The 55,871-nt window shown below is 74.0% G+C and carries 52 protein-coding genes and 1 pseudogene; 12 read left to right on the top strand and 41 right to left on the bottom strand.

Annotated features, from left to right (window positions below):
• Positions 1-87 precede the first annotated feature (87 nt).
• Positions 88-528 (top strand): DUF6314 family protein, encoded by a 441-nt coding sequence (locus ACSU53_RS25760; RefSeq protein WP_437031432.1) that lies wholly within the window; start codon positions 88-90, stop codon positions 526-528.
• Here the strand turns inward: ACSU53_RS25760 and ACSU53_RS25755 are convergent.
• The 3 genes and pseudogenes from ACSU53_RS25755 to ACSU53_RS25745 all read right to left on the bottom strand — a co-directional run.
• Positions 510-1,103: a histidine phosphatase family protein gene (locus tag ACSU53_RS25755; RefSeq protein ID WP_437031430.1), complete on the bottom strand. Its 594-nt coding sequence runs from the start codon at positions 1,101-1,103 to the stop codon at positions 510-512. The two genes, ACSU53_RS25760 and ACSU53_RS25755, sit on opposite strands and share 19 nt — an antisense overlap.
• A gap of 150 nt (positions 1,104-1,253) precedes the next feature.
• Positions 1,254-1,691, bottom strand: coding sequence for a GNAT family N-acetyltransferase (locus tag ACSU53_RS25750; RefSeq protein WP_437031428.1), 438 nt, complete (start codon positions 1,689-1,691; stop codon positions 1,254-1,256).
• A 186-nt stretch (positions 1,692-1,877) separates the two neighbouring features.
• A pseudogene (locus ACSU53_RS25745) lies at positions 1,878-2,310 on the bottom strand (aminotransferase class I/II-fold pyridoxal phosphate-dependent enzyme); the annotation flags it as partial.
• 52 nt (positions 2,311-2,362) lie between these two features.
• Here ACSU53_RS25745 and ACSU53_RS25740 point away from each other — a divergent pair.
• On the top strand, positions 2,363-2,563 hold the full coding sequence (locus ACSU53_RS25740; RefSeq protein ID WP_437031426.1) for a DUF1918 domain-containing protein: 201 nt from the start codon (positions 2,363-2,365) through the stop codon (positions 2,561-2,563).
• 1 nt (position 2,564) lies between these two features.
• Here the strand turns inward: ACSU53_RS25740 and ACSU53_RS25735 are convergent, their stop codons facing one another.
• Positions 2,565-3,824 (bottom strand): glycoside hydrolase family 10 protein, encoded by a 1,260-nt coding sequence (locus ACSU53_RS25735; RefSeq protein WP_437031424.1) that lies wholly within the window; start codon positions 3,822-3,824, stop codon positions 2,565-2,567.
• A gap of 166 nt (positions 3,825-3,990) precedes the next feature.
• Here ACSU53_RS25735 and ACSU53_RS25730 point away from each other — a divergent pair, with 166 nt between their 5' ends.
• The gene (locus ACSU53_RS25730) at positions 3,991-4,869 is read left to right on the top strand and encodes a 3-hydroxybutyryl-CoA dehydrogenase (protein ID WP_437031423.1); all 879 of its coding nucleotides are present in this window, start codon (positions 3,991-3,993) and stop codon (positions 4,867-4,869) included.
• Between the two features lie 306 nt (positions 4,870-5,175).
• Here ACSU53_RS25730 and ACSU53_RS25725 read toward each other — a convergent pair whose 3' ends face one another.
• The 10 genes from ACSU53_RS25725 to infC form a co-directional block, all read right to left on the bottom strand.
• Complete coding sequence (locus ACSU53_RS25725; RefSeq protein WP_437031421.1) at positions 5,176-5,727, bottom strand: NUDIX hydrolase; 552 nt, start codon at positions 5,725-5,727, stop codon at positions 5,176-5,178.
• Between the two features lie 236 nt (positions 5,728-5,963).
• Complete coding sequence (locus ACSU53_RS25720) at positions 5,964-7,304, bottom strand: transcriptional regulator (protein WP_437031420.1); 1,341 nt, start codon at positions 7,302-7,304, stop codon at positions 5,964-5,966.
• Positions 7,305-7,588: 284 nt separating this feature from the next.
• On the bottom strand, positions 7,589-8,857 hold the full coding sequence (locus ACSU53_RS25715) for a PP2C family protein-serine/threonine phosphatase (RefSeq protein ID WP_437031418.1): 1,269 nt from the start codon (positions 8,855-8,857) through the stop codon (positions 7,589-7,591).
• A 200-nt stretch (positions 8,858-9,057) separates the two neighbouring features.
• On the bottom strand, positions 9,058-11,571 hold the full coding sequence (gene pheT / locus ACSU53_RS25710) for a phenylalanine--tRNA ligase subunit beta (protein WP_437031416.1): 2,514 nt from the start codon (positions 11,569-11,571) through the stop codon (positions 9,058-9,060).
• Complete coding sequence (gene pheS / locus ACSU53_RS25705; protein WP_437031414.1) at positions 11,571-12,692, bottom strand: phenylalanine--tRNA ligase subunit alpha; 1,122 nt, start codon at positions 12,690-12,692, stop codon at positions 11,571-11,573. Before pheS ends, pheT begins: the two co-directional genes overlap by 1 nt.
• Positions 12,693-12,872: 180 nt before the next feature.
• The gene (locus ACSU53_RS25700; protein WP_437031412.1) at positions 12,873-14,039 is read right to left on the bottom strand and encodes an ATP-binding protein; all 1,167 of its coding nucleotides are present in this window, start codon (positions 14,037-14,039) and stop codon (positions 12,873-12,875) included.
• Positions 14,040-14,092: 53 nt separating this feature from the next.
• Entirely contained in the window at positions 14,093-14,959 is an 867-nt protein-coding gene (locus ACSU53_RS25695; protein WP_437031410.1) for a TrmH family RNA methyltransferase, read from the bottom strand.
• Between the two features lie 337 nt (positions 14,960-15,296).
• Positions 15,297-15,680 (bottom strand): 50S ribosomal protein L20, encoded by a 384-nt coding sequence (gene rplT / locus ACSU53_RS25690; RefSeq protein ID WP_033531708.1) that lies wholly within the window; start codon positions 15,678-15,680, stop codon positions 15,297-15,299.
• A 103-nt stretch (positions 15,681-15,783) separates the two neighbouring features.
• The gene (rpmI, locus tag ACSU53_RS25685) at positions 15,784-15,978 is read right to left on the bottom strand and encodes a 50S ribosomal protein L35 (RefSeq protein ID WP_015661694.1); all 195 of its coding nucleotides are present in this window, start codon (positions 15,976-15,978) and stop codon (positions 15,784-15,786) included.
• Positions 15,979-16,088: 110 nt separating this feature from the next.
• Positions 16,089-16,757, bottom strand: a complete 669-nt coding sequence (gene infC / locus ACSU53_RS25680; RefSeq protein WP_362093075.1) for a translation initiation factor IF-3 — start codon at positions 16,755-16,757, stop codon at positions 16,089-16,091.
• 388 nt (positions 16,758-17,145) lie between these two features.
• On the opposite strand from infC, the gene ACSU53_RS25675 reads away from it, so the two are divergent.
• On the top strand, positions 17,146-17,562 hold the full coding sequence (locus ACSU53_RS25675; protein ID WP_437031408.1) for a DUF1844 domain-containing protein: 417 nt from the start codon (positions 17,146-17,148) through the stop codon (positions 17,560-17,562).
• Between the two features lie 414 nt (positions 17,563-17,976).
• Here ACSU53_RS25675 and ACSU53_RS25670 read toward each other — a convergent pair whose 3' ends face one another.
• Positions 17,977-18,708 (bottom strand): SseB family protein, encoded by a 732-nt coding sequence (locus ACSU53_RS25670; protein ID WP_437031407.1) that lies wholly within the window; start codon positions 18,706-18,708, stop codon positions 17,977-17,979.
• Between the two features lie 289 nt (positions 18,709-18,997).
• On the opposite strand from ACSU53_RS25670, the gene ACSU53_RS25665 reads away from it, so the two are divergent.
• Complete coding sequence (locus ACSU53_RS25665; protein WP_437031406.1) at positions 18,998-19,744, top strand: serine hydrolase; 747 nt, start codon at positions 18,998-19,000, stop codon at positions 19,742-19,744.
• 17 nt (positions 19,745-19,761) lie between these two features.
• Here the strand turns inward: ACSU53_RS25665 and mycP are convergent, their stop codons facing one another.
• Together mycP and ACSU53_RS25655 are read right to left on the bottom strand one after the other, a co-directional pair.
• Positions 19,762-20,946 carry a type VII secretion-associated serine protease mycosin gene (gene mycP, locus ACSU53_RS25660; RefSeq protein ID WP_437031404.1) on the bottom strand — a complete coding sequence of 395 codons (1,185 nt, stop codon included), beginning with the start codon at positions 20,944-20,946 and terminating at the stop codon, positions 19,762-19,764.
• A complete protein-coding gene (locus ACSU53_RS25655) occupies positions 20,943-22,799 on the bottom strand; it encodes a hypothetical protein (protein ID WP_437031402.1) in 1,857 nt (618 codons plus the stop codon). Before ACSU53_RS25655 ends, mycP begins: the two co-directional genes overlap by 4 nt.
• Positions 22,800-23,061: 262 nt before the next feature.
• On the opposite strand from ACSU53_RS25655, the gene ACSU53_RS25650 reads away from it, so the two are divergent.
• Positions 23,062-24,264 carry an amino acid deaminase/aldolase gene (locus tag ACSU53_RS25650; RefSeq protein ID WP_437031400.1) on the top strand — a complete coding sequence of 401 codons (1,203 nt, stop codon included), beginning with the start codon at positions 23,062-23,064 and terminating at the stop codon, positions 24,262-24,264.
• 111 nt (positions 24,265-24,375) lie between these two features.
• Here ACSU53_RS25650 and ACSU53_RS25645 read toward each other — a convergent pair whose 3' ends face one another.
• The 4 genes from ACSU53_RS25645 to ACSU53_RS25630 all read right to left on the bottom strand — a co-directional run bounded on the left by ACSU53_RS25645 (position 24,376) and on the right by ACSU53_RS25630 (position 29,031).
• Positions 24,376-25,416, bottom strand: coding sequence for a DUF2510 domain-containing protein (locus tag ACSU53_RS25645; protein WP_437033404.1), 1,041 nt, complete (start codon positions 25,414-25,416; stop codon positions 24,376-24,378).
• A 71-nt stretch (positions 25,417-25,487) separates the two neighbouring features.
• Complete coding sequence (locus ACSU53_RS25640) at positions 25,488-26,270, bottom strand: 3-oxoacyl-ACP reductase (protein ID WP_437031398.1); 783 nt, start codon at positions 26,268-26,270, stop codon at positions 25,488-25,490.
• Between the two features lie 6 nt (positions 26,271-26,276).
• Complete coding sequence (locus ACSU53_RS25635) at positions 26,277-27,650, bottom strand: aldehyde dehydrogenase family protein (protein WP_437031396.1); 1,374 nt, start codon at positions 27,648-27,650, stop codon at positions 26,277-26,279.
• Positions 27,651-27,660: 10 nt separating this feature from the next.
• The gene (locus ACSU53_RS25630) at positions 27,661-29,031 is read right to left on the bottom strand and encodes a glutamine synthetase family protein (RefSeq protein WP_437031394.1); all 1,371 of its coding nucleotides are present in this window, start codon (positions 29,029-29,031) and stop codon (positions 27,661-27,663) included.
• A gap of 84 nt (positions 29,032-29,115) precedes the next feature.
• Here ACSU53_RS25630 and ACSU53_RS25625 point away from each other — a divergent pair, with 84 nt between their 5' ends.
• Entirely contained in the window at positions 29,116-29,850 is a 735-nt protein-coding gene (locus ACSU53_RS25625; RefSeq protein WP_437031392.1) for a FadR/GntR family transcriptional regulator, read from the top strand.
• Between the two features lie 272 nt (positions 29,851-30,122).
• The gene (locus ACSU53_RS25620; protein ID WP_437031390.1) at positions 30,123-30,821 is read left to right on the top strand and encodes a gamma-glutamyl-gamma-aminobutyrate hydrolase family protein; all 699 of its coding nucleotides are present in this window, start codon (positions 30,123-30,125) and stop codon (positions 30,819-30,821) included.
• Between the two features lie 187 nt (positions 30,822-31,008).
• Here the strand turns inward: ACSU53_RS25620 and ACSU53_RS25615 are convergent, their stop codons facing one another.
• From ACSU53_RS25615 to ACSU53_RS25595, 5 genes are all read right to left on the bottom strand, one after another.
• Positions 31,009-31,950, bottom strand: coding sequence for a LysR family transcriptional regulator (locus ACSU53_RS25615; RefSeq protein ID WP_437031388.1), 942 nt, complete (start codon positions 31,948-31,950; stop codon positions 31,009-31,011).
• A 161-nt stretch (positions 31,951-32,111) separates the two neighbouring features.
• A complete protein-coding gene (locus ACSU53_RS25610) occupies positions 32,112-32,840 on the bottom strand; it encodes a helical backbone metal receptor (RefSeq protein WP_437031386.1) in 729 nt (242 codons plus the stop codon).
• The gene (locus ACSU53_RS25605; protein WP_362093036.1) at positions 32,837-33,409 is read right to left on the bottom strand and encodes a helix-turn-helix domain-containing protein; all 573 of its coding nucleotides are present in this window, start codon (positions 33,407-33,409) and stop codon (positions 32,837-32,839) included. Before ACSU53_RS25605 ends, ACSU53_RS25610 begins: the two co-directional genes overlap by 4 nt.
• Before the next feature lie 463 nt (positions 33,410-33,872).
• On the bottom strand, positions 33,873-36,497 hold the full coding sequence (locus ACSU53_RS25600; protein WP_437031384.1) for an ABC transporter permease/substrate binding protein: 2,625 nt from the start codon (positions 36,495-36,497) through the stop codon (positions 33,873-33,875).
• Positions 36,490-37,578 carry a quaternary amine ABC transporter ATP-binding protein gene (locus tag ACSU53_RS25595; protein WP_437031382.1) on the bottom strand — a complete coding sequence of 363 codons (1,089 nt, stop codon included), beginning with the start codon at positions 37,576-37,578 and terminating at the stop codon, positions 36,490-36,492. Before ACSU53_RS25595 ends, ACSU53_RS25600 begins: the two co-directional genes overlap by 8 nt.
• 234 nt (positions 37,579-37,812) lie before the next feature.
• On the opposite strand from ACSU53_RS25595, the gene ACSU53_RS25590 reads away from it, so the two are divergent.
• The 4 genes from ACSU53_RS25590 (at position 37,813) to ACSU53_RS25575 (ending at position 41,150) form a co-directional block, all read left to right on the top strand.
• Positions 37,813-38,742, top strand: coding sequence for a 5'-3' exonuclease (locus ACSU53_RS25590; protein ID WP_437033402.1), 930 nt, complete (start codon positions 37,813-37,815; stop codon positions 38,740-38,742).
• 138 nt (positions 38,743-38,880) lie between these two features.
• On the top strand, positions 38,881-39,726 hold the full coding sequence (locus tag ACSU53_RS25585) for a siderophore-interacting protein (protein WP_437031380.1): 846 nt from the start codon (positions 38,881-38,883) through the stop codon (positions 39,724-39,726).
• A 115-nt stretch (positions 39,727-39,841) separates the two neighbouring features.
• On the top strand, positions 39,842-40,129 hold the full coding sequence (locus ACSU53_RS25580; protein ID WP_437031378.1) for a hypothetical protein: 288 nt from the start codon (positions 39,842-39,844) through the stop codon (positions 40,127-40,129).
• Between the two features lie 70 nt (positions 40,130-40,199).
• Positions 40,200-41,150: a pseudouridine synthase gene (locus ACSU53_RS25575; RefSeq protein WP_437031376.1), complete on the top strand. Its 951-nt coding sequence runs from the start codon at positions 40,200-40,202 to the stop codon at positions 41,148-41,150.
• Here the strand turns inward: ACSU53_RS25575 and ACSU53_RS25570 are convergent.
• The 15 genes from ACSU53_RS25570 to ACSU53_RS25500 form a co-directional block, all read right to left on the bottom strand.
• Positions 41,144-42,652 carry a cytochrome P450 gene (locus ACSU53_RS25570; RefSeq protein WP_437031374.1) on the bottom strand — a complete coding sequence of 503 codons (1,509 nt, stop codon included), beginning with the start codon at positions 42,650-42,652 and terminating at the stop codon, positions 41,144-41,146. The two genes, ACSU53_RS25575 and ACSU53_RS25570, sit on opposite strands and share 7 nt — an antisense overlap.
• Before the next feature lie 54 nt (positions 42,653-42,706).
• Positions 42,707-43,327, bottom strand: a complete 621-nt coding sequence (locus ACSU53_RS25565; RefSeq protein WP_437031372.1) for a GTP-binding protein — start codon at positions 43,325-43,327, stop codon at positions 42,707-42,709.
• Positions 43,308-43,715 (bottom strand): DUF742 domain-containing protein, encoded by a 408-nt coding sequence (locus ACSU53_RS25560; RefSeq protein WP_437031370.1) that lies wholly within the window; start codon positions 43,713-43,715, stop codon positions 43,308-43,310. Before ACSU53_RS25560 ends, ACSU53_RS25565 begins: the two co-directional genes overlap by 20 nt.
• Positions 43,712-44,119 (bottom strand): roadblock/LC7 domain-containing protein, encoded by a 408-nt coding sequence (locus ACSU53_RS25555; protein ID WP_362093009.1) that lies wholly within the window; start codon positions 44,117-44,119, stop codon positions 43,712-43,714. The genes ACSU53_RS25560 and ACSU53_RS25555 overlap by 4 nt, the downstream gene beginning before the upstream one ends.
• Positions 44,116-45,741, bottom strand: coding sequence for a sensor histidine kinase (locus tag ACSU53_RS25550; protein WP_437031368.1), 1,626 nt, complete (start codon positions 45,739-45,741; stop codon positions 44,116-44,118). The genes ACSU53_RS25555 and ACSU53_RS25550 overlap by 4 nt, the downstream gene beginning before the upstream one ends.
• A gap of 475 nt (positions 45,742-46,216) precedes the next feature.
• The gene (locus tag ACSU53_RS25545) at positions 46,217-49,075 is read right to left on the bottom strand and encodes a DEAD/DEAH box helicase (RefSeq protein ID WP_437031366.1); all 2,859 of its coding nucleotides are present in this window, start codon (positions 49,073-49,075) and stop codon (positions 46,217-46,219) included.
• A gap of 59 nt (positions 49,076-49,134) precedes the next feature.
• Positions 49,135-50,025: a diacylglycerol kinase gene (locus ACSU53_RS25540; protein WP_437031364.1), complete on the bottom strand. Its 891-nt coding sequence runs from the start codon at positions 50,023-50,025 to the stop codon at positions 49,135-49,137.
• Between the two features lie 30 nt (positions 50,026-50,055).
• Positions 50,056-51,000: a twin-arginine translocase subunit TatC gene (tatC, locus tag ACSU53_RS25535; RefSeq protein ID WP_437031362.1), complete on the bottom strand. Its 945-nt coding sequence runs from the start codon at positions 50,998-51,000 to the stop codon at positions 50,056-50,058.
• A gap of 49 nt (positions 51,001-51,049) precedes the next feature.
• The gene (gene tatA, locus ACSU53_RS25530) at positions 51,050-51,331 is read right to left on the bottom strand and encodes a Sec-independent protein translocase subunit TatA (RefSeq protein WP_164335127.1); all 282 of its coding nucleotides are present in this window, start codon (positions 51,329-51,331) and stop codon (positions 51,050-51,052) included.
• 228 nt (positions 51,332-51,559) lie between these two features.
• The gene (locus ACSU53_RS25525) at positions 51,560-51,754 is read right to left on the bottom strand and encodes a hypothetical protein (protein WP_437031360.1); all 195 of its coding nucleotides are present in this window, start codon (positions 51,752-51,754) and stop codon (positions 51,560-51,562) included.
• 70 nt (positions 51,755-51,824) lie between these two features.
• Positions 51,825-52,118, bottom strand: coding sequence for a hypothetical protein (locus ACSU53_RS25520; protein ID WP_164346682.1), 294 nt, complete (start codon positions 52,116-52,118; stop codon positions 51,825-51,827).
• A gap of 61 nt (positions 52,119-52,179) precedes the next feature.
• The gene (locus ACSU53_RS25515; RefSeq protein WP_437031358.1) at positions 52,180-53,175 is read right to left on the bottom strand and encodes a helix-turn-helix transcriptional regulator; all 996 of its coding nucleotides are present in this window, start codon (positions 53,173-53,175) and stop codon (positions 52,180-52,182) included.
• A 17-nt stretch (positions 53,176-53,192) separates the two neighbouring features.
• Entirely contained in the window at positions 53,193-54,146 is a 954-nt protein-coding gene (locus ACSU53_RS25510; protein WP_437031356.1) for a helix-turn-helix transcriptional regulator, read from the bottom strand.
• Positions 54,147-54,347: 201 nt separating this feature from the next.
• Positions 54,348-54,719 (bottom strand): FKBP-type peptidyl-prolyl cis-trans isomerase, encoded by a 372-nt coding sequence (locus ACSU53_RS25505; RefSeq protein WP_437031354.1) that lies wholly within the window; start codon positions 54,717-54,719, stop codon positions 54,348-54,350.
• Between the two features lie 56 nt (positions 54,720-54,775).
• Positions 54,776-55,750: an FKBP-type peptidyl-prolyl cis-trans isomerase gene (locus ACSU53_RS25500; RefSeq protein WP_437031352.1), complete on the bottom strand. Its 975-nt coding sequence runs from the start codon at positions 55,748-55,750 to the stop codon at positions 54,776-54,778.
• Between the last annotated feature and the right edge of the window lie 121 nt (positions 55,751-55,871).

Here is a 55,871-nt window from a genome sequence, read left to right as displayed (position 1 = left end):
CCGACGGCCGACGGGTGCGTTCCCGGGGGTACCGTCTGCTGGGGCCCGGTGCCCGGGGACGGCAGACGAGGAAGGGCGGCAGGCGGCATGGAGGACTTCTGGCCGGTTCCGGACGTGCTGGCGTTCCTCGGCGGACGGTGGCGGGTGGAGCGGGTCGTGCGGGACCTGGCGAGCGGGGAGACCGGCACCTTCACCGGGGCCACGGTCTTCCGGCCGGACCCGGCGGGCGGGCTGCTGCACGAGGAGGCGGGCGCGTTCACCTGGCGCGGGGAGACCCGCCCCGCCGAGCGGACGCTGCGCTTCCTGCCGGGGCCGGGCGGCACCGCCGACGTGCGGTTCGCCGACGGCCGGCCGTTCCACCACCTCGACCTGACGGCGGGCCGCTACGTGGCCGACCACCCCTGCTCGGCGGATCTCTACCGGGGCGAGTTCACCGTGCGCGACGCGGACCACTGGCGGACCGTCTGGCGGGTGCGCGGCCCGGCCAAGGACCTGGAGCTGAGCACCGGCTACGCCCGGGTGGGCTGAACGGACACCGGGTCCAGGCGCAGGCTCCAACGCCCCGCCCGTCCGGCGACGGTGGTCGTCGACAGCGAACGGACGTCGATGCTCCAGTACGTGGCGGGCGGCGCCTTCAGGACGTACACCAGGGCGGCCCGGATGACGGACGGTTCGGCCACCGCGACGACCCGGCAGCCGTCGTCCGCGGGGCGGGTGTCCAGCCAGCCGCCGACCCGGGTGATGAAGTCGAGCAGGGACTCCCCGCCGTGCACGGTGGAGCGCGGGTCGGCGAGCCAGGCGTCCACGGCCTCCGGCTCCCGCGCCATCGCCTCGCCGAGGCTCAGTCCGCGCCAGCGGCCCATGTCGCAGTCGCGCAGGGCGAGCTGGACCAGCGGGGTGTAGCCGAGGCCGTCACCCGTGGCGCGGCTGCGGGGATTCGGGGAGCAGTAGCGCAGGTCGGCCGCGGCGAGCGGCACCAGTTCGTGGGCGACGCGCTGCACCTCGTGCCACCCGGCCTGGTCCAGAGGCCGGTCGTCCTGGAAACGCTCGGCGAGCAGCGAGGAGCTCCCCGCTGCGGCGACGAACGTGACCCGAAGTGCCATGCCGCGATGTTCATCCCGGGGAGAGGGCAGGTCAAGGGGACCGTTCGGCCCGTCACCCGGCGTGACCCGCGGGGCACCCACCGGTGGGGACCTGCCGGGCAAATGCCGCAACGGCGCAGGTGAACGCAGTGACGGACGCTCGCTCGGCGGTCAGTCGAGAGCCAGCGCCATCCACTGGTCGGGCCGGTCCAGTGGCCGGAAGCCGAGCCGGGCGTACACGGCGTGCGCGTCGTGGGTGGCGAGCATGACGCGGCGCACCCCGAACGACCGCAGCTCCTCGAGGGCCGCGGCGACCAGGGCGCTGCCGATGCCCTTGCCGCGGACGGAGGGGTCGACGTACACGTCGCACAGCCAGGCGAAGGTGGCCCGGTCGGTGACCACGCGGGCGTAGGCCACCTGTTCGTCCGTGGTGGCCTCGTGGACAGCGAAGTTGAGGGAGCCCTCGATCGCCGCCCGCTGCGTGGCGGGGGCGCGGCCGAGCGCCCAGTACGCGTCGGTGGAGAGCCAGTGGTGCACGCGCCCGGTGTCGAGGCGGGACGGATCGGTGGTGAGGGTGTACCCCTCGGGCAGTCGTGGGGTGGCGGTCATGGCGGGATGCTCCCAGCCGGGCGGCCGTGACGTCCAGGGATCACCGCGCGGCGGGGGACGTCGCCGCCCGCTCGCAGGCGGTGCGCAGACGCCGGACGCCCTCGGTGATCTCCTCCGGTCCCGCCACGGCGGCGAAGCAGAGGCGGATGTGCCCGGCGGGGCTCGGCGGGGGGCTCGGCGATGAAGTACCGCCTCGCCGCGCCGGCCGGGGGCGGGCACGGCGCCGGCGGGATGCTGGAACAACGGCCGGCAGACGAAGACGCGGGGGCCGCGCGCGGAAGGCGTCCGCGAGCAGGTCCGGCCGGACGCCGTCGGGGCCCACCGGTACGGGCACCGGGCGCAGTCCGGCCGCGCGGGCGACGGAGGGCATCCCGGGGTAGGTCGGCGGCTCCACGAGGACGGGGGCGCCCGGTGGGGCGAGCGCGGACCGGGCGGTGGCCGGCGCGGACTGCCCGCCGGCGGTGATCAGCACGTCCACGGCGGTGAGGGCGCCGCCGATGGTGCGGGTGCCGCCGATGGTGCGGGTGAACCACTCCCGCGGGTCCGGCAGCCCTTCGACGGGCGGTCGGCCCCGGGCGCCGGGCCGGCGTCCGGCCCGCTGCCGCGCCGCGGTCCCGGCCGTAGACTCGACAGGACGGACCGCTGCTCCCGCACGTGGTGAGGAGACACCGATGCGCGCAACCGTGGGCGACCAGCTTGTCCAGCACGGCAGGGTGGTCGGTCAGCACGACAGAGTCGCCGAGATCGTCGAGGTGATGGGCCCGGAGGGCAACCCGCCCTACCGGGTGCGTTTCGAGGACGGGCACGAGGCCGTGTGCTCGCCCGGACCCGACTCCGAGATCCGGCACCGGGCCCACCACCATCAGCAGTGACTCAGGCCGGGGGGTCCGCCGGCCGGCCGTAGTGGTCGGCGACCACCCGGGCCATGGCCCCGACGGGGTCGTCCGCCACCTCCCGCGCGGCGAAGTACACGTGACCGCGTGCCTCCGGATGGCGTGCGGCGAGGGTGAGGTGCCGCGACAGTTCGGCCGGGTCCTGCCAGGCGGCGGGCTGGGCCGGGTCGCCCGCCTTGTACAGCGCCTCCCCCACGTACAGCCGGGTGCCGGTGCCGCGCACCACCTCGGCCCACCAGGGCAGCAGCGTGGCGTAGTCGGCGGCGGTGAAGCCGATGTTCCAGTACAGCTGCGGGCAGATGTAGTCGATCCAGTTCTCCCGGGCCCACCGGCGGGTGTCCGCGTGCAGGTCGTCGTAGGTCTGCACGCCCGCGGCGGTGGCCGAACCGCGGGAATCGGTCGTGGCGTTGCGCCACACGCCGAACGGGCTGATGCCGAACCGGGTGCCGGGCCGGATCTCCTTGATCCCGGCCGCCGTCTCGCGCACCAGCAGGTCGATGTTGTCCCGCCGCCAGGCGCCCCGGTCGGAGAAGCCGCCGCCGTGCGCGCGGTAGGCGGCGGTGTCGTCGAAGGTCTGCCCCGCGACCGGGTACGGGTAGAAGTAGTCGTCGAAGTGGACGGCGTCCACGGGGTAGCGGCGCACCGCGTCGAGCATGGCCTCCCGCACGAAGGCGCGGACCTCGGGCAGCCCGGGGTTGTAGTACAGCCGCCCGGCGTACGGCACGACCCAGCCCGGGTTGCGGCGCGCGGGGTGGGAGGCCGCCAGGCGGCCGGGGTCGGCGTGCAGGGCGACGCGGTAGGGGTTGAACCAGGCGTGCAGGTGCAGGCCCCGGGCGTGGGCCTCCTCCACGGCGGTGCCCAGCGGGTCCCAGCCGGGGTCCCGGCCCTGGGTGCCGGTCAGGTACTGCGACCAGGGCTCGTGCGGTGAGGGCCACAGGGCGTCCGCGGTGGGCCGGACCTGGAAGATCACCGTGTTGAGCCGTCGCCGGACGGCGGTGTCCAGGTGGGCGATCAGTTCCGCCCGCTGCCGCGCGGGGCTCAGTCCGGGCGCGGACGGCCAGTCGCGGTTGCTCACGCTCGCCACCCAGACCCCGCGCATCTCCCCGGCGGCGGCGCCGCCGCGTTCCGGTCCGGCGGACGGCAGCGGCTGCTTCCGGCCGTGCGCCGCCGACGCCTCCGGCAGCATCGTGAGCACGGACACCGCGGCCGCCGCGAACGTCCTGCGTGACACTGGTCGCATTTCCACACCCCGACATTCCGGCGATACCGCCGGTCGTGGACGGTTTCGTGCCCCAGGATGCCCGACCCCGGCGATCGATCATCGATACCTCGGAGTAACGTGCACGAACGGAGCAGGCTCCGGGACCCGGCAACCTGCCACCGCCATAACGAATGAGTCGCCCAAAATGAGCGAAAGGGACGATGTGACCGACATCGAACGCGTCGGAGTGGTGGGCTGTGGCCAGATGGGCGCGGGAATCGCCGAGGTGTGCGCCCGGGCCGGCCTGGACGTCATGGTGGCCGAGACGACCGGCGAGGCCCTGGAGATCGGCCGTACCCGGCTGTTCAACTCCCTGACCAAGGCGGCCGAGCGCGGGAAGATCACCGCGGAGGAGCTGGAGGCCACCCAGGCCCGGCTGACCTTCACCACGGACCTCGGCGAGTTCGCCGACCGCGACCTGGTGATCGAGGCCGTGGTGGAGAACGAGCAGGTGAAGACCGAGATCTTCCAGGTGCTCGACCAGGTGGTGACCCGCCAGGACGCGATCCTGGCCTCCAACACCTCCTCCATCCCGCTGGTGAAGCTGGCGGTGGCCACCGCCCGCCCCGACCACGTCATCGGCATCCACTTCTTCAACCCGGCGCCGGTGCAGAAGCTGGTCGAGCTGATCCCCGCGCTCACCACCTCCGAGGGCACGCTCAGCCGCGCCCAGGTCTTCACGGAGAAGGTGCTGGGCAAGCACGCCATCCGTGCCCAGGACCGCTCCGGCTTCGTGGTCAACGCGCTGCTGATCCCCTATCTGCTCTCCGCGATCCGGATGTTCGAGTCGGGCATCGCCAGCCGCGAGGACATCGACAACGGCATGGAGATGGGCTGCGCCCACCCGATGGGGCCGCTGAAGCTGTCCGACCTGATCGGCCTGGACACCGTGGCCTCGGTCGCCTACTCGATGTACGAGGAGTACAAGGAGCCCCTGTACGCCGCTCCCCCGCTGCTCCAGCGGATGGTCGACGCGGGGCGGCTGGGCCGGAAGACGGGGTCGGGCTTCTACACCTACGGCTGAGACGCCGAGCCCTTTCCTTCACCGTTTCCTTCACCGCCGCCGGGAGCCCGGCACCGGAACACGCCCGGTGCCGGGCTTCCGGCGGTTCTGATGGGTCCCCGGTTCCGATGGGTCCGGCGGTTCCGGCGGTTCCGGCGGTTCCGGCGGTTCCGGCGGTTCCGGCGGTTCCGGCGGGTCCGGCGGGTCCGGCGGGTCCGGCGGGTCCGGCGGGTCCGGCGGGTCCGGCGGGTCCGGCGGGTCCGGCGGGTCCGGCGGGTCCGGCGCTTTCTACGCGGAGCGCGGGCGCGGTGCCGGACGGAGGGCCGGTCAGGGGCCGGGCCTCGGGTCCTGGCCCAGGCGGAGGTGGTGCAGCAGGAGTAACGCCGCGGCCATCGAGCCGCCCGGGACGTCGCCGTGGGCGACGAGGTCGGGGACCAGTTTGAGGGGGACCCACTCGCGGCGGTCCGACTCGAAGGCGTCGACGGGGTGGCCGACGTACTCGCCCTCGTCCGCCCAGTAGACGTGGTGCCGGGCATCGGTGAGGCCGTTGGACGGTTCGACGGTCAGCAGGTGGTGCAGGGGGCCGGCGCGCCAGCCCGTCTCCTCCTCCAGCTCCCGTGCGGCCGCTCCGGCCACGTCCTCCCCGTCCTCGACGACGCCCGCGGGCAGTTCCCACCCCCAGCTGTCGGTGATGAAGCGGTGGCGCCAGAGCAGGAGGACCTCGTTGGCCTCGTTCACCACCGTGGCGACGGCGACGGGCCTCAGTCGTATGAGGAAGTGGTCGAGGTGACGGCCGTCCGGAAGTTCGACGTCCGCGAGGTTCACCTGGAACCAGCGGTTGGCATACACAGTTTGTTCGCACTGCTTCGTCCACTGCACGGTTCTGCCGCCTTCCGATGAGTAAGGGGCAATATCGCAGCAGAAGCGTCCCGGCAGCAGGCGCACAATCGGCCGCCCGGGGAGCAGTGGACAGCGCGGAGGGAGCACGTGCGGGGGCGCACGGCGGGCGGAGCGCGCCGCACCGTTGCGCGACGGGCGGCAGGGCGGACGGCGGGTGACGGAGGTACCGGCCGCGGGGTGCCGCAGCGGACCGCGCGCAAGCACCGTCCGAGCGGCTACAGCGGCACGCGCAGCGCCCCGTCGATGAGTTCGGCCGCCTCGTCCGTGCCCGCGCAGCCGCTGCGCACGAGGTGGTCGCGGACCGCGCGCAGGCGGTCGCGCAGGCGCTGCGACTCCATGCCCCGCGCCTGTTCGGCCATCTGCACCGCGATGGCCACCGCCCGGTCGGCGTTGCCCTGCCGCAGCTCGATGGTGCTCAGCATGGCCAGCCGGTGCACCCGGCCCCGGTCGTGCGCGGGGGTGTCCACGGCCGCCGCCGCGTGCTCCCCGGCCGCCGCCAGCTCGCCCAGGCTGAGCAGCGCCTCCGCCACCTGGACGTTGACCAGGCCGGGCTGGACGTAGCCGGTCTCGTCGGGTTCGTGGCCGCGCCGGATGCGTTCGGCGGCCGCTTCGGCGCGCCGGATGCAGGCCAACGCACTGCTGCCGTCGCCGAGATGGGCGTACGCCTTCGCCTGCATCGCGTACAGGTCGGAGGCGAGCGCGGGCGTGATGTGGGGCCCGGCGGTGCGCAGCGCGGCCTCCGCGAACGCCACGGCCTGGCGGAACTCCCGCATGAACAGCGACTGGTTGACGAGCAGCGCGATGACGTACGCGCCCAGTCCCCGGTCCCCGCTGGCCTTGGCGAGCCGGAGCGCCTGGTGGAAGTACCGCTGGGCGAGGCCGTGGGCGTCGGAGTCGTAGGCGCAGATGCCGGCGATGGCGACCAGCCCGCCGGTGGCGCGGTGCAGTTGACGGCCGGTGGAGTCGGTGTAGTTGCCGCGCAGCAGGGGCGCCGCCTCGGCGTTGAGGAAGCCGACGATGCGGGCGCGGGTTGCCACTCCCCCGGCCTTGCGGTACAGCTGCTCGTAGTGCGCGCGGGCGGCGCGCAGCATCGACAGGTCACCGGCCGTGACGCGGTGGCGTCCGCCGCGGGAGACGTCCACGTCCTCCGGCGGGTTCTCCCACTCCCAGACGGGCATGACCGCCGGCGTGCCGGTGACGGCGGGCGCGCCCATCAGGTGGGGCCGCTGCTGCTGGTCGGACCGCCACAGTGCGGTGGCCCGCTCCACGAACCCGGACAGGGAGCCGGTGTGCGGGGCGGAGGGTTCGCCGGGGACGCCGAGGCCGATGTCGTCGAGGGTGACCGGGCGCTGCAGCCGGCGGGCGAGCACCTCGCAGATCAGGTCGGGCACTTGGCCGCGGGGGCGCTGGCCCTTCAACCAGCGGGCCACGGCGGTGTGTTCGTACCGCAAGGACAGTCCGCGCGCCCGGCCCGCCTGGTTGACGTGGGCGGCGAATCCCGCGTGGGAGATGCCTGCCTCGTCCAGGATCGCGTCGAGCAAGGTGTTGGGCTGCATGTCGGGCCCCCCGGTGACTCAGTGCCGGACAGAGTAGCGTCAACCGGTTCACACGGGGTGTGAACCGAGTGCGCGCATCCGCAGGGTGTGCGCGCTGTCGCGGAGAGTTTCCATCCGCTTGACTGAGGTGCCTCGAAAGAGGCCGGCCGGGCCGTCGGCTCCCCCTCGTACAGTGCGACGGCCCGATACGCGCCGTCCGCCCAGCTGCCTGCCCGACATTCCGTGGCGGGGCGGACGGCGTACGGCTGCCCGGGGCCGCGCTCGGCGGCGCGGCGCCGGGCCGCTCACGGCGCGGGACGGGTCGGGGACGCGGACGTGTCCCGGGGTGGCGGCCGGGGGCCGGCCCCGAGGGGCGGCGCGCCCAGCTCGCTCGCGCAGCCGACGGCCGGAGCGGGCGGCGCGGGGCGGTCGTTGGTGAGGATCAGCAGGGCCACGTCGTCCTGCGGAGGGCCGTCGGTGTGCCGCAGCAGCGCCGCGAGGACCGTGCGCAGCACGGACTGCGGGGTGAGCGGGGTCCCGCGGGCGGCCTCGTCGAGGACGCGGGCCAGCGGGAAGAAGCGGCCGCCGGGGTCCCGGGCGTCCTCGGCACCGTCGGTGTGCAGCACGACGGCGGTTTCGGGCAGCAGGGGCGCGCAGCGGACGGCGGGCAGGTCGGGCGGCAGAGGGAACGGGCCGAGCGGGGGCAGCGGATCGGCCGTGGCGAGCGGTTCGGCGCCCGTGCCGCTCAGCAGGTGGGGCCAGGGGTGTCCGCAGTTCAGGGCCCGGGTGGTGCCGTCCGGGAGGATCTCCAGCAGCAGGACGGTGACGAAGTCCTCGCCGGCCGGGTCGTCGTGGTCCGCGGCGGTGGGCGCGCCGTGGGTGCGGGCCCGGGTCCGGCGGGCCATGGCCCGCTCCAGCCGGCGCAGCACGCCGGCCAGTTCCCCCTCGTCGTGCGCCGCCTCGCGGAAGCAGCCGAGGACGGCCGCGGCGGCCTGGGCGGCGGCCGGGCCGTGGCCGCGCACGTCGCCGATGACGGCGCGCACTCCGTGGTCGGTGGCGACCACCTCGTAGAGGTCGCCGCCGATGCGGGCCGCCGTGTCGGCGGACAGCTGGACGGCGGCGATGGCCAGTCCGTCGACGTGGGGCGGGGGCTGCCGCAGCAGGATGCCGTGTGCGGCCTGGGCGGCCCGGCGGGCCCGGCGCAGTTCCCGCAGCAGGCCGCGGCGGACGTGCAGGACCATGCCGGTGCCGATCGCGCACAGGACGGCACTGCTGACGAGCTGGGAGCTGAGGCGGTCGTCGTGGGCGAGCGGGCAGGTCAGCCGGTAGGCGAGCGCGGCGGCGGCCCAGGCCGTGGGAACGCCGACCGCGCGCAGCCGGTTCCCCCGCGGCCGGTCCCGGGCGGGGAACGGGGTGGGCCGGCCGGGAAGACGGCGGCGGGGCGAAGGGGTGGCTGCCCCTGCGGTGGCCGCCCCTGAGGTGGCCGCCCCTGAGGTGGCCGCCCCTGAGGTGGCTGCCCGTGAGGTGGTCGGGGTCCGGCCCCTTCGGGGGACTCCGGCCTTGAAGCGGATCATGCGGTTGGCCCCCCAGACAGGCCCCTGACGGCGCGCGGACCGGCCCCGTGCGGCCGGTCCGATTCTGTCGAGCACCGCCCGCATCCGGACGGATCACCCGCCATTGTCACCCGAACGAGTGAGGTGACCGGCGGAGGGGAGCACAAGGGGCGCACGTCATCCCGGATGAACCCCGGGATGACGTGCGCCCCTTGGTGCGCTCAGCCGCGCAGGACCGCGCCGGTGCGCTCACCCGCCAGCGCGACGGCCGTCTCCCTGGCCGCCGACGCCTCGTCGACGGTCAGCGTCCGGTCGGCCGCGCGGAACCGGAGGGCGTAGGCCAGGGACTTGCGGCCCTCGCCCAGCTGCTCGGCGTTCTCGTAGACGTCGAACAGGCGGATGGACTCCAGCAGTTCACCGGCGCCCTCCCGCAGCGCGGCCTCCACGTCGGCGGCCGGCACGAACGCGTCGACGACGAGCGCGACGTCCTGCGTGGCGACCGGGAACGTGGAGATGGCCGGCGCCTGCGGGATGCCCTCACCGGCCCGCTCCACGGCGTCCAGGTCCAGTTCCGCGGCGCAGGTGCGCTCGGGCAGGCCCAGGGTCTTGAGCACGCCGGGGTGCAGCTCGCCGGCGTGGCCGACGACCCGCTCCGCGCCGTCGACGACCACCGCGAGCTCGGCGCAGCGGCCGGGGTGCCAGGGCCCGTACTGGCCCTTGCGGATGATCAGCTCGGCCCCGGCCTCGCGGGCGACGGTCCGGGCGGCCTCGATGGCGTCCGCCCAGTCGGCCGGGCGGCCCTTGCCCCACCAGCCGTCCCGCTCACGGGCACCGGCGAGGACGACCGCCACGTGCCGCGGCTGCTCGGGCAGCGCGGCGTCGAGGCCGGCCAGTTCCTCGTCGGTGGGGCGACGGTCCACGGGCAGCCGGACGGCGATCCGCTGCTCGTCGCGCGGGTGGAAGACCAGACCCGTCTCGAACAGGGCCAGGTCGTGCGTGCCGCGGCCGTCGTTGCGCCGCAGCGCGCCGAGCAGACCCGGCAGCAGCGAGGTCCGCAGGGCGGGCTCCTCGTCGTTGAGCGGGTTGGTCAGCCGCACCACGCGGCGGGCGGGGTCGTCGGCGGCCAGGCCGAGCTGGTCGAAGACCTGCTCGCTGACGAACGGGTAGGTCGGCGCCTCGACGTATCCGGCGCCGGCCAGGGTCCGGCCGATGCGGCGGTGCAGCCGCTGCCGGCTGCTCAGGCCACGCCCGGCGGGCGGCCGGGGCAGGGTGGCGGGCAGGTTCTCGTAGCCCTCCAGCCGGATGACCTCTTCGGCCAGGTCGTTGGGGTCGGTGAGGTCGGGCCGCCAGGACGGCACGGTGACGATCAGCTCGTCCTGGCCGTAGACGTCGCAGCCGACCTGCTGCAGCCGCCGGACGACCGTCTCCCGCCCGTAGGCGACGCCGGCCACCTTGTCCGGGTGGTCGGCCGGGAGCGTGATGGTGTGCGGCGCGCTGGGCGCGACGACCTCGGTGACCCCGGCCTCGGCGGTGCCGCCGGCCAGCAGCACGAGCAGGTCGACGGTGCGCTGCGCGGCAGCGGCGGCGGCCTGCGGGTCGACGCCGCGCTCGAAGCGCCGGGACGCCTCGGAGGACAGCCGGTGGCGCCGGGCGGTGCGCGCGACGGACACCGCGTCGAAGTGCGCGGCCTCGATGACCACGTCGGTCGACCCGGCGCCGCCGCCGTTGACGTCCGCGATCTCCGTGTCGGCGCCGCCCATGACACCGGCGAGGCCGATGGGACCCCGGTCGTCGGTGATCACCAGGTCCTCGGCGTCCAGGGTGCGCTCGACGCCGTCGAGGGTGGTGAGCTTCTCGCCCGGCTCGGCGCGGCGCACCCCGATGGTGCCCTGGACCTGGGCGCGGTCGTAGGCGTGCAGCGGCTGGCCGAGTTCCATCATCACGTAGTTGGTGATGTCGACGGCCAGCGAGATCGGGCGCATGCCGACCTTCTGCAGCCGCCGCTGGAGCCAGATCGGGGAGCGCGCCTCGGGGCTCAGGCCGGTGACGGTACGGGCGGTGAAGCGGTCGCAGCCGGCCGGGTCGGAGACCTTGACCGGGTGGCCGAAGGCGTTCGGGCCGGGCACGTCCAGCAGGGCCGGGTCGCGCAGCGGCAGCCCGTAGGCGGTGGCGGTCTCGCGTGCCACGCCGCGCATCGACAGGCAGTAGCCGCGGTCCGGGGTGACGGCGATGTCGAGGACCTCGTCGACCAGTTCGAGCAGCTCGATGGCGTCCTTGCCGACCTCGGTCTCCGGCGGCAGCACGATGATGCCCTTGCTGCCGTCGTCGCCCATGCCCAGCTCGTCGCTGGAGCAGATCATGCCGTGCGAGACCTTGCCGTAGGTCTTGCGGGCGGAGATCGCGAAGCCGCCGGGCAGCACGGCGCCGGGGAGCACCACGACGACCTTGTCGCCCACGGCGAAGTTGCGGGCGCCGCAGACGATCTCCTGCGGCTCACCGGTGCCGTTGGCGGCTCCGACGTCGACGGTGCAGAAGCGGATCGGCTTCTTGAAGCCCTCCAGCTCCTCGATGGTCAGCACCTGACCGACGACGAGAGGGCCCTTGAGGTCGGCGCCGAGGTGCTCGACGGTCTCGACCTCGAGGCCCGCGGCGATCAGCTTGGCCTGTACGTCACGGCCGGTCTCGGTGGCCGGCAGGTCGACGTACTCCCGCAGCCAGGAAAGCGGGACCCGCATCAGATCTCCATCCCGAACGGCCGGGTGAACCGGACGTCACCCTCGACCATGTCTCGCATGTCCTCGACGTTGTGGCGGAACATCAGCATCCGCTCGATGCCGAACCCGAAGGCGAAGCCGCTGTACTTCTCGGGGTCGACGCCGCAGGCGGTGAGCACCCGCGGGTTGACCATGCCGCAGCCGCCCAGCTCGATCCAGCCCTCGCTGGAGCAGGTGCGGCAGGGCCGGTCGGGGTTGCCGACGGACGCGCCCTTGCAGACGTAGCAGAGCATGTCCATCTCGCCGCTCGGCTCGGTGAAGGGGAAGAAGTTGGGCCGCAGCCGGGTCTTCATGCCCTCGCCGAACAGGGACTGCACCATGTGGTCCAGCGTGCCCTTGAGGTCGGCCATGGTGAGGCCCTCGTCGACGGCGAGCAGCTCCACCTGGTGGAAGACGGGGGTGTGGGTCGCGTCCAGCTCGTCGGTGCGGTAGACGCGGCCGGGGCAGATCACGTACACCGGCAGCTCACGGTCGAGCAGCGAGCGGATCTGCACCGGCGAGGTGTGGGTGCGCAGGACGACACCGGACTCCGTGCCGCCCTCGGGGCCCTGTACGAAGAAGGTGTCGTGCTCGCCGCGGGCGGGGTGGTCCGGGCCGATGTTGAGGGCGTCGAAGTTGAACCACTCGGCCTCGACCTGCGGGCCCTCGGCCACCTCGTAGCCCATGGCCACGAAGATGTCCTCGATGCGCTCCGACAGGGTGGTCAGCGGGTGCCGGGCACCCGCCGCCGTCCGGTCGTGGGGCAGCGTGACGTCCACGGACTCCTCGACCAGGACGCGGGCGTCCCGCTCGGCCTCCAGCTCGGCCTGGCGGGCGGCGAGGCCCTTGTTCACGGCACCGCGCGCCTGGCCCACCCGCTTGCCGGCGTCGGCCTTGGCGTGCGGGGGCAGGGCGCCGATCTCGCGGTTGGCGAGGGCCAGCGGGGAGGCGGGGCCGGTGTGGGCGACCTTGGCCTCGTGGAGCGCGTCCAGGGAGTCCGCGGCGGCGAAGGCGGCGAGCGCCTCGTCCCGCATGCGCTCGATCTCTTCCGGTTTCAACGCCTCGACCTCGACAGGGTCGTACGACTTATTGGGTGCCGACATCTCTTCCCGTGCTTCCGATTTGTCCCCCAGTTGCCACTGGGAGGTGCCCCCGGGGCTGATGGTCCCCGCCACCGGCTCGTGCACGACACGTCCTGGCCCGGGGACACAAAGGTGCCAGGGGTCGAGTCTAACGGGGCGGGGATGAACGAATGCGCCCGTGGGGTCCGGGGCCCGCCTCCCCTAGCGCGCGCTGCGCGGCAGGTCGCGGGCGAAGGCCGGGGCCCCCACGGGCAGCGTAAATCGGAACTGGGCGCCGCCGGCGCGGGCCCGCCCGACCGTGATGGTGCCGCCGTGGGCCTCGACGATGCCCTTGACGATGTACAGCCCGAGCCCGGTGCCGCCGCGCTTGCTGCCCCGCCAGAAGCGGGTGAAGACGCGGTTCATGGAGTCCTCCGGGATGCCGGGGCCCTCGTCGCTCACGGTGACCGACGTGGCCGCGTGCTCGCCGTCCTCCGGTTCCCTCGGGGACGGCGCGGGCGTGATGTCGATGGTGACCGTTCCCTCGCCGTGGCGCACGGCATTTTCCAGCAGGTTGCTCAGCACCTGGTCGATCTTGTCCGGGTCCGCCCACAGGTCGGGCAGCGGGTGCTGGACCCGCAGCAGGAACCGGTCGGCGTTCTGTCCGGCGGCCACGTAGGCCTGGATGTGCCGTCCGACGGCGGCGCCGATGTCGACGGGCTGGCGGCGCACCTCCAGCCGGCCGGAGTCGATGCGCGATATGTCGAGCAGCTCGGCGATGAGCCGGGTGACGCGGTCGGCGTCGGCGTCGACGGTCTCCAGCATGAGCCGCTTCTGGTCGTCGGTGAACCGCTCCCACTTCCGCAGCAGGGTGGCGGTGAAGCCCTTGACGGAGGTGAGCGGGGAGCGCAGTTCGTGGGCGACGGTGGCGATCAGCTCGGCGTGACTGCGCTCGGTGCGGCGACGGGCCTCCGTGTCACGCAGGGTGACGACGAGGCGGCGCAGCGGTCCGGTGGGCCGGGTGCGGACGTAACGGGCGGCGACCAGGACCTCCCGGCCGCCGGGCAGCAGCAGGTTGCGTTCGGGGTGGCCGTTGCGGATGGCGAGGCCGCCGTAGGGGTCGGTGATCTGCCACCAGTGACGGCCCTCCAGGTCCTGTAAGGGCAGCGCGCTCTCGATGCGGCGGCCGAGGGCCTGTTCGGCGGGCAGGGCGGCGATGCGGACGGCGGCCCGGTTGAAGCAGATCACCCGTCCGTGTTCGTCGGCGACGACGAGTCCGTCGGGCAGCTGGTCGGGGTCGATGCCGAGGTCGCTCAGTTCACCGGGCCGGGGGGCGGGCGGACGCGCCACCTGTCGTGCCCCCGGTGCGCTGCCCGTGCCGACGCTCATCCCCGTACCCCGCCTCTCGACTTGCTCAGGGGCTCTCCGAGCTGGTCACCCTACTAGTTCCCGGTGACGGAGCGGCACCCTCCGGCGGCGCGCTGTGCACGTGCCGACGCGTAGAGACATACGGCCGCGGCGGTGGCGAGGTTCAGGCTCTCGGCCTTTCCGTGGATCGGGACGCGGACGGCGGCGTCGGCGAGGGCCCGGGTCTCCTCGGGCAGTCCCCACGCCTCGTTGCCGAAGACCCAGGCGGTGGGTCCGCCCATGGTGCCGCGGTCGAGCTCGTCGTCGATGTCGCGGTCCCCGGCGCCGTCGGCGGCGAGCACCCGGATCCCGGCGGCCCGCAGCCCGTCCACGGCCTGCTCGACGGGCACGCCGACGGCGACGGGCAGGTGGAACAGCGAGCCGACGGAGGCGCGGACGGCCTTGGGGTTGTAGACGTCGACGGAGGCGTCGGTGAGGACGACGGCCTCGGCCCCGGCGGCGTCCGCGCTGCGCAGGACGGTGCCCGCGTTGCCGGGGTCGCGCACGTGGGCGAGGACGGCGACGAGGCGGGGGCGCGCGGCGAGGATCTCCTCGAACGGGGTGTCGAGGAACCGGCAGACGCCGACCAGGCCCTGCGGGGTGACGGTGGTGGAGATGTCGGCGACGACCTGCTCGGCGGCGAGGTGGACGCGGGCGCCGGCGTCCCGGGCGGCGCCGATGATGTCGGCGTAGCGGTCGGCGGCCTCGGGGGTGGCGAAGAGTTCGACGAGGGTGGCGGTGGCGGTGTCCGCGCCGCGGTGGCCCGCCGCCTCCCGTACGGCCTGGGGGCCCTCGGCGAGGAACAGCCGCTCCTTGCTCCGGACGTTCCGTTTGGCCAGCCGCCGGGCGGCGAGGACCCGGGAGGAACGGGGGGAGATCAGCTCGGGGCTGACGGAGGGCATCTGTCGTCACCTTCGTGGAGTCTCGGACGCGGGTTCTCCGGCGTGGTGCCGCTCGCGCGGGGAGCGGCAGGGCGGCCGGGACGCCGTTCCGGTCGGGGCGCGGGCGGCCGGCGGCGGCGCCGCGCGGTTGCGGTGCGGGAGGACGGGTCGCGGCACGGCGGCGGCGCCGCGCGGTCATCACCCGGGGGCGGGGCCGTCAGCGGGGAGCCGCGGGCCGGGCCCTCCCCTGCGGTCGCGGGCCGTCGCGGGCGGTCGCGGGCGGTCGCGCAACAGCAGGACCCGCAAGCCATGCGGCCTGCGGGTCCTCCGGTCACGTCGGCTCAGGGCCGGCGCGGCGTCACGCGGCCTTGGGCGCGTTCACGTCCGCGGGCAGGGCCTTCTGCGCGACCTCGACGAGAGCGGCGAACGCCGTCGCGTCGTTCACGGCCAGCTCGGCCAGGATCTTGCGGTCGACCTCGATGTTCGCGGCCTTCAGACCCTGGATGAAGCGGTTGTATGTGATGCCGTTGGCGCGGGCAGCGGCGTTGATGCGCTGGATCCACAGCTGGCGGAAGTCACCCTTGCGCTTCTTGCGGTCGTTGTAGTTGTAGACCAGCGAGTGGGTGACCTGCTCCTTGGCCTTGCGGTACAGGCGCGAACGCTGACCGCGGTAGCCGGAGGCCTGCTCGAGGATCGCCCGGCGCTTCTTGTGGGCGTTGACTGCCCGCTTGACGCGTGCCACTTGTTAACTCCTTGTAGCGGGGCCGTGGTTGTCGCTCACACGGCCCGAAATCGATTGGGTCCCGGTCCTGACTGTCGGACGGCGCCTGCGGGGCGCCGACGCGTCACTTGCCGAGAAGCTTCTTGATCTTCTTGGCGTCGCCCGGGGCCATCTCGGCGTTGCCGGTGAGGCGACGCGTCACACGGGACGACTTGTGCTCGAGCAGGTGGCGCTTGCCGGCGCGCTCGCGGAGCACCTTGCCGGAGCCGGTGACCTTGAAGCGCTTGCTGGCACCGCTGTGCGACTTGTTCTTCGGCATAGCGCCGTTCTCTCCTCGTCGGTGGCGCTCCGATGCCCGGTCACGAAAACCGGGCACGGTGGAGCGTCGTACTTGTTTCGGTTGCTTCCTGGGGCTCGCGCCCCGGGGAGTCACGCCTCGGCAGGCTCCTCGGCCGCCTGGGCGGCCTCGTTCTCCGCGGCATTCTGCGACTTGCCGGGGTTGGCCTTCGCGTCTGCCTTGCGGGCTTCCTGCGCCTGGCGGGCCTCGGCCATCGCCTCGGTCTTCTTCTTGTGCGGACCGAGGACCATGATCATGTTGCGGCCGTCCTGCTTCGGGTTCGACTCCACGAACCCGAGGTCGGCCACGTCCTCCGCGAGACGCTGCAGCAGTCGGTAGCCGAGCTCCGGCCGGGACTGCTCGCGACCACGGAACATGATCGTGATCTTGACCTTGTCGCCCTGCTTGAGGAACCGGACGACGTGACCCTTCTTGGTGTCGTAGTCGTGCGGGTCGATCTTCGGCCGGAGCTTCATCTCCTTGATGACCGTGTGCGCCTGGTTCTTGCGCGCCTCACGGGCCTTCATGGCCGACTCGTACTTGAACTTCCCGTAGTCCATGAGCTTGCACACGGGCGGACGGGCGTTCGCCGCGACCTCGACCAGGTCCAGGTCGTACTCCTGCGCAAGCTCCAGTGCCTTGGCCAGCGGGACGATGCCCACCTGCTCGCCACTGGGACCGACAAGTCGCACCTCGGGAACGCGAATCCGGTCGTTGATGCGGGGCTCGGCGCTGATGGATCCTCCTCGGTAGCACCACACGGCGGTCTGGCGGACAGCCGCGTAACGTCTGTGTTCTCGTAAGACCTAACCGCGCCGAAGCAACAAAAATGCCCCGGACGATCACAGGCGGGGTTCCTCGAACTACCGGAACACCGCCGCGGAGATCGCGGGGCGCACTCTCGGGCGGTTCGCCGTGGAGCGGCACCGCCTGACCGGTGACCCGCCGCCCTGAGGGCGGAAGGTGGGAGTTCGAAGCCTCCACTTGTGGGCCGGGCTCGTACGCGTGGGCATACGGGTCCGACCGGTCGTTACACAAGGTTAGCAGCTCCCGCGAGGTGGTGCTAACCACCGGGGCACAACTCCTGCCCCGGTTCCCGCAGCGGCTCCTGCCGTCGGGCGGTCCCGGGGCAGCGCCTATCGTGAGGGCATGAGTGAGAGCCCCGCCTCGGACACCCCCGAGACCCCCGCCGGCCCGGACAGCACGGACATCACGGACGGCCCGGACGGCAACCCGGACTTCGACGCCATGGCCCGCGACATCGCCGAGGTCCCGGCGGTCGAGGTGATCGTGACGGTCGCCGTGAACCTGATGAGCGCCGCCGCCGTGAAGCTGGGGCTGACCGAGGAGGGCGACCAGCACAAGGACCTGGACGAGGCCCGCAAGCTGGTCCACGCCCTGGCCGGGCTGCTGGACGCGTCCACCACGGAGATCAGCTCCTTCCACGCGGCCCCGCTGCGCGACGGGCTGAAGTCCCTGCAGCTGGCGTTCCGCGAGGCCTCGCTCGTGCCGGACGAGCCGGGCAAGGGGCCGGGCGAGAAGTACACGGGACCGCTCTACAGCTGACCCTCCCGCCGCCGGTCGTGCCGCCGGGGTCCCGGCCCCGGCCGTCCGGTCCGGCTCTCCGCCGCATCCGTCCGGTCGGCTCCTCCTGGATCCGTCCGGTCCGGTCCGGTCCGGGGCGGTCCGGAGCTGCCCGGACCCGTCCTGCCGATCCAGTCCGCCGATCCCGCTCCCGCTTCCGTACCCGGATGCGGGAGCTCCGGCGCGCCCACGCGCGGTTCCGGGACCCGGGCCCGCGGGGCACGTCTCCGCATCCCGGGGTCCGTGTCCGCGGCGCATATAGGGGGTCCGTGTCCGCGGCCCGGTCCTTCCCGGGCCCCGGCGCCCTTCCCGGCCCCCGGCTCGTCCAAGGCCCCGGGACCCGTCCCGGACCCGGACCCGTCCCGGACCCGGGCCCGTCTCGGGTCCGGGCCCGTCTCAGGCCCGGACGTAGAGGGGCTCGCCCGGTGGCGTCACCTCGGCCGGCAGCACGGCCAGGTCGAGGCCGCGCACCAGGCGGGCCCGCAGTGTCTCGTCGGCCGCGAGCCGCTGGGCCACGTCGCGTGCGGCCTCGGCGACGGAGGCGGCCGGGTCGAGGACGAGGGCGAGGGTGCCGTCCGCCTGTCCGGGACCGAGGTGGGCGCGCAGGACGGCGGGCTCGGCGGCGACGACCGCGCGGACGGCCTCGGTGACCGCCGGGTCGGCGAGCGGGTCGGTCGTCGTGCGCCCTTCGGCGAGCGCGAGCAGGGTGTGGCCGGTCAGCTCGAACGGCACCGGCCCGGCCACGTCGAGGACGACGGTGTCGGCCTTCTCGTGGGCGGCGGCCTGGAGCGCCTGGTGCAGGGGGACGGCGACGGGGCGGGCCTGCGGGTCCCAGCGGGCGAGCGAGTCGGTGGAGGTGAAGGCGGGCAGCGCGGTGCGGTTCCCGGCCTTCAGGGTGGGAACCGCCATGTCACTGGTCTTCTCGCGGCGCAGTCCGTTCTCGTCCTCCTCGACCTCGCCGAGGATCGCCACGACGGGCACCAGCAGACGGGTGCCCTCGAGGGCCTCCAGGACGGGGCCGACCGCCTCGCGGTCCTCGGCCCAGGCAGCGAGCGCCGCGCTCAGCCGGGGGTCGGCGGAGCCGTCGTCGTCGCGGTAGCCGGGGTCGGGGATGTTCTTGTTCGCCACGGTCACCGACCCTATCGGCCACGGGAGGCGGGCCCCGACGCGGGCGGGCGGTCAGGCGGGCCCGCCGGACGGCTCGGTGGGCGTGCCGGGTGCGGAACGGACGGCAGAGGGGGAGGCGAGGGGCGTGGGAGACCTGAGGGACGTGGTGAGCGGTCGGGACGGAGGGCGGCCCGGGAAGCCCGGGGGCGCTGCGCAGCAACCGCGGGCTGCGACGGATGCCGTGTGGCCGGTGATCCCCGCGGGCGCGACGGAGGCCGGGCCGGGTCGCGGGGGTGGCGGGCGGGGTGCGGTGAGCCCGGCGCGGGTGTCCGTCGCCGCCCTGGACCCGGTGACCGGGGAGGGCGTGCGCCGGGGGGACGGGGTGTTCGTCACCGCGAGCGTGGTGAAGGCCGACATCCTGGCGGCCCTGCTGCTGCGGGCGCGGGACACCGGACGCGCCGTCACCGCCGCGGAGTGGTCCCGGGCGGCGGCGATGATCGGGCACAGTGACAACGACGCGGCGTCGGTCCTGTGGCGGACGATCGGCTCGGCTGCCGGGCTGGACGCGGCCAACGCCCGGATCGGGCTCACGGAGACGGTGGCCGGCGACGGCGGTTACTGGGGGCTGACCCGGACGACGGCCCCGGACCGGCTGGTCCTGCTGCGGGAGCTGCTCGGCCGGGACGGCGAGGCGGGCCGGGGCCTCCTGGACCAGGAGGCCCGCGACAGCGCCCGCCGGCTGATGGCGCAGGTGGTCCCCGCGCAGGCGTGGGGGGTGCCGGTGGTGGCGGACGGATCCGCCTGGGCGGTGAAGAACGGCTGGATGCCGCGCGACGCGACGGGGCTGTGGGTGGTGCACAGCGTCGGCCGGGTCACCTCGGGCGGACGCGACGTGCTGCTGGCGGTGCTGTCCGACGGCCACGCGACGATGGCGGAGGGTGTCGTCCGGGTGGAGGCCGCGGCGCGCACGGCGGTGGCGGCCCTGCGGTCCGCGGCACGGGGCGGGCGGGGGCGGGCCGTGGGCGGCGAGGCCCGACGCGCGGGCGACGACGGGTGAGGCGTGCCGGGGCCGGCTCAGTGGGCGTCGGGATCCGGGCGCCGGCCGCGCCAGAGGACGACGGTCGCCACGAGGAGCACCGCGCCCGCGCCGCCGGCCAGGGGGGCGGCCCACGCGGCGGCTCCGCCGTCGGAGGCGGCGGCGTCCGGGCCGGGGCCGAAGTACCGCCGGTCGTGGGAGGCCGCCTTCAGGCCCTCGGGCGTGAGGCGTTCGGCCGCCCGCAGGGCGGCGGCCGGGTCGACGAAGCCGAAGCCCCGGGAGTCGTCCCGGCCGCCGGCGGGCGCGTCGCGGGCGGTGTCGGCCAGCAGGGTCTTCAGCTGTGCGGGGGTCAGGTCGGGGTGGGCCGAGCGGAGCAGGGCGACGGCGCCGGAGACGAAGGCGGCGGCGGCGCTGGTGCCCCAGCCCTCGTAGTACTTGCGGTCGGGGTCGGCGATGATCACGTCGACGCCCGGGGCGCTGACCGTCGCGTACCAGCGGCGGGTGGAGAAGGCGGCGCGGGTGCCGTAGCGGTCGACGGCGGTGGCGGTGATGACGCCGGGGTAGGCGGCCGGGTAGGAGACGCGGTCGCCCTTCTCGCCGCCGTTGCCCGCCGAGGCGACCACGGCGACGCCCTTGCGCAGGGCGTACTGGATGGCCTCGTCCTCGCCGGCGTCGGGGTGCGCGGAGGCAGAGTCGTCGCCGAGGGAGAGGTTGATGACGTCGGCCCCGTGGTCGGCGGCCCAGCGGATGCCCTCGGCGAGGGCTCTGCCGCGGGTGCTGCGGGCCTTGGAGCGGGACGGGTCGCCGTCCTCGAGGATGACGCGGACGGGGAGGATGCGGGCCTCGGGCGCGATGCCCAGGACGCCCTCGGTGTTGCCGGGGCCGTGGCCGTGCCCGGCGATGATCCCGGCCATGGCGGTGCCGTGCCGGGCCCAGGCGCGGTCGCCGCGGCGGGCGCCGAAGCCGACGAGGTCCTTGCCGGGAGCGACGTTGCCGGCCAGGTCGGGGTGGTCGGCGTCCACGCCGGTGTCCAGCACGGCGACGGTGACGCCGGCGCCCTTGGTGGTCTGCCACGCCTGCTGGGTGTTCATCGCCTCCAGGCCCCACTGCCGGGCGCGGATGCCGTCGGCGTGCGCCGGGGCGGCCGTCAGCAGGGTGAGGGCGGTGGTCAGCAGGACGGCGAGGGCGGCGGTGCCGCGCCGGCGAACGGTGAACGGGTTCATGACGGTCGCTCCGTGGCCGCGCGGACGTGCCCCCGCAGACCGCGTTCGACACGGTCGGCGAGGCCCTTCGCCTCGTTCCCGAGGCCGGCCTGGGCGACCGCGCCGGTGGCGCCGGACTCCATGGCCTCCTCGGCGGACTGCGGCTCGGCGACGGTGCGGCCGTCGGCCCAGCCGGAGACGGCGTAGACGACGACGGGGGCGTCGGTGAGCACGGAGACCGCCCAGGCCGCCCGCTGCCGGGCGCCGAAGTCCTCGGCCGCGGTGCCCTTCGCCGCGTAGGGCAGGGGCATCAGGTCGGTGCGGCGGCCGAGGTCCTCCTTGTCGAAGCGTGCGGCGAGGGACGTCATGCCGGCCGGGTCGGCCTCGGTGAACAGCAGGCCCACGGTGGTGACGTGGCTCTGGGTGGCGTCGGTGTAGGTGGCCCGCAGCAGGCGTTCGCAGCCGACGGGGCGCAGGACCTCGGTCAGCAGCGGGTCGAAGGCGCCTTTGCAGCCGCTGTCGGGGGCCACCGCGATCCGGGTCCAGGTGCGGTCGGCGTCGCCGGGGCCCGCTCCCTTGCCGTCGAGGGTGGGCGGGAAGAGTTCGTCGACCGGGACGCTGTGCCACAGGGACGCGGCGGAGCTGAACCCGCCGTCCCGGGCGGTGTCGGTGGAGTCGTCGGTGAGCCAACTGCCCGTGGCGGCACCGCCGATGAGGCCGACGCCGAGGACGAGACAGACGGCGGCGGCCACGACGTGCGGCCGGGGCCGCCGTCCGAGGAGGCGGGGCCGTGCCGGGCCGTCGTGGCCCTGAGGCCGTCCGAAGGACACGACCGGCCGTTCGGCGGGCGGGGTGCTGCCGGGGGGCGTCGGGGCGCTCCAGGACCGGGCCGGGTCGGGGAAGCCGTACGGGGCGCCCGGCCCGGCGTGCGGGTGGCCGGGAGCGCGGCCGGGGCGGTCCGTGCGGGTCTCGGTGCGGGGCTCGCCGGGACCGGCGGGCCGGGAGGCGGACGCCGGGGACGGTCCGGCGGGGACGGGGCGCAGGCGGGTGGTCGTCTCCGTCGGCGTCTCGGCCGGTGCGCCGGGACGTCGGGCGGTGGGCCGTTCCCCCGTGCGGTCGGAGGACGGCCGTGGGCGGGAGGAGGGCTCCGCCGGGCGCTGGGACGGCTGGGGCGGGACGACGGACCGGGCCTCGGCGGCCCGGCGGGTGCCGTCGCCGCTGTCCGCCTCGCGGGCGGGGGGCGCGGGGCTGCGCAGACCGCCGCCGACGGTCGGCGGCGCGTCCGGGAAGCGTGCGGAGGCGTGCGGGGGCGGCGCGGCGGGGGTGCTCCCGCCGGCCGGCGGGGCGGGGCGGGGCTGCGGGCCGCGGGAGCCGGTGTGCGCGGGGTCGGCCGCGGACGTGGTCGGCGCGGCGGCGGGTGCGGTCGGCGCGGCGGCGGGTGCGGCCGGCGCTGCGGCGGGTGCGGCCGGGGTGTCGCCGCGGCCGGGCGCCGGGGCGGCGGACGGGTGCCGGGAGGCCGGGGCGGCGGGCCGTCCCCCGGACGTGCGCGGGGCGGAGAAGTCGCCGGCGGCCGGGGAGCCGGGAGGCGCGGCGGCGGGTGCGGCCGGACCGGGGGCCGGACGGTCCGCGGGGCCGGAGGCCGGCGGAGCCCCTGCAGGGGGGCCGGCGGGGCGGCGGGGGGCGAAGGCGCCGGCGCCGCCCGAGGTGCGGCCGAGGGCACCGGTGCCGGGCCGTGCCGCGTCGCCGGACGCACCGGAGGCGGCGCGGTCCTCCTCGGTTCGAGGGGGGTGCGACGGGCGTGGGGGCGCCGCCGGAGCGGGCGGCGGGGTGCTGGGGCGCGGGGGGTGGGAGGCGCGCGGTGCTTCCGTGCTCATGCACCCCCCTGTTTCCTCGGGCTCGCGTCCTCGTCGCGGGCCGGTGTCCGGCTGTCCGGCCCGGCGCGGAGCCGTCCCGGGCAGGGATACCCGCAGGGGTGAGGTGTCATCCCGGCGCGGCCCGGGCCCGGTGTCCTCCGTCCGGGCGTGCGCGTCACTCTACGGCGTGATCCGGGTCGGGCGGGAACCAGTCCGCGCAGCCGCGGCATCTGCCCGGAACGTCCCCCTACCCTGCGGTAATCCTGTCTGGCAGGCTGCGTTCATGACTGCGCGCGCCTCCGACCGGGCCCGTTACGACCGGGCCACCGCCCATCTCGACGCCCCCCTGGCGATCGTGGACCTGGACGCCTTCGACGCCAACGCCGACGACCTGGTCCGCCGGGCGGGCGGGAAGCCGGTGCGGGTGGCGTCCAAGTCGGTGCGCTGCCGTGCCCTGCTCGAACGCGTCCTGGGCCGGGACGGTTTCGCGGGCATCATGTCGTTCACCCTGGCCGAGTCGCTGTGGCTGGCCCGGTCGGGCTTCGACGACGTGCTGCTCGCCTACCCGTCGGCGGACCGGGCCGCCTACGCGGAGCTCACCGCGGACCCGAAACTGGCCGCGGCGGTCACCGTGATGGTCGACGACCCGGCCCAGCTGGACCTCATCGACGCGGCGCGCGCGGGCGGCGGCGAAGTGGTGCGGGTCTGCCTGGAACTCGACACGTCGCTGCGGCTGTTCGGCGGCCGGGTGCGGGTCGGCGCCCGGCGTTCCCCGCTGCACTCCCCCGCGGAGGTCGCCGAGGTGGCGCGGGCGGTGGCGCGGCGCCCCGGGTTCCGGGTGGTGGGCCTGATGGCGTACGAGGGGCACGTCGCCGGGGTCGGTGACGCGGTGGCGGGCAGGCCGCTGCGGTCGCGGGCGGTACGGCTGATGCAGTCCGCGGCCCGGCGCGAACTGGCCGAGCGGCGCGCGGCCGTGGTCCGGGCGGTGCGGGAAGTCGCCCCGGACCTGGAGTTCGTCAACGGCGGCGGCACCGGCAGCGTGCAGCACACGGCCGCCGAGGACGCGGTCACCGAGGTCGCGGCCGGGTCGGGGCTGTACGTGCCGCGGCTGTTCGACAACTACACGTCGTTCACCGGCCGTCCGGCGGCGCTGTTCGGGCTGCCCGTCGTACGACGGCCCGGGGTCGGCGTGGTGACCGTGCTGGGCGGCGGCTACCCGGCGTCGGGCGCGCCCGGCGCCGACCGGCTGCCGGTGCCGTGTCTGCCGCCGGGGCTGCGCTACGACCCCCAGGAGGGCGCCGGCGAGGTGCAGACGCCGCTGCTGGGGTCGCCGGCCGACGACCTGCTGATCGGGGACACGGTGTGGTTCCGGCACGCCAAAGCGGGTGAGCTGTGCGAGCGGTTCGACGCGCTGCACCTGGTCGAGGGCGACACCGTGACGGACACCGTGCCGACGTACCGGGGCGAGGGTCTGACGTTCCTGTGAGGGCGCGGGCGCGCGGCCGGGCGGTGCTCGCCGGGTGCGTGCCGTCCCGGCCCCCGGCGGGGTCCGTCGCCGCCGCCTCGCGGCCGGCCGCGGAGGGGGCCGGTGCGCGGGTCAGTCCGCGGGGCCGATGCTGCTGCCCACCCCGCCGCCGGACCCGGTCGCGCCGGTCGAGCGGATGCCGCGGGTGATGCGGTCCATGTCCGCCAGGGGCGGCGCGTCCTCGCCGGCGTCGACGACGTAGCGGACGAGCACCGGGGACTCCGTGCCGACGCTGGAGGGGAAGACCATCGACTGCACGTACCCGCCCGGGCCCTTGGCCGTCTTCACGCGCCAGCGCACGAGGTAGCCCGCGCGGCCCGCGACCGCGACCGGGCCGGACTTGACCGTGGTGCGGGACGTGATGCCGCCGTGGGGGCGGTTGCCGATGAGGTCGCGGTCGTAGGCGTCGTCGGCCGCGTCGGAGATGTCCTCCTTGGCGAGCCGTTCGGGGGAGGTCTCGTCGCTGCCGGTCACGGTGCGGGAGATGACCGTGCCGTGGCGGCAGACGCTGCCCTCGCCGGGGCAGTCGTAGGTGCCGTCGGTGGTCATGACGACGTCGTCCTCGGCGATGTGCCGGGGGCGGACCCAGCCGTCGAGCAGGGGGAACGTGATGCCGTTGAGCTGGTCCTCGACGACGGCCGGGGCGTCCGCGGACGGCTCCGGGCCGGAGGGCGACGGCGACGAGGGGGGTCCGCTCGTCGGGGCGGCCGCGGTCGGGGTGGTGGGCCCGGTCCGCACCTGGGTCCGGCCGTCGTCCTCGCGCAGCAGCACGACGCCGGTGACGATCGCCGCGACGAGCACGGCGGCCGCGGTGACGACGGCGACCGCCTTGGCGCGCCCCGGCCCGCCCGCTCCGCCTCCCGGCGGACCGCCGGGCACGCCGTGCGCGCCCCGGGCGCCGTGAACGCCGGGGTCGCCCTGGTGCGTCGGCGGCACAGGGCCGCCGGGAGCGCCCGCCGGACCGAACGTGCCCGCCGGGCCGAAGGCGCCCGGGGCGCCCTCCGTCCCGGGTGCCCCGGGGGTGCGCCGGTGGTCGGTCCAGGCGGTGCCGTCCCACCAGCGTTCCAGGTGCGGGGCGTGGGGGTCGGGGTACCAGCCGGGCGGGGGCGTCATGCTCATTCCGGCACTGTAGGGCGACCGGCGGGGCGGTGACGACCGGACCCGGGCGGTGTGACGCACGCCCGCTACAGCGGGGTGACGTACGCGCCCGAGATCCCGCCGTCCACCAGGAAGTCGGTGGCGTTGACGAAGGAGGAGTCGTCGCTGGCGAGGAACGCGACGGCGGCGGCGATCTCCTCGGCCTCGGCGAACCGGCCCAGCGGGATGTGCACCAGACGGCGGGCGGCGCGTTCCGGGTCCTTGGCGAACAGCTCCCGCAGCAGCGGGGTGTTGACGGGGCCGGGGCACAGGGCGTTGACGCGGATGCCCTCGCGGGCGAACTGCACGCCGAGTTCGCGGGACAGGGCGAGGACACCGCCCTTGGAGGCGGTGTAGGAGATCTGGCTGGTGGCCGCGCCCATCCGGGCGACGAAGGAGGCGGTGTTGATGATGGAGCCCCGGCCCTGGCGGCGCATGTGGGGGATGGCGGCCTTGCAGCACAGGTACACGGAGGTGAGGTTGACCTCCTGCACCCGCCGCCAGGCGTCCAGGCCGGTCTCCAGGATGGAGTCGTCGTCCGGCGGTGAGATGCCGGCGTTGTTGAAGGCCACGTCGACGGCGCCGTAGGTGTCCACCGTGGTCCGGAAGAGGGCGTCGACCTGTTCGGGGTCGGTGACGTCCACGGTGACGTGGAGGCCGCCGGTCTCCTCGGCGACCGCTGTGCCGCGCACCTCGTCCACGTCGGCGCAGACCACGTGCGCGCCCTCGGTGGCGAGGCGGCGGGCGGCGGCCCGGCCGATTCCGCTGCCGGCCCCGGTGACGACGGCGGTGCGGCCGACGAGGCGGCGGCAGACGACTTCTTCGCTCATGTGCGGTCAGGCCTCCGTGCTGATGAAGACGTTCTTGGTCTCGGTGAAGGCGGCCAGCGCGTCCGGACCCAGTTCGCGTCCGACGCCGGACTGCTTGAACCCGCCGAACGGGGTCCAGTAGCGGACGCTGGAGTGGGAGTTGACCGAGAGGTTCCCGGCGCGGACGGCGCGGGAGACGCGCAGGGCACGGCCGACGTCCCGGGTCCAGATCGAGCCGGAGAGGCCGTAGGCGGTGGCGTTGGCCAGGCGGACGGCGTCGTCCTCGTCGTCGAAGGGCAGGACGACGGCCACGGGGCCGAAGACCTCCTCGACGGCCACCCGTGCGTCCGGTGCCACGCCGGTGAGCACGGTGGGCGGGAACCAGTGGCCGGGCCCGCCGGGGGCCTTGCCGCGGATGCCTTCGAGGCCGTCGGGGACGTACGCGCGGACGCGCTCCAGCTGGGTGCGGGAGATGAGCGGGCCCATGTCCACGTTCTCGTCGGCCGGATCACCCACCCGGACGGCCGCGATGCGCGGGGCGAGGAGGTCGAGGAACCGGTCGTGCACGGACCGCTGGACGAGGATGCGGGTGCGGGCGCAGCAGTCCTGTCCGGCGTTGTCGAGGAAGGACATGGGGGCGGCGGCAGCGGCGGCCTCCAGGTCGGCGTCGGCGAAGACGACGTTGGGGCTCTTGCCGCCGAGTTCGAGGGTGACGCGTTTGAGGTGGTCCGCCCCCTTGGCCCACACCCGTCTGCCGACGTCGGTCGAACCGGTGAAGACGATCTTGGCGACGCCGGGGTGCCCGACGAGGGCGTCGCCGGTGACGGGACCGTGTCCGGGCAGCACCTGGAACAGGTGCTCGGGGAGTCCCGACTCCAGGGCGAGGTGGGCCAGGCGCAGCGCGGTGAGGGGGGTGGCCTCGGCCGGTTTGAGGAGGACGGCGTTGCCGGCGGCGAGCGCGGGGGCGGTCCCCCAGGCCGCGATGGGCAGGGGGAAGTTCCAGGGGGCGATGACGCCGACGACGCCGAGGGGTTCGGGGAACGTGACGTCCAGGCCGCCGGCCACCGGGATCTGACGTCCGGTCAGGCGTTCCACTCCGCCGGCCGCGTAGTCGAGCAGGTCGCGCACGTTGGCCGCCTCCCAGCGGGCGTTGCCGAGGGTGTGTCCGGCCTCGCGGACCTCCAGCCGGGCCAGTTCCTCGACATGGGCGTCGACGGTGGCGGCGAACCGGCGCAGCAGCCGGGCCCGGTCGCCGGGCGGGAGGGCGGCCCAGGCGGTCTGGGCGCGGGCGGCGCGCCGGACTGCGGCGTCCACGCCGGCGGGGCCGACGGCCTCGACGGTGGCGATCACCTCCTCGGTGGCGGGGTTGGCGACCTGGAGCCCGGTGGAGTCGTGGGACACGGTGTCGGCCTCACATGCGTTCGAAGGAGCGGCGCAGTTCCCAGTCGGTGACCGCGGCGTCGAAGGCGTCCACCTCGACGCGCGCCATGTTCAGGTAGTGGGCGACGACCTCGTCGCCGAAGGCGGCCTTGGCGAGGGCGCTGGTCTCCCACAGTTCGGCGGCCTCGCGCAGGGTGGTGGGGACGTGCTCGTAGTCGGCGGTGTAGGCGTTGCCGGTACAGGGTTCGGGCAGCTCCAGCCGCTGCTCGATGCCGTGCAGTCCGGCGGCGACCATGCCCGCGACGGCGAGGTGGGGGTTGACGTCACCGCCGGGGAGGCGGTTCTCGAAGCGCAGGGACGGGCCGTGGCCCACCACGCGCAGCGCGCAGGTGCGGTTGTCGCGTCCCCAGGCGACGGCGGTGGGGGCGAAGGAGCCCCGCTGGAATCGCTTGTAGGAGTTGATGTGCGGGGCGAAGAGGAGGGAGAACTCGCGCAGGGCGACCAGCTGCCCGGCCAGGAAGTGGCGCATGACGTCCGACATGGCCTCGGGGTCGTCGGCGGAGGCGGGCATCAGGCTGCGCCCGTCGGCGTCGGCGAGGGAGAGGTGGATGTGACAGGAGTTGCCCTCGCGCTCGTTGTACTTGGCCATGAAGGTGAGCGACACGCCCTCCTGGGCGGCGATCTCCTTGGCGCCGGTCTTGTAGACGGCGTGCTGGTCGCAGGTGACCAGGGCCTCGTCGTAGCGGAAGGCGATCTCGTGCTGGCCGGGGTTGCACTCGCCCTTGGCGGACTCGACGACGAGTCCGGCCCCGGCCATCTCGTTGCGGATGCGGCGCAGCAGGGGTTCGATGCGGCCGGTGCCGAGCACGGAGTAGTCGACGTTGTACCGGTTGGCCGGGGTGAGCCCCCGGTAGCCCGCGTCCCAGGCCTGTTCGTAGGTGTCGCGGAAGACGATGAACTCCAGCTCGGTGCCGGCCCGGGCGGTGTGGCCGAGGGCGGCCAGGCGGTCGAGCTGACGGCGCAGGATCTGCCGGGGCGCGGCGACGACCGGGGAGCCGTCGGCCCAGGCCAGGTCGGCGACGGCCAGGGCGGTGCCCTCGTTCCAGGGCAGGCGGCGCAGGGTGTCCAGGTCGGGGAACATGGCGAAGTCGCCGTATCCCGTCTCCCAGGAGGACATGGCGTAGCCGTCGACGGTGTTCATGTCGGCGTCGACGGCGAGCAGGTAGTTGCAGCCCTCCGTGCCGTGCCGGAGCACCTCGTCGAGGAAGAAGCGGGCGGCGAACCGCTTGCCCTGGAGCCGCCCTTGCATATCGGGAAAGGCCAGGACGACAGTGTCGATCTCACCGCTCGCGACGAGGGCGCGCAGCTCCTCGACGCCGAGGGGTGGGGTGCGGTCTGCCACGGGGGAGCTCCTTCGGCTGCTTCGGCGGGCCGGGAGCCATAAGGTATGGCGGGGAACCATTGCTTGGGAAGGGGGCGCGACCGCATGCGGGAGGAGTCGGCCGGAACGGTCGGGGACCGGCTGGCGCCGGTGCTCCGGCCGGTGCGCGCGGGCAACGGCTTCGAGGAGGCACTGGAGCAGATCCTCCAGGTGGTGCGCCTGGGGCTGGTGGCGGGCGGGGAACGGCTGCCGGCCGAGCGGGAGCTGGCGGAGCGGCTCGGGATCAGCCGGGTGACGCTGCGCGAGGTGCTGAAGGTGCTCCAGGACCAGGGGCTGGTGGAGGCCCGGCGGGGGCGCTACGGCGGCACGTTCGTGCTGCCCCGGCCGACCGACACCGGCCAGGGGGAGCTGCGGCGGCGGATCGCCGGGGTGGACATCGAGGACGTGCTGCGCTTCCGCGAGGTGCTGGAGGTGGGCGCGGCGGGCCTGTGCGCGGCGCACGGGCTGGCCGCGGGACCGGCGGCGCGGCTGCGCGAGGCCCTGGCCGGCACGCGGGACGCGCCGCTGTCCGAGTACCGGCGCCTGGACACGCTGTTCCACCTGACGCTGGCGGAGCTGTGCGGTTCGCCGTCGCTGACGGCGCAGTACGCGGCCGTGCGGGCCACGGTGAACGACCTGCTGGACTGCATCCCGCTGCTGGTGCGCAACCTGGAGCACTCGCAGGCGCAGCACACCGCCCTGGTCGAGGCGGTGCTGGAGGGGGACGCGGACGGGGCGCGCGAGGTGATGCGCGAGCACTGCGCGGGGACGGCCGCGCTGCTGCGGGGCTTCCTGGCGTGAGGGGGCGAGCCGGGGGCGTGCGGGGCGCGGCGGCCCGCACCACGGTGTTCACCGGCGTGTGACGCAGGGGGCTTGCGCTCCCGGCGTCCCCGCCACGAAGGCAAGGACCCGCAAAGGTCTGGATCCACGCCATTACCCGCTGGTCGGCTTGTCGGCGCAGGCACCGGAGGAGGAGTTCGCGGCACTGGCGGCGGCCGAGGCAGAGTTGTCCCGGGACTGACGGCGCACCGAGGGGCCCCGGCCCGGCCGGTGCGGGGACGGAAGGAGGCAGCATGGCGGACGGGCCGCTGATCGGCATCAGCACGTACGCGGAGCCGGGGGTGCGCTGGGGCGCGTGGCAGCTGGACTCGGCGCTGCTGCCGGCCGGCTACCCGCAGGTGGTCCAGCGGGCGGGCGGACTGGTGGCGATGCTGCCGCCGGACGCGCCCGAGCGGGCGGCGGCGACCGTCGCCCGCGTCGACGGGCTGGTGATCGCCGGCGGACCGGACGTCGAGCCGGTCCACTACGGCGCCGAGCCCGGCCCGCGCACCGGGCCGCCCGCCCGGGCCCGGGACGCCTGGGAACTGGCGCTGATCCGGGCGGCCCTGGACCTGCGCGTCCCGCTGCTGGGCATCTGCCGCGGCATGCAGCTGCTGAACGTCGCGCTCGGCGGCACCCTGGTGCAGCACGTCGACGGCCACGCGGGCGCACCGGGCGCCTTCGGCCGCCATCCGGTGACCCCGGTGCCGGGGACCCGCTACGCCGGGCTGGTGCCCGAGGAGAGCTCCGTCCCGTCCTTCCACCACCAGGCCGTGGACCGCCTCGGCCGGGGCCTGGTGCCGTCGGCCCACGCGGCCGACGGCACCGTGGAGGCGGTCGAACTGCCCGGCCCCCACTGGGTCCTGGGCGTGCAGTGGCATCCGGAGATGGCCGAGGACCTGCGGGTGCTGCGCGGGCTGACGCGGGCGGCGGCGACGCGCGTCGCGGCGTGAACCCCGCGCGGGCCCGCGGCGACACGCCCCGTGGCGGGGACGCCGGTGCCGCGCCTGACGGGTCCCGGTGCGGCCGTCGCCGGGACGGGGCCGGGTGCCCGCCGCGCCGGCGCCGTCTCACGCCGTCGTCACGCGGGACGGGACCGGGTGGCCGCCGCGCCGGCGCCACGCCCTGGTCACGCCCTCGTCAGGCCCTCGTCAGGGCGAGCAGGTCCCTGGCCGGACCGGTCGGGCGGTGGCCGGTGGGCCAGACGGCGCGCAGGTCGCGGGCCAGGGCCATGCCGTTCACGGGGACGCGGATCAGCCGGCGCAGGGCCAGCTCCTCCCCCACGGCCAGTTCGCTGAGCACCGACGGCCCCGCGCCGCTCACCGCGGCGGCCTTCACCGCGGTCGTCGAGGACAGTTCGATCAGCGGGCGGGCCAGGCCCCCCAGGGCGGCCTGGAGCACCTGCCGGGTCCCGGAACCCTCCTCGCGGAGGATCAGCGGGGTGGTCGCGAGTTCCGCCGCGGCCACCGGGGTACGGCGGCGGGCCCACGGGTGGGACGGAGCGGTCACCACGATCAGCCGGTCGTGGGCGACGACCGCCGACTCCAGCCCGGACGGCACGGTGAGGCCCTCCACGAAGCCCACGTCCGCCTCCCCCGACAGCAGCCGCTGGGCGACCGCCGCCGAGTTGCCCGCGAGCAGGGACACCGCCGTGTCCGGCCGTTCCGCGCGCAGCGCCAGCAGCCAGCCCGGGAGCAGGTACTCGGCGATGGTCATGCTGGCGGCGACGCGCAGACGGGAGTCGCGCCGGTCGCGCAACGCCTGCGCCCCGGCGTCGAAGGCCTCGGCGGCCTCCACGACGCGCCGCGCCCAGTCGGTGACCAGGGCACCGGCGTCCGTGAGCCGGGATCCGCGCGGTGAGCGGTCCACCAGGGCCACGCCGAGCTGCCGTTCCATCGAGCGGATCCGGCTGCTGGCCGCGGGCTGGGTGATGCCCAGGTCGCGGGCCGCCCCGCCGAGGCTGCCCAGCCGTGCCACGGCCAGCAGGAGCTGCAACGCCCCCAGGTCCGGCACGCGGTGGGCGAGGGCGCCCGGAGCGTGCGCGGCGGGGCCGGTGGGGTGGGCGTCGTCCGTCGGGCTCATAAGTCCAGCTTATGCCGCTCGCGTGGACGTCCGTGCCGCCCTGCGGCTGCGGCACCCTGCGGCTGCGGCGGCCGGGCGGGCGGGCGGGCGCCTCCAGAGCCTCCCGGGCCTTCGGCCCGTCCCGGCCCCTTCCCGGCCCCTTCCCGGCCCCTTCCCGGCCGTCAGCCCAGCGCCGTCCGCAGGGCGGTGGTGAGGACGGCGGGTGCCTCGGCGAGGGACGGTCCGTACCAGGTGAGGTGCCGGCCGCTGACCGGCGCGCAGGGCAGGCCCGGGAAGGCGTCGGGCCCGTCCTCGGAGGAGAACCGGTACGGCTCGTCGGGCAGCACCACGACGTCCGGGGCCGCCGCGCGCAGCTCGTCCAGCGGGACGCGCGGGTAGCGCTCGGGATGCCCGGCGTGGACGTGGTCGAAGCCGAGACGGGAGAGCAGGTCGCCCGCGAAGGTGTCCCGGCCGAGGACCATCCAGGGCCGCCGCCAGATCGGCACCACCGCCGTGCGGCGCCGCTCGGGCGGGCGGACGGCGTTCCAGGCCGCCTCGGCCTCGTCCAGCCAGCGCGGGCGCGCGGTCAGGCCGCACGCCGTGAGCACGCGGTCCAGTTCGCCGAACGCCTGCGGCAGCGTCCGCACCTCGGTGACCAGGACGTCCAGGCCGGCGGCGCGCAGGGCGGCCAGGTCCGGCTCGCGGTTCTCCTCCTCGTTGGCGACGACCAGGTCGGGCGCGAGGCCGACGATGCGCTCCACCTTGGGGTTCTTGGTGCCGCCGATCCGCTCCACGTCCAGCGGCGCCGGATGGCTGCACCAGTCGGTGGCCCCCACCAGGGCCCCGGGGACGGAGTGTGCCACCGCTTCGGTGAGGGACGGGACGAGGGAGACGATCCGGGGGGTGCTCATGGGCGCTGCTGCCTGTCGTGGAGGGCCTCGATGTGCTCGGCGACGGCGACGACGACGAGCCGGGTCTCCGCGACGGTGGCCCGCCAGCGGTGCCGGACGCCGCCGGTGAGGTACAGGGTGTCGCCGCGGCCGAGGCGGTAGGCGCGGCCCTCCGCCTCGATCTCCACGGCGCCGTCGGCCACGTACATCAACTGGTCGTTGCGGAACTGCAGTTCACGTCCGGCGTCGTGGTCGCCGGTGAACTCGGAGGCGTGCATCTGGTGGTGGCCGCGCACCAGGGACCGGGTGCGCGGCACCAGGGGCGGTCCGGTGTCCTCGGCACGGACGACGTCGACGCTGCAGGCGGGGTCGGCGGCGGCGAGGAGTTCCACCGCCGTGGTGCGCAGGGCGTCGGCGACCTTCTCCAGGGAACTCTGGCTGGGGCGCGCCCGCTCGTTCTCGATCTGGCTCAGGAACGGCACCGACAGGCCGCTGCGCTCCGCCACGACGGCGAGCGTGAGGTCGAGGGCGCGGCGTCGGCGGCGCACGGCGGCGCCCACCCGCAGGGGCTGTTCTTTGTGGTCGCCCATCGCTCCGGCTCCCTCCTTCGCCGTCGTCCCGTGCCCGGTGTGCCGGCGGTTCCGGCGCACCCCGTCTGCTGAGGTGTCTGCACCCTACGCATGGTCGGCAAACCGATTCACGCGCCTGTCACGTCACCGTCACCGCGGGCCGGGCCCGACCCGACGGATCACGCCGGCGGATCGGCGGGCCGCCGGCGTTCCCGCGCGTGTGCGACGGGAGTGTTCCCGCCATTCTTCCCTGTCCGCGGCGGAAGGTCACGGGGAGGTCCGGGCAGGGCCTTGCGGTCCGTGGTTGTCCGGAATCCTTCCGTGCGCCGCCCGGGGGCCCGGGTGTCGCGCGGGCACGCACCGGACGAAGCGCCGGCCCCGCACGACGGGCGGGGGCCGCGCGGCGGAGAACGCGCCGGGGGGCGGGCCCCGCCGTGCCCGGGGGCACGGTGCGGGCCCGCCCCCGGGGGCGGTGGTGCGGAGGTCAGCCGGGGGTCATCCGGCCCACGATGCCCGGGTGATCCTCGAGCCAGGCGGCGACGGCCGCCTCCTCGTTGCCCTGGCCCCGGTCCTTGATCTCCTTCTCTAGGGTGCCGAGCTCGTCCTCACTCATCGTGAAGCCCTTGATCCACTCCGTGAGCCGGGGGTACTGCTCGGGGAACTTCTTGCTCGCGATGGTGTGGATGGTGTTGCTCGGGCCCCAGGCCTGCTTCGGGTCCTTCAGCTTCGTCAGCGCGTACTCGCTGTAGGACCAGTGCGGCGACCAGAGGGTGACGGCGACGGGCTTCTTCTTGGCGTAGGCCCGCTTGAGCTCGGCCAGCATCGCCGGCGAGGAGCCGTCGACGACCTCGTACTCCTTGTCGAGGCCGTAGGCGGGCAGGACCTTGTTCTTGAGGAGGTCCATCTGCCCGGTGCCCGGCTCGATGCCGATGATCCGCCCGCCGAACAGGTCGGACTTGCCCTTGAGGTCGGCGAGCGACTTCACGTCCTTGACGTAGGACGGGACGGAGAGCTCCAGGGAGACCGGTTCGTACCACGTCCCCAGGTCGGTGAGCTTGTCCTTGTTCGGCTCGTAGAAGTTCTTCTGCGAGTGCGGCAGCCAGGCGTCGAAGTTGAGGTCGAGGTCCCCGGAGGCGAGGCCGGTGTAGACCGGGCCGACGTCCATCTGCTTGAGGTTCAGCTTGTAGCCGCGCCGTTCGAGGACGTTCTTCCACAGGTAGGTGATGGCGACGTCCTCCTCCCAGGGGAACCACGCCACGTCCAGCGTCCGCTTCGCCTCGGCCGGGGTGTCGCCGGAGCCGGAGGAGACCGGGGCCAGCTTGTCGACGATGTCCGGGTTGGCCTTCAGCCAGGTCCTCACGGCCTCCTGCTGCTTGCCCTTGCCGGCCTTGTTGATCTCGGCCTCCAGGCCGGTGAGCTCCTTCTCCGACATGGAGAAGTCGCGCAGCCACTGCCCGACCACCGGGTGGTCGTCGGAGAAGCCCTTGCGGGACACCGTGTGCACGCCGTCGCCCTTGCCCCAGCTGCCCTTGGGGTCCTTGAGCTTCTTCAGGTCGTAGTCGCTGTAGGCCCAGTGCGGCGACCAGAGGGTGACGAGGACGGGCTCCTTCTTGCTGTAGGCGCGCTTCAGCTCGGCCAGCATCGCCGGCGTGGAGCTGTCGACGACCTCGTACTCCTTGTCGAGGCCGTAGTCCTTCAGGACCTTGTCCTTGAGCAGGCCCATCATGCCGGCGCTGGACTCGATGCCGGTGATCTTGCCGCCGAAGGTGCCGGCCTCGCCCTTGAGGTCCTCCAGGGAGTCGATGCCGTCCATGTACGCGGGGACGGACAGCTCCAGCGTGGTCTCCTCGTACCAGGTGCCGAGGTCCTCCATGCGGTCGCCGTACTTCTTCCAGTACGCCTCGTGCGTGGTGGGCAGCCAGGCGTCGGTCTGGAAGTCCATGGTGCCCTGGGCGAGCGAGGTGTACAGCGGGCCCGCCTCGAACTGCTTGGCCTCGACCTTGAAGCCGCGCCGTTCGAGGATCTCCTTCCACAGGAACGTGGACGCGACGCCCTCGTCCCAGGGGATGTAGCCGATGCTGATCTTCTTGCCGCCGCCGACGTCCTTGGCGTCGGCGGCCGGGGCGGTGCCGCCGCCGCTGCCGCCGAAGATGCCCATGCCGCCGGCCACCAGGGCCAGGACGACGACGCCGACCACCGCGACCTGCGGACGCGGGCGGTAGGACCAGATCCGCAGGCCGCCCTGGGCGGCGGCCCGGGTGCGGGCGGCGGCCCGGCGGCCGAGCGGGGAGACCTGGGTGCCCAGCGCGCTGGTCATGCGGTCCAGGTAGATCGCCAGGATGACGATGGCGAGGCCCGACTCGGCGCCGAGACCGATGTTCAGCTGGCCGATGGCCTCGATGACGGCACCGCCGAGGCCGCCGGTGCCGACCATGCCCGCGATGGCGGCCATGGACAGGCCCAGCATGATGACCTGGTTGACGCCCGCCATCACCGTGGGCAGGGCCAGCGGGAGCTGGACGCGCAGCAGGGTGTTGCGGGGCGAGGTGCCGAAGGCCTCGGCGGCCTCGACGAGTTCCTTGTCGACCTGCCGGATGCCCAGCTCGGTCATGCGCACGCCCGGGGCGAGCGCGAAGATCAGGGTGGCGACGATGCCGGGCGCGGAGCCCGTTCCGAAGAACAGGATCGCCGGGATGAGGTAGATCATCGCGGGCAGCGTCTGCATGAAGTCCAGGACCGGCCGCACCACGGCGCTCACCCGGTCCGAGCGGGCCGCCCAGATGCCCACGGGCACCGCGACGACCAGCGCGATCACGGTGGCGACGACGACCAGGGCCAGCGTCACCATCGAGTCCTCCCACAACTCCATGGAGTCGAGGAAGGCGAAGCCGACGAAGGTGAGGAGGCCGGCGAAGGTGCCGCGCAGCCAGAAGGCGATCACCGCGAAGATGCCGCAGAGGATCAGCGGGTGCGGGGCCTGCAGGACGGCGTTGACCCCGTCGTAGGCGCCGGTGAAGACGGCCTTGAAGAAGTCGAACAGCCAGGTGACGTTGTCCAGCAGCCAGTCGACGGTCGTGTTGACCCAGTCGCCGAGCGGGATCCTAGGCACGGGCCATCACCTTCCCGCCCTTGTCGCGCGGGGTGTCACAGACACCGGGCGCGGCGGCCTCGTCCCCGAGGAAGCCGATCAGGCGCTGGCGGGGCACGACGCCCACCAGTTCCCGGGCGCCGTCGAGGACGGCCACCGAGTGCGGGACGCGGGCGCTGATCGCGCACAGCTCGTTGAACGGGGTCTGCGGGGTGGCGGTCTCGCAGCCGCAGTCGGCCTCGTCGCCGCGGGTGTCGCGCTCCATCACCGCGCCGGCGGTGAGCACGCGCGAGCGGTCGACGTCCTGGGTGAAGGAGGCCACGTAGTCGTTGGCGGGACGGATCAGGATGTCCTGCGCGGTGCCGATCTGCACGATGCGGCCGTCCCGCATGACGGCGATGCGGTCGCCCAGGCGCATGGCCTCGTTCAGGTCGTGGGTGATGAAGACGATCGTCTTCTTCAGCTTCTTCTGCAGCTCGATCAGCTGGTCCTGCATGTCGCGGCGGATCAGCGGGTCGAGGGCGCTGAAGGACTCGTCCATCAGCAGCAGGTCGGCGTCGGTGGCCAGGGCACGTGCCAGTCCGACGCGCTGCTGCATGCCGCCGGACAGCTCGTCGGGCCAGGACTTCTCCCAGCCGGCCAGGCCACACAGGGCGAGCGCCTCGTCGGCGCGGCGTTCGCGCTCGGCGCGGGGCACGCCCTGCACTTCCAGGCCGTACGCGGCGTTCTCCCGGACGCTGCGGTGCGGGAAGAGCGCGAAGTGCTGGAAGACCATGCTGATCTTCCGTGCGCGGACCTGGCGCAGCTCGCGGTCGGACAGGGCCGTGAGGTCCTGGCCGTCGAAGCGCACGTGGCCGGCGGTCGGCTCCAGCAGTCCGTTGAGCATGCGCAGCAGGGTGGACTTCCCGGAGCCGGACAGGCCCATGACCACGAAGATCTCGCCCGGCTCGACGGTGAAGGAGGCGTCGACCACGGCGGCCGTGACGCCCTCGGAGCGCAGTTCCTCCCGGTCGGCCTCGTTCTGGCGCAGTCGTGCGACCGCCTGGTCGGGTCGTCTGCCGAACACCTTGTACAGATGCTCGGCCTCTAGCCTGGATGACACGCGTACCTCTAGCTCTCGACGGCAAGGGAAGGGAGCGATACGCGGAACGGAATCAACGCTGCGAAACAGTTGAATCCGGTACCGGCATCGCTCCGGGCCCGCGCCTCCCCGGATTCCCCGGGCCGAAACACGTTCGTGGTGCGCTTCACAGGGGCGGCGTCCTGCGCAACGCGTTGCGCCGCGCGCGGCGGCTGTGTCCGCGCCGCCGGGGCACGGTCGGCGGGGTGCGGCATGATGCGGTCCGTGACCGGACGACTGATGCTCCTCGACACCGCCTCCCTGTACTTCCGCGCCTACTTCGGCGTCCCGGAGTCCGTCCGCGCCCCGGACGGCACCCCGGTGAACGCCGTGCGGGGACTGCTCGACTTCATCGACCGCCTCGTGAAGGACCACCAGCCCGACCACCTGGTGGCCTGCATGGACGCCGACTGGCGCCCGCAGTGGCGGGTGGACCTGATCCCCTCCTACAAGGCGCACCGGGTCGCCGAGGAGCGCGAGACGGGCCCGGACGAGGAGGAGGTGCCCGACACCCTCTCCCCCCAGGTCCCGGTGATCGAGGAGGTCCTGGACGCGGTCGGCATCGCCCGCGTCGGCGTCGCCGGGTACGAGGCGGACGACGTCATCGGCACGTTCACCGCGCGGGCCCGGGGGCCGGTGGACATCGTCACCGGTGACCGGGACCTCTACCAGCTGGTGGACGACGTGCGCGGGGTGCGGGTGCTGTACCCGGTCAAGGGGGTCGGCACCCTGCAGATCACCGACGAGGCCGCGCTGCGGGAGAAGTATGGCGTGGGCGGCCCGGGGTACGCGGACCTGGCGCTGCTGCGCGGCGACCCGAGCGACGGTCTGCCGGGCGTGCCGGGCATCGGGGAGAAGACGGCCGCCAAGCTCCTCGCGGAGTTCGGCGACCTGGCCGGGATCCTCGCGGCCGTGGACGACCGGAAGGCGAAGCTCACGCCGACGCAGCGCAGGCGCCTGGACGAGGCGCGGCCGTACCTGGCGGTCGCACCGAAGGTCGTCCGGGTCGCGGACGACGTGCCGCTCCCGGACGTCGGCACCGAGGTGCCGCGCACCCCGCGCGACCCCGACGGGCTCCGGGCGCTGGCGGACCGCTGGGGTCTGGGCGGGTCGCTGGAGCGGCTGCTGACGACGCTCGCGCGCTGACGCCCGCCGTAGGGCGACCGCGCCGCCGCGGGCGGGGCCGGGCGGCGTCCGCGGCGCCCCGTGCGGCGATGAGCTGCGGGTGTTTCCCGGCGGAAGGTGCTAACTTAGGTATACCTAACCACGCGGCAGGGAGGCCCCATGGCAGAGCGACCGGTCCGTCGGCAGCGCAGGACGCACAGCGCGCAGGTCGTCCGCACCGAGCGCCTGACCCCGGGCATGCAGCGCGTGGTCCTGGGCGGCGACGGCCTCGCGGACTTCGCCGCCGACACCTGCACCGACCACTACGTGAAGGTGCTGTTCCCCGCCGAGGGCGTGACCTACCCGGAGCCGTTCGACGTGGAGCGGATCCGGGCGGAGTTCCCCCGCGAGCAGTGGCCGGTGACCCGGACGTACACCGTGCGGCACTGGGACGCCGTCCAGCGCGAGCTGACCCTGGACTTCGTGGTGCACGGTGACCAGGGGCTGGCCGGCCCGTGGGCGCTGCGCGCCCGGCCGGGCGAGACGGTGCGTTTCGTGGGTCCGGGCGGCGCCTACGCCCCCGACCCGGCGGCCGACTGGCATCTGCTGGCCGGTGACGAGAGCGCGCTGCCGGCCATCGCGCGGGCCCTGGAGGCGCTGCCGCCCGGGTCGCGGGCGCACGCGTTCGTGGAGATCGCCGGTCCGCAGGAGGAACAGAAGATCGACTCCGACGTCGAGGTCGTCTGGCTGCACCGGGGGGAACGCCCCGTCGGCGAGGCGTTGGTTGAGGCCGTGCGCGGGCTGGAGTTCCCCGAGGGCCGGGTGCACGCCTTCGTGCACGGCGAGGCGCACTTCGTGAAGGAACTGCGGCACCTGCTGCGGGTGGAGCGCGGCATCGCGCGCGAGGACCTGTCGATCTCCGGGTACTGGCGCCGCGGTCACAACGAGGACGGCTGGCAGGCGTCGAAGCCGGAGTGGAACGCGCGCATCGAGGCCGAGCAGGAGCGGACCCCGGCGTCCGCCTGACCTCCGTTGCGGCCGGTGCCGTCGGCGCCTGGTCGGGTGAAGTCCCGCCGCCCCCGCCGGTCCGGGCGGCGTGGCGGGGCACCGGAACGGGGCCGTCGGCCCAGGATCCGGGCGCGTGGCACACACCTTCGACGAGCTCGTGGCCAAGCAGCGCGCGGCGGACGAGGCGCACGTGCGCGTGCGGCACCTGCAGGAGTCCTTCGGCCCGCCGACCCGGGCGCCGTGGAGCGGCGAGCAGACCAGCGCCTGGGAGACCGCCTGGCGGGCCTGGCGCGACCTGGCCCGGGACGTGCAGCTGGCGGTGAGCGAGTTCGCCCGCGCCGAGGGCATTCCGCGCAACGAGGTCGAGGCCCGGGTGAAGCGGGCCGCCCGCCACGGCGACGGGGACGGGCGCGCCGCCTGATCAGCACTCCCCCGGCACCCCGTGGGCGGCCGGCGGCACGGGCCGGGCCGCTCCTCGTACGCTTGCCGCCGTGAGACGCAGACGCCGGACCCCGCCCTCTCCCCTGCCGCAGCGCGACGGCGTGGACCCCGTACGGGTCCGGCTGCCCGCGGGCGGGTCGTGGGCCACGGTGCGCGACCACCTGGCCGAGCGGCTGGCGGCCGGTCCCGAGGCCGTCGACGCCCTGTTCGCCGAGGAACGGATCGTCGGCGCGGACGGGCGGCCGGTCCCCCCGGACACCCCGTACGCCGCCGGGACCCACCTGTGGTTCCACCGGGACCTGCCCGCCGAGGTCCCGGTGCCGTTCGAGGTGGAGGTCGTGCACCGCGACGACAACATCGTCGTCGCCGACAAGCCGCACTTCCTGGCCACCACCCCGCGCGGCAGCCACGTCGCCGAGACCGCGCTGGCCCGGCTGCGCCAGGACCTCGGCATCCCGGAACTCGGCGCCGCGCACCGCCTGGACCGGCTCACCGCGGGCCTGGTGCTGTTCACCGTGCGGCCGGAGGTGCGCGGCGCCTACCAGACCCTGTTCCGCGACCGGCTGGTGCACAAGGAGTACGAGGCCGTCGCCCCGCACGACCCCGCCCTGGTGCTCCCGCGGACCGTGCGCAGCCGGATCCTGAAGGAGCGCGGGGTCCTCGCCGCCCGGGAGGTCGGGGGCGAGCCGAACGCCGAGACCCGTGTCGAACTCCTCGCCCACCGGGCGGACGGCCTCGGCCGGTACCGGCTGGTGCCCCGCACCGGACAGACCCACCAGCTGCGGGTCCACATGAGCGCCCTCGGCGTCCCGCTGCTCGGCGACCCGCTCTATCCGGAGGTGGCCGCGCCCGTCCCGGCCGGCGACTTCCGGCGGCCGCTGCAACTGCTGGCGCGGGCACTGGAGTTCACCGATCCGGTGACGGGCGTGGAGCACCGCTTCCGCAGCGGCCGGACGCTCGCGGCCTGGGACTCACCCGGCCAGTGGGCCGCCGGTCAGTAGCCCCGCCACCAGCTCAGGAAGCGCTGCCAGGCACCGCGCGGGCGAGCCGGTTCCCCGGCCGGCTGCGGCGGCTGCGGGGGCAGGGGCGCCGGGGTGCCGACGGGCGGTGCGGCCGGGGTGGAGGCCGCCGGGGACGCGGCGGCCGGTTCCGGGTCGGGGGCACCGATGTGCCAGGCGGAGGCGCGGCGTTGCGGCTCCTTGTCGTGGTTGGGCCGCTGGTTCACGTCCTGCGGCGCACGCGGCACGAACCGCACCGGCAGCGCCACCAGGTGGCGGGACGCGATGGACTCGGTGTACTCCAGCTCGTCCACGCCGACGTCGAGTTCGACGTCCGGCAGGCGCATCAGCAGCGCGTCGACGCCGATCTCGGCGATGGCGCGGCCGATGTCCTGTCCCGGGCACTCGTGCGGCCCGCCCCCGAACGCCACGTGGGAGCGGTTGCCCTGCATGTTGGCGGTCGGGTCGGGGCGCACCCGGGGGTCCACGTTGGCCGGGGCGGGGGCGAACAGCAGTCCGTCGCCGCGCCGGATGCGCTGCCCGCCCAGCTCGGTCTCCTGCTTGGCGAAGTAGGCGAAGACGGTGCTGAACGGCGGTTCGTCCCACAGCAGTTGCTCCACCGCTTCCGGGACCGTCATCTGCCCGCCGTTGAGCTGGGCGCGGAAGCGCGGGTCGGTCAGCACGGTGAGCAGCACGTTGGCGAGCAGGTTGGCGGTGGTCTCGTAGGCCGCGATGAGCACCACCCGCAGGTGCTCCCTGACCTCGTCGTCGGTGAGCCGGGCCGGGTGGGTGACGAGGTGGCTGGCGAAGTCGTCCTGCGGTTCGGCCCGGCGGCGGGCGGTCAGCCGCGCCAGCGCGTCCATGATGTAGGCGTTGCTGGCGATCGCCGTCTCGGTGCCCTTGAGCATGTCGCGGGCGGCCTCGACGATGCGGTCGTTGTACTCGTCGGGCATGCCGAGGATCTGGCACATGACGGCCATCGGCAGGTGCTCGGCGTACTGGCCGACGAGTTCGGCCTCGCCCTCCTCGCAGAAGGCGTTGACCAGGCGCTGGGTGTAGCGGTTGATCTGGCGGCGCAGCGTGCGGAAGTCGATGGTCGCCATGGCGCTGTCGAGCGCGCCGCGCAGCCGCTTGTGCTCGTCGCCCTCGACGTGCGAGCACATCGGCTGCCAGGCGATGTGCGGCATCAGCGGGTGGTCGGGCTTGACCAGCCCTTCGCGCAGCGGCGACCAGATGCGGCTGTCCCGGCAGAACTGGGCCGGGGTGCGCACCATGTGCAGGCTCTCGGCATGACCGAGGACCACCCACACCGGCACGTCGTCGTGGAGCAGGGCGGGGGCCACCGGGCCGTGCTCGGCCCGCAGTTCCTCGTACAGCTTCTTCAGGTCGTCCGACTCGTGCAGCCGGCGCAGCCCCCCGGGGCCGAGGCCGTGGGCCGGGCAGCCGGGGGGCGGGCCGGTCCGGGAGGTGTCCGGGCTGGTCGGTGCGTGGGATTCAGGCGTCACTGTGGTCGCTCCGCAAACTGGGGAAACGCGAGGGGTCGGGGTGGCGGGCCGGGGTCAGGTGAGCGAGCCGGTCATGGCGAGCGAGTGCAGGAACCGCATGAGGGTCATCAGCACGTCACGGCTGGAGGCCCGCCGCCGCACGTCGCACTCCATGATCGGGACGTCCTCGGACAGGTCGAGCGCGGTGCGCAGGTCCGCCAGCGGGTAACGGGGCGCGTCGGGGAAGGAGTTGACGGCGACGACGAAGGGCACGCCGCGTTCCTCCAGGCGCCCCATGACGTCGAAGCTCACCTCGAGCCGGCGGGTGTCGACCAGCACCACCGCGCCGAGCGCCCCTTCGAACAGGCCGTTCCACAGGAACCAGAAGCGTTCCTGTCCCGGGGTGCCGAACAGGTAGAGCACCAGCTGGTCGGTGATCTTGATGCGCCCGAAGTCCATGGCCACGGTGGTGGCCGTCTTGGTCGCCGAGCCGAAGTTGTCGTCGACCCCGATCCCGGCCTGGGTCATGGTCTCCTCGGTGGTCAGCGGGCGGATCTCGCTGACCGAGCCGACCATGGTCGTCTTGCCGACCCCGAATCCCCCGACGATCACGATCTTCGCCGCGGCCTGCGCCGTGAGCGGCAGTTGGTCCTCGGTGCGAGGGCCGGGGACGGTGTCAGAGCCTTTGAAGTCCATGCATCACCGCTTCGAGAAGGGAACGGTCCGGGAGCGCCTGACGGACGATCGGGGCGCGCGCCTGGACCAGTTCCGCCGTCAGCATCTCGGTGAGCAGCACCGTCACGACGCTGAACGGCAGGCTGAGGTAGGCCGACAGTTCGGCCACGGACAGGGGTGCGGAGCAGAGCCGGAGCACGGCCGCCTGCTCGGGTGTGGCCGACGGCGGGGGGTCCTCGGCGCGCGCCACGATGAGGGTGACGAGGTCGAGGTCCGCCCGGCCGCCGTCCGCGCCGGCGACGACGTACAGCCGCTCCGGGTTGCCGCCCTCGCCGTCCTTGCCGGTGGCCGGGGGGCGGGGAGGGGGGCCCTCCTGGGGACTGCGCCTCTGGCGTTGCGGAGGAGTCATACGGCCTGCCCGTTCCGTCGGGGCGGGCTGGTCAGATGGGCGCCGATGCGCACGACGAGGTCGCGCATCATGCCGCCCATCCGGCCGGGCTCACAGGTCATGTCCGACAGGACCGCGAGGTAGGCGTTGGCGCCGGCCGCCATCAGGTAGAAGTAGCCGCCGTTGATCTCGATGACCACCATCTTCATCTCGCCGTCGCTGCGCGGCAGTTCCTGGGCGACCGCGCCGGCCAGGCTCTGCACGCCCGCGCAGGCGGCGGCCACCCGGTCGGCGGCGTCCGGCTCACCTCCGTAGCGGGCGATGCGCAGACCGTCGGCCGACAGGACCACGATCATTTCCACGCCGGGCACACCGTCGGCGAGCTCCTTGAGCATCCAGTCGAAGTTGGCTCGCTGCTGGATCACTTGAGGTTCCCCTCGTCGTCGGCCTCGGTACGGGCCGGGTCGTTGATGAGATGCAGGTAGGCGGTCGGGTTGCGGGTGAAGTCGGTGGGGTGGACCCCCGGGTCGAGGTCCTTCTTCAGGCCGTCCCAGAACGCGTCGACCCACAGGCCGGGCTCGCGGTCGTCCTTCGGCGCGGGCTCCGGTTCGGGGGTGGTCCAGGGCGTCGTCTCGCCGCGTGCGGCGGCCTCGCGCTCGGCGCGCTCCGCGGCGGCCTGCTCGGCGTACCGCTGGGTCAGGGAGGTCTTCACCCGGCTGCGGCGCTGCGGGAGGCCGCCGGCGGTCCACTCGGTGACCTCCGGGACCTCGTCCTCCATGGAGACCGTGGCGGGGATGCGCGGGCTGGTGGGCCGGCGCTTCTTGGGGGCCCGCTCCGGGCCGGGGAGCGCGTCGACCTGCATGGGGACGGCGGTCGCCCCGATGCCGTGGGCGAGGCCGACGCCGGGCTGGTCGGTGAGCATCTCGCTGGGGACGACGAGGACGGCCCGGACGCCTCCGTAGGCGGAGGCGCGCAGCGACACCTGCATGTTGTAGGCGGCGCAGAGCCGCCCGACGACGGCGATGCCCAGGCGCGGGCTCTCGCCGAGGTCCTGGAGGTCGACACCGCGCTGGGCGCGGTCCAACATGCCCTCGATGCGGGCGCGGGCCTGCTCGTCGAGGCTGACGCCGGCGTCCTCGATCTCGATGGCGACACCGGTCTGCACCTCGACGGCGGTGACGTGCACCTTGGTCTGGGGCGGCGAGTAGCGGGTGGCGTTGTCGAGGAGTTCGGCGGCGGCGTGGATGACGGGCTCGACCGAGATGCCCTTGACGTTGACCTTGGCGATCGACTTCAGGTCGATGCGGCGGTACTCGAGGATGCGGGACATGGCGCCGCGCAGCACGCTGTAGAGCGCGACCGGCTGCGGCCACTGGCGTCCGGGGCGGCCGCCGCCGAGGACGGAGATGGAGTCGGCGAGGCGGCCGATCAGGGCGGTGCCGTGGTCGATGCGCAGCAGGTCGTCGAAGACCTCGGGGTTGCGGCCGTGGTCCTCCTCCATCTCCCGCAGTTCCTTGGCCTGCTGGTGGACGATGGCCTGCACCCGGCGGGCGATGCTGACGAAGGAGCGCGCGGAGGAGTCGCGCAGGGCTTCCTCGTCGTCGATGATCCGCAGCATGATGCGCAGCAGCTTGATCTGGTACTCGGGCAGGTCGCGCCATGCCGGGTTCAGCTTGGGCAGGTCGCGGATCACCTCGTGGGGGGTGTTGCCCCGGTGCAGGTACTCCAGCGCGCCGGGGGTGACCTCCTCGGCGAAGTGCAGCGTCTCGGTGTCGTGGGCGGCGATCCGCGCCTCCAGGCACGCGCGGTGACGCTCGTACTCGGCCCGTGCGCTGCGCAGGGCGCGGCCGCGGCGCGTCGCCTCCGCCGCGGAGGCGATCACCAGCGCGGTGGCGACGGCACCGCAGACGGCGACGGCGAACCGGGCGGGTTCGGTCACCAGGGCGACGGCGGCTCCGGTCGCCGCGGCCATCAGTATCGCCGGGATCAGCAGGACGCGCGTGTACGGCAACTCACGTCGTCCGGGCGGGGATTGGACACTCACCATGTGGGCCCTCTGGAAGGAATCGGCTGGTGGTCGGGGGGCGCTGCGGGAACGGACCGTGCGGTCACTGCGGAGAATTCCACGCAAAGGGGAACAGGCGCACGATTTCATCCCAACTGGGTGCGCTGCGGGCGAGCTTAGTCCGAGCGGATCATCGCCGAGTCATATTCGGCATCTGCCGGAAACGACCCCCGGGCAGCGGTACGCTGGAGTCCATTTACACGCCGCGCGTCCGTTCGAACGCACACCGTAACGCCGTACGGGCGTACGAACCCCACTCACCGTCACGGGTGAAGAACCGTCCTCGGGCGGCCCGGCACCGTGTCCCGCCGGGGCCCGTACGGATCGGCGTCCGGCCCAGTCCTGCCCGCGCACGCCGCGTCCGATGCACACCACGGGGGCGCACACGATGCAGAAGCCCGGCGCGCACGGGGCGCACCGGGCTTCGGGGGACCGAACGACGTCGGGGACGCGGACGTCAGCCCACGGAGGAGTAGGCCACCACCCCGCGCAGCAGTCCGTCCACCGCCTTGCGGGCGTTCTTCGCGACCGTGGACCCCTCGACGGCGGGAGCCGCGGCCGAGATCTGCCCGAGCACGTCGATGACCTGCTTGCACCAGCGCACGAAGTCACCGGCCGGCATCTCCGCCTCGCGCAGCACCTCGTCGAGGCCCTTGCCGGACGCCCACATGTAGGCGGCCCAGGCGAAACCGAGGTCCGGCTCCCGCTGGCCCACGCCCTCCGTCTGGGAGATCCGGAAGTCCTCCTCCAGGGCGTCCAGCCGCCCCCAGATGCGGACCATGTCGCCGAGGGCCGCCTTGGCCTTGCCGGACGGCAGCTTCGGCGCCATCGCGTCGTCGGCGACCCGGGCCTCGAAGACCAGCGCGGAGACACAGGCGGCCAGTTCGGCCGGGGCCAGCCCCTCCCAGACGCCCTCGCGCAGGCACTCGCTGGCCAGCAGGTCGAGCTCGCCGTAGAGCCGGGCCAGCCGCCTGCCGTGCTCGGTGACCTCGTCGCCGCGCAGGTAGTCCATCTCGGTCAGCAGCGCCACGATGCGGTCGAAGGTGCGGGCGATGGTGTTCGTCCGGCCCTCGATCCGCCGCTCCAGCTGCGAGGTGTCGCGCAGCAGCCGGTGGTAGCGCTCGGCCCAGCGGGCGTGGTCCTCCCGGTCGTCGCAGCCGTGGCAGGGGTGCGCCCGGATCGCCTTGCGCAGCCGGGCGATCTCCCGGTCGTCGGCCGCCTGCGAGCGCCGCTTGCGGTGCCGCTCGGGCGCGATGTGCCCGGCCTTGGTGCGCAGCGCCGAGGCGAGGTCGCGACGGGACTGCGGCGAGCGCGGGTTGAAGGACTTCGGGATCCGCATCCGCTCCAACGCCTCGACGGGCACCGGGAAGTCGATCGACGCCAGCCGCTTGACCTGCCGCTCTGCGGTCAGCACCAGCGGGCGCGGGCCGTCGTGGTGGTCGAAACCGCGGTGGCCGTTGGACCGGCCCGCGGGCAGCCCCGGATCCAGCACCAGGGCCAGGCCCGCGTACTTGCCCGTCGGCACGTGGATGACGTCGCCCGGCTTCAGCTTCTCCAGCGCGACGGCGGCCTCCGCACGGCGCTGCACGGCGCCCTGCCGGGCCAGCTCCGTCTCGCGGTCCTTCAGCTCGCGGCGCAGCCGCGCGTACTCCTCGAAGTCGCCGAGGTGACAGGTCATGGAGGCCTTGTAGCCCTCCAGACCCTCCTCGTTGCGCTGCACCTGGCGGGAGATGCCGACGACCGACTTGTCCGCCTGGAACTGGGCGAACGAGGTCTCCAGCAGCTCGCGCGAGCGGTGCCGCCCGAACTGCTCCACCAGGTTGACCGCCATGTTGTACGACGGCTTGAAGCTGGAGCGCAGCGGATAGGTGCGGGTGCCCGCCAGCCCCGCGAGGTGCTCGGGGTTCATGCCGCGCTGCCACAGGACCACCGCGTGGCCCTCGACGTCGATGCCGCGCCGGCCGGCCCGGCCGGTCAGCTGGGTGTACTCGCCGGGGGTGATGTCGGCGTGCTGCTCGCCGTTCCACTTGACCAGCTTCTCCAGCACCACCGAGCGGGCGGGCATGTTGATGCCCAGGGCGAGGGTCTCGGTGGCGAACACGGCCTTGACCAGGCCCTGGACGAACAGCTCCTCGACGACCTCCTTGAACGTCGGCAGCATGCCCGCGTGATGGGCCGCGATGCCGCGCTCCAGGCCCTCCAGCCACTCGTAGTACCCCAGGACGTGCAGGTCCTCGGGCGGGATGGACGCGGTGCGCTCCTCGACCAGGGCGCGCACCCGGGCGCGCGCCTCCTCGTCGTTGAGCCGCAGTCCCGCGTACAGGCACTGCTGGACCGCGGACTCGCAGCCGGCCCGGCTGAAGATGAACGTGATGGCGGGCAGCAGGCCCTCGGCGTCGAGCCGTTCGATGACCTCCGGCCGGCTCGGTGTCCACACGCGCGAGCGCTGTCTGCGCTCCCGCTCGCGGTCGGCCTCGCGCATGTTCCCCCGCCCGCGGCGGCGGTCGCCCCACGGGGGACGGCTCGCCTCCAGCCGCGCCATGCGGGTCAGGTCGGGGTTGACGGCCTTCTTGCGGCCCTCGCCCTCCTCGAACAGGTCGTAGATCCGCCGCCCGGCGAGCACGTGCTGGAACAGCGGCACCGGGCGGTGCTCGGAGACGATCACCTCGGTGTCGCCGCGCACGGTGTCGAGCCAGTCGCCGAACTCCTCGGCGTTCGACACCGTCGCCGACAGGGAGACCAGGGTCACCGACTCGGGGAGGTGGATGATCACTTCCTCCCACACGGCGCCGCGGAAGCGGTCGGAGAGGTAGTGCACCTCGTCCATGACCACGTAGCCGAGGCCGAGCAGGGTCTGCGAGCCCGCGTACAGCATGTTCCGCAGCACCTCGGTGGTCATCACGACCACCGGGGCGTCGGAGTTGACGCTGTTGTCACCGGTGAGCAGGCCCACCTTGCCGCTGCCGTAGCGACGGCACAGGTCGGCGTACTTCTGGTTGGACAGCGCCTTGATGGGGGTGGTGTAGAAGCATTTCTTGCCCTGTTCCAGGGCGAGGTGGACGGCGAACTCGCCGACGATCGTCTTGCCCGAGCCGGTGGGGGCCGCCACCAGCACGCCCTTGCCCGCCTCGAGCGCCTGGCAGGCCTCGATCTGGAACGGGTCGAGGCCGAAGTCGTACATCTCGCGGAAAGGGGCGAGCGCGGTGGCCTGCTCGGCAGCGCGCCTGCGTGCTGCCGCGTACCGCTCGGCCGGTGAGAGGTCCTCTGTCATCGTGCTTTCGAGCCTACCGGGCCGCACCGACAACAGGACGATCATTAACCGGACCGGTCCCGGCCGGGGGCGTCCCGCCCTGATCAGGGGCCCCGGAGTCCTGATCAGGGGCCCACGACCCGCACTGCGGCGGGCACGCAGCGCACGGTCAGCGGCAGTGCCCCGACCGGTTCGCCGTCCGCGTACCCGGTGACCCCGTCGGCGGCCAGCTCCACCCGCGCCGCCCGCAGGACGGTGACCACCGGGTGCCCGACATGCGTCCCCTTGTACACGGTGGGGAACACCCGCAGCAGGGTGCTGCGGCTGCACGCGCCGACCACCGTGACGTCGAGCAGGCCGTCGGTGAGGTCCGCGCCGTGGCAGACCCGCATGCCGCCGCCGTAGGACGGCCCGTTGCCCACCGCGACCAGCGTCGCCTCGACCTCGCGGACCTCGCCGCCGTCGAGGGTGATCCGGTACGGGACCGGCCGCAGCGCGGACAGCTCGGCGAGCATCGCGAGGTCGTACTTGAACCGGCCCACGGGCAGCCGCATGCGGTTGCCGCGGTCGTTGACCCGGGAGTCGAAGCCGGAGGCGAGGACGTTGGCGAACCAGCGGTCGCCGACCTGTCCGAGGTCGATGTCGCGTACCCGGCCGCACTTGAGGGCGTCGGCGGTCATCCGTCCGGCGGCGGCCGGGTCCCGCAGCGGCAGGCCGACGGCCCGGGCGAAGTCGTTGCCGGTGCCCGCGGGGACCAGGCCGAGCGGGGTACCGGTGCCGGCGACGGTCTGCAGCGCCAGGTGCACCATGCCGTCGCCGCCCACAGCGATCAGCGCGCCGGTGCCGTCCGCGACGGCGGCCCGGGCCCGGGCGAGTGCATCCTCGGCGTTCTCGCCGAGGACGGTGCGCACCGCGTAGCCGGCGTCCCGCAGCGCGGCGGCGGCCGGTTGCGCCGCCCGGGCGCCCCGGCCGCGGCCCGCGGTGGGGTTGACGAAGAGGGTGATCTCGCTGGCCACGCAGTGACCCTACGAGGTGTGTCCCCCCGGCTAGGTCACGTCGTCATAACCGTTGACCCGGTCCCTGTTCGTCTGCTCGGGGAGGGCCGAGACGGGTTCCGCGGGCTCGACGGCCTCGGGGGTCAGGTCCAGCTCGGAGGCCTCGTCGTCGGCGGGGCCCAGGGCCTCCAGGCGCCGCTTGCGCCGATCGTTGAGCAGGGCCACGCTGACCGCGGCGAAGTACAGGAGCCAGATCGGTCCGGCGAGCGCCATCATGGTCAGCGGGTCGGTGCTGGGCGTGGCGATGGCCGCGAAGAGCGTGATGCCCAGGATCATGCCGCGCCACCAGCCGAGCATCCGCTTGCCGCTCAGCGCCCCGGTGAAGTTGAGCATGATCAGCAGCAGCGGCAGCTCGAAGGAGAGCCCGAAGACGACCACCATGCGCGTCACGAGGTCGAGCAGGTCGTCCAGCGGCAGCAGGTTGTCGACGTTGCCGGGCGTGAAGTCGATGAGCACCTTGGCGGTGGTCGGCAGCACCCGGTACGCGAAGTAGGCGCCGCCGAGGAACAGCGGGAAGCCGGTGGCGACGAACGCGTAGGCGTACTTCTTCTCGTGCCGGTGCAGACCGGGGGCGACGAACGCCCACAGCTGGTACAGCCAGACCGGCGCGGCGAACACGATGCCGGCCATCAGCGAGACCTTCAGCGCCAGCGTGAATGGCGTGAGCAGGCCGTTGATCGTGATCATGGCGCAGGGCTGCGCCTTGTCCTGCGTGGTGCGCGCCAGTTCCTCGAAGGACTGGCCGCAGCCGACCGACCTGAGGATCGGGTCGGTGAAGAAGTTGATGATGTCGGTGTAGAAGAAGGCCGCGACGACCGTCACCAGGACGATGGCCAGCAGCGCCTTCGCGAGCCGGTTGCGGAGCTCACGCAGGTGTTCCGCGAGGGGCATCCGCCCTTCCGGATCCTTCTCCTGTTTGCGGGCAGACTTCAGCAACCCACGTTCCCCATCTCGTGCGGCGGGCCGGAGTCCCCCCGGCCCTGCGTCAGCGCTTGGTCGTGTCCGTCGGCTCCGCCACCGGGCGGGAGCTGGTCACGTCACCGGGGGCGGCCTGGATGGTGCGCTGCGCCGAGGGCTCCTCGGGGGCCGGCGGGTCGGCGGGGGCGGAGGACTTGTCCTCCTTCATCGCCTTGGCCTCGCTCTTGAGGATGCGGGCCGACTTGCCGAGCGAACGCGCCATGTCCGGCAGCTTCTTCGCGCCGAACAACAGGATGACGACGACGAGGATGAGAATGATCTCGGGAGCGCCGATCTTGCCACCGAACATAAGTCTTTACCTTCTCACCGAGGCTGCGGGGGTGCTGTCCGACCGGACACACATCCGGACGATGGTACGTGACAGCGATCGTAACGCTCAGGGGTGAACGCGAGGCAATCCCCGTGCGTACTCCCCTTCCGCGGCCGGGCCTCGTTCTCCGGTCGCGTGCAGCAGCGTACCTGCCGGTGACACGCGCCCGACAGGGTGAGGGGCCCCGGCCGGCCCCGGCAGGCCCGCTCAGAGGGCCTCGGCGGAGCGGGCCGCGCCGGCCGCCGACCGCTCCAGGTCCTCGGCGGCGCGGCCGATGCGCTGCGCGGAGTCCGTGACCTGCCGGCCGAGGCGTTCCGCCTCGACGAACACCCGCACGGCCAGCACACCGAGCACGACGAGACCCAGGAAACCCACGGCAACAGCGATCATCGGCCAGACCATGGGGCGAGCCTAGACCGTCGCGGCGGGCGGCGGGCTCCCGCCCCGCGCCCGCGCGGTGCGGGCCGGGGACCTACGCGGTGGAGTGCAGCCGCAGGGTGCTGACGCCGCCGCCGGTGAGCAGTTCCACGATGCGCTCCCCGGCCGGCTTGCGGACCGCGGCCGCGCACTCGGGGCAGGTGAACGAGTAGAAGGTGGTGCGGCTGCTCGCGCCGACGACGAGGCGCAGGGCGCTCGCGGCGAGTTCGAACCGTCCCCGGCAGTCCGGGCAGCCCGCCCGGAACACGACCGGGGCCACGCTTCTCATCCCGGCGAACGCGGACGCCACCGTCATCCCCCGCACACCAGACGTCGCCGACTCGCTCAAAGCACTCGCTCCTGCCTGTCGTCCTGTCCGTCCCGCGCCGCCTGCCGTGCGCGGTCCCCGCTCATCCGGCCGCCTCGACCCCGTCGTAGGCCGCGAGCGCGTCGCGGGCGGCCTGCCGGGCGCTGTCGGCGAGGCCACGCGGCTCGACGATGCGGCCGTCGCGCCCGAGCCGCAGGGCCAGGCGTCTCAGCGAGGCCGGGTCGGGAGTGCGCAGGGTGATGCGCAGCCCGCCGTCGGGGAGCTCCTCCGCGCTGTCGTGCGGGTAGTACTCGGCGACCCAGCGTCCGCGCGGCCCGACCTCGACGACCACCTCGGGGTCCTCGGCGGCGGGCTGCACCAGCCCTTCGGAGAGGTCCCGCAGCTCGATCTCCGGGGGTGCCGACGGCTCGTCGAGGATCTTGATCTCGGCCACCCGGTCCAGCCGGAAGGTGCGGCGCGCCTCGGAACGGCGGCACCACGCCTCGACGTAGGTGTGGCCGACGCTGACGAGGCGGATCGGGTCGATCTCGCGCTCGGTGATCTCGTCCCGCGCGGGTGAGTAGTAGCGGATCCACAGGCGGCGGCGTTCGGCGATGGCGCGGTCGACGTCGGCGAACACCCCGCCCTCGGACTCGAACGTCACCGACAGCCGGGAGCTGGCCCCGGCGGCCTCGCCGGCCGCGGCCTCCACCTTGGCGGTGGCCCGCAGCAGTGCCTGGCGGTCGCTCTCGCGCAGGCCGGGCAGGGTGGCCACGGCGCGGGCGGCGACCAGCAGGGCGGTGGCCTCGTCGGCCGCGAGGCGCAGCGGCTCGGCCGTCTCGGCGCCCAGGGCGGCGGGGTTGTGCCACCAGATGCGCTCGCCGTCGGTGTCGATGTCCAGCAGGTCGCCGCCCCGGAAGCTGGTGCCGCACATGGGCAGCACGTCGAGGTCGGAGACCAGTTCGTCCTCGGTGATGCCGAAGGCGCGCGCCACGTCCTCCACCCGGGCGCCGGGGCGCTCGCGCAGGTAGGTCACCAGCGAGAGCATCCGCCGGGTCTGGTCGATGGCGTTCCCGGGCCTGACCGGTTTGCCTGCCACGTTGTGTCCGCTCCCCCTCAGCCCTTGGCGACGGCGCGCAGCCGGTCCACCACGTCGGCCCGCAGCTCCGCGGGCTCCAGGACCACCACGTCCGGTCCGAACTCCACCAGCCACGCGTCCAGGCCGTGCCCGTACGGGATCTCCAGCTCGTCCCAGCCGTCGCCGAGTTCCCGCACGGCCGTGGCCCGGGCCCGCAGCGGGTATCCGGCGTCGGCGCGCAGCCGGATGCGGGCCGTGCGGTCGGCGGTCTCCCCCGCCCAGCTCGCCACGGTCTCCCGCACGGTGACGACGTCCGGCACCGGGGCGGTGAACCGGCCGCTGCGCGAGCGGACCTTGCCGGTGATCCGGGACAGCCGGAAGACGCGTTCGGCGCCCCGGTCGCGGTCCCACCCGGCGAGGTACCAGTGGCCGCGCCAGCACTCCAGCGCCCACGGCTCGACGTGCCGCTGTTCGGGCTGGACGGCGGTGGCCTTGCGGTAGTCGAAGACGACCGGACGGCGGTCGCGGCAGGCCAGCATCAGCGGCTCGAAGGCGGCCTCGTGCACCGGGATGCGGGGTTCGAGGGCGCTGTGGGTGCCGTGCGGGTCGACGTCGTCGGGCAGTCCGGCGGCGCGCAGCTTCTGCAGGGCGCCGCTGGCGGCCCCGGCCAGCCGGGCCTGCTGCCAGACCTTGGCGGCGAGTCCGAGCGCCGCGGCCTCCTCGGCGTCCAGGGTGATGGGCGGCAGCCGGTTGCTGTCGCGGCGGGCGAGGTAGCCGGTCTCGCCGTCGAGGTTCTCGACGGTCTCGATGACCAGTCCGAGTTCGCGCAGGTCGTCCTTGTCGCGCTCGAACATGCGGTTGAAGGAGTCGGTGGAGCCCGCTTCCAGGTAGGCCTCGATGGACTCACGCAGCTCGCGCTTGCTGAGCGGCCGCCGCGTCCCGAGCAGACACAGCGCCAGGTTCATCAGCCGCTCGGCCTTGGCAATGGCCATCGACGCCCTTCGCCTCCCTATGGTGCTTACGACCGATGACCGTACCGCTCCGTGGTGGCGCGGCAAAAGCCGAGGGTCCATGCCCGGACGGGCATGGACCCCGAATGATCGGCTCCGATCGGTTTCCGACCGGACGTCGTACGACGAACCGACGGTACGGCGATCATCTCGATCGCCGCGCGCCGGCCGGCGGTGCGACGGTCAGACGCCGAGCAGGTCGACCACGAAGATCAGCGTCTCGCCGGGCTTGATCGCCGGCGTGGGGCTCTGGTCGCCGTAGGCGAGGTGGGCGGGGATGGTCAGCTGGCGGCGGCCGCCGACCTTCATGCCCTGCACACCCTGGTCCCAGCCCTTGATGACCCGGCCGCCGCCCAGCGGGAAGCGGAACGGGGTGCCGCGGTTCCAGCTGGCGTCGAACTCCTCGCCGGTGCTGAAGGCGACACCGACGTAGTGCACGGTGACGGTCTGGCCCGCCTCGGCCACCGGTCCGTCGCCCTCCCAGATGTCCTTGATCTCGAGGTCCGCCGGGGGCTCGCCGCCCGGGAAGTCGATCTCGGGCTTGTCGATGCTCACTACATTTCTCCTTGTTGCGTGACCTGCGAACCCTGACAGTTTCACAGACGCACGGGTCAGACGGTGCCCAGGATGTCGACGACGAAGACCAGCGTGTTCTTGGCCAGCTCGCTGCTGGGGTTGGCGCCGTAGCCGAGGGACGGCGGGATCACCAGCAGCACCCGGTCGCCGACGTTCTTGCCGACCAGGCCCTGGTCCCAGCCGGCCACGACCGAGCCGGTGCCGATCTGGAAGGCGGTGGCGCCGCCGTGGTCCCAGGAGGAGTCGAACTTCTTGCCGTCCTCCCACTTGACACCGGTGTACTGGGCGATGAGGCCCTGACCGGCCTCGACCTTCTTGCCGTCGCCCTTGATCAGGACCTGGTCCTGCAGTTCCTTCGGGGCCTTGGCGCCCTTCGGGACGGTGATGGTGGCGGCCTTCTGGGACGGCGCCTTCACCTCGGGCAGACCGTCCTCGGTGGCCGCCTGCTCACCCTTGGCCTCGGCCTTGGCGTCGACGGGGGCGGCGGCGACGGTGTCGACCACCCAGACCAGGACGTCCTTCTCGGTGACGCCGGAGGCGGGGTTCAGCCCGGGCCCGATCAGGTCGCCCGCGGTGCCCTGCACGAGGGTGCGGCTGCCGACCTTCTTGCCCTTCAGGGCGTCCAGGACCTTGGGGGGCAGCTGCCCGCCCTCCTTGCCCAGCTGGGCGACGGACTGCGGCCGGGGGTTCTTGCCGGCCGCGGTGGCCCAGGTGCCGCCGAGCTCCTGGTCCTCGCCCCACTTCACGAGGGACCAGTCGAGCCGGACGAAGTCGGACGCCTCGACGGTCTTGCCGTCGCCCGCCGACACCGTCTCGACCACGGTCTTCTCGGTCGGTTCGGTGTCCTTGGGGTCGGAGATCTCGGGCTTCTGGCCGAACGTCCCCTCGATCCGGGCGACGCCGTCCGCGGAGTCGCTGTTCTTGTCGTCGTCACCGCCGCACGCGGCGGTGAACAGCAGGGCGGGGACGGCCAGCAGCGCCGCGAGGCGCCGGTACGTGTTGTGGTTCATCAGTCCAACTGGGAATCGGGGGCGTGGGGGCGATCCGGCCACTCTACGACCTGTGACCCCGCGGACCACGAGTATCCGCCGACGCCTCCCGCGAAAGAGACGCACCGCGCACCGCGGACGC

The organism is Streptomyces sp. enrichment culture (assembly GCF_964273255.1).
GTDB lineage: Bacteria > Actinomycetota > Actinomycetes > Streptomycetales > Streptomycetaceae > Streptomyces.
Note: the sequence above shows the minus strand (reverse complement) of the source record. Positions and strands in the feature narration are given on the sequence as shown.

Excerpts from the sequence above, each read along its gene's own strand:
- ACSU53_RS25500 (WP_437031352.1), bottom strand. The coding sequence starts at position 55,750 with ATGAACCACAACACGTACCGGCGCCTCGCGGCGCTGCTGGCCGTCCCC.
- ACSU53_RS25650 (WP_437031400.1), top strand. The coding sequence starts at position 23,062 with ATGACTGCGCGCGCCTCCGACCGGGCCCGTTACGACCGGGCCACCGCC.
- ACSU53_RS25695 (WP_437031410.1), bottom strand. The coding sequence starts at position 14,959 with ATGCCCTCCGTCAGCCCCGAGCTGATCTCCCCCCGTTCCTCCCGGGTC.
- ACSU53_RS25640 (WP_437031398.1), bottom strand. The coding sequence starts at position 26,270 with ATGAGCGAAGAAGTCGTCTGCCGCCGCCTCGTCGGCCGCACCGCCGTC.
- mycP (WP_437031404.1), bottom strand. The coding sequence starts at position 20,946 with ATGAACCCGTTCACCGTTCGCCGGCGCGGCACCGCCGCCCTCGCCGTC.
- ACSU53_RS25620 (WP_437031390.1), top strand. The coding sequence starts at position 30,123 with ATGGCGGACGGGCCGCTGATCGGCATCAGCACGTACGCGGAGCCGGGG.
- rpmI (WP_015661694.1), bottom strand. The coding sequence starts at position 15,978 with ATGCCGAAGAACAAGTCGCACAGCGGTGCCAGCAAGCGCTTCAAGGTC.
- ACSU53_RS25755 (WP_437031430.1), bottom strand. The coding sequence starts at position 1,103 with ATGGCACTTCGGGTCACGTTCGTCGCCGCAGCGGGGAGCTCCTCGCTG.
- ACSU53_RS25525 (WP_437031360.1), bottom strand. The coding sequence starts at position 51,754 with ATGGTCTGGCCGATGATCGCTGTTGCCGTGGGTTTCCTGGGTCTCGTC.
- ACSU53_RS25605 (WP_362093036.1), bottom strand. The coding sequence starts at position 33,409 with ATGGGCGACCACAAAGAACAGCCCCTGCGGGTGGGCGCCGCCGTGCGC.
- ACSU53_RS25715 (WP_437031418.1), bottom strand. The coding sequence starts at position 8,857 with ATGATCCGCTTCAAGGCCGGAGTCCCCCGAAGGGGCCGGACCCCGACC.
- ACSU53_RS25550 (WP_437031368.1), bottom strand. The coding sequence starts at position 45,741 with ATGGTGAGTGTCCAATCCCCGCCCGGACGACGTGAGTTGCCGTACACG.
- ACSU53_RS25510 (WP_437031356.1), bottom strand. The coding sequence starts at position 54,146 with ATGGCCATTGCCAAGGCCGAGCGGCTGATGAACCTGGCGCTGTGTCTG.
- ACSU53_RS25615 (WP_437031388.1), bottom strand. The coding sequence starts at position 31,950 with ATGAGCCCGACGGACGACGCCCACCCCACCGGCCCCGCCGCGCACGCT.
- tatA (WP_164335127.1), bottom strand. The coding sequence starts at position 51,331 with ATGTTCGGTGGCAAGATCGGCGCTCCCGAGATCATTCTCATCCTCGTC.
- ACSU53_RS25545 (WP_437031366.1), bottom strand. The coding sequence starts at position 49,075 with ATGATCGTCCTGTTGTCGGTGCGGCCCGGTAGGCTCGAAAGCACGATG.
- ACSU53_RS25590 (WP_437033402.1), top strand. The coding sequence starts at position 37,813 with ATGCGGTCCGTGACCGGACGACTGATGCTCCTCGACACCGCCTCCCTG.
- ACSU53_RS25645 (WP_437033404.1), bottom strand. The coding sequence starts at position 25,416 with ATGACGCCCCCGCCCGGCTGGTACCCCGACCCCCACGCCCCGCACCTG.
- ACSU53_RS25655 (WP_437031402.1), bottom strand. The coding sequence starts at position 22,799 with ATGAGCACGGAAGCACCGCGCGCCTCCCACCCCCCGCGCCCCAGCACC.
- pheT (WP_437031416.1), bottom strand. The coding sequence starts at position 11,571 with ATGCGGGTCCCGCTTTCCTGGCTGCGGGAGTACGTCGACCTGCCGGCC.
- ACSU53_RS25625 (WP_437031392.1), top strand. The coding sequence starts at position 29,116 with ATGCGGGAGGAGTCGGCCGGAACGGTCGGGGACCGGCTGGCGCCGGTG.
- ACSU53_RS25560 (WP_437031370.1), bottom strand. The coding sequence starts at position 43,715 with ATGACTCCTCCGCAACGCCAGAGGCGCAGTCCCCAGGAGGGCCCCCCT.
- ACSU53_RS25585 (WP_437031380.1), top strand. The coding sequence starts at position 38,881 with ATGGCAGAGCGACCGGTCCGTCGGCAGCGCAGGACGCACAGCGCGCAG.
- ACSU53_RS25675 (WP_437031408.1), top strand. The coding sequence starts at position 17,146 with ATGAGTGAGAGCCCCGCCTCGGACACCCCCGAGACCCCCGCCGGCCCG.
- pheS (WP_437031414.1), bottom strand. The coding sequence starts at position 12,692 with ATGTCGGCACCCAATAAGTCGTACGACCCTGTCGAGGTCGAGGCGTTG.
- ACSU53_RS25735 (WP_437031424.1), bottom strand. The coding sequence starts at position 3,824 with ATGCGACCAGTGTCACGCAGGACGTTCGCGGCGGCCGCGGTGTCCGTG.
- ACSU53_RS25730 (WP_437031423.1), top strand. The coding sequence starts at position 3,991 with ATGAGCGAAAGGGACGATGTGACCGACATCGAACGCGTCGGAGTGGTG.
- ACSU53_RS25760 (WP_437031432.1), top strand. The coding sequence starts at position 88 with ATGGAGGACTTCTGGCCGGTTCCGGACGTGCTGGCGTTCCTCGGCGGA.
- ACSU53_RS25700 (WP_437031412.1), bottom strand. The coding sequence starts at position 14,039 with ATGAGCGTCGGCACGGGCAGCGCACCGGGGGCACGACAGGTGGCGCGT.
- ACSU53_RS25750 (WP_437031428.1), bottom strand. The coding sequence starts at position 1,691 with ATGACCGCCACCCCACGACTGCCCGAGGGGTACACCCTCACCACCGAT.
- ACSU53_RS25740 (WP_437031426.1), top strand. The coding sequence starts at position 2,363 with ATGCGCGCAACCGTGGGCGACCAGCTTGTCCAGCACGGCAGGGTGGTC.
- ACSU53_RS25720 (WP_437031420.1), bottom strand. The coding sequence starts at position 7,304 with ATGCAGCCCAACACCTTGCTCGACGCGATCCTGGACGAGGCAGGCATC.
- ACSU53_RS25610 (WP_437031386.1), bottom strand. The coding sequence starts at position 32,840 with ATGAGCACCCCCCGGATCGTCTCCCTCGTCCCGTCCCTCACCGAAGCG.
- ACSU53_RS25565 (WP_437031372.1), bottom strand. The coding sequence starts at position 43,327 with ATGGACTTCAAAGGCTCTGACACCGTCCCCGGCCCTCGCACCGAGGAC.